At 73.9% G+C, this 56691-nt stretch carries 51 protein-coding genes and 1 pseudogene (2 of these 52 cut by a window edge); 28 read left to right on the top strand and 24 right to left on the bottom strand.

From position 1 onward, the window contains the following. Positions 1-359, bottom strand: the 5' portion of a protein-coding gene (locus ATL51_RS11790; protein WP_100878647.1) for a crotonase/enoyl-CoA hydratase family protein. The gene continues 472 nt to the left of window position 1, outside the view; 359 of the gene's 831 nt are visible here — the first part of the coding sequence; its start codon is at positions 357-359; its stop codon lies beyond the left edge, outside the window. Between the two features lie 32 nt (positions 360-391). Here ATL51_RS11790 and ATL51_RS11785 point away from each other — a divergent pair, with 32 nt between their 5' ends. Continuing rightward, entirely contained in the window at positions 392-1330 is a 939-nt protein-coding gene (locus ATL51_RS11785) for an SMP-30/gluconolactonase/LRE family protein (protein WP_202417258.1), read from the top strand. Between the two features lie 10 nt (positions 1331-1340). Here the strand turns inward: ATL51_RS11785 and ATL51_RS11780 are convergent, their stop codons facing one another. From ATL51_RS11780 to aroA, 3 genes are read right to left on the bottom strand one after another with little or no spacing between them, the layout of a single operon-like run. Continuing rightward, a complete protein-coding gene (locus ATL51_RS11780; protein ID WP_100878646.1) occupies positions 1341-2141 on the bottom strand; it encodes a hypothetical protein in 801 nt (266 codons plus the stop codon). Positions 2142-2188: 47 nt separating this feature from the next. Then, complete coding sequence (rsgA, locus tag ATL51_RS11775) at positions 2189-3208, bottom strand: ribosome small subunit-dependent GTPase A (RefSeq protein ID WP_073576323.1); 1020 nt, start codon at positions 3206-3208, stop codon at positions 2189-2191. Between the two features lies 1 nt (position 3209). Then, positions 3210-4502 (bottom strand): 3-phosphoshikimate 1-carboxyvinyltransferase, encoded by a 1293-nt coding sequence (gene aroA / locus ATL51_RS11770; protein ID WP_100878645.1) that lies wholly within the window; start codon positions 4500-4502, stop codon positions 3210-3212. Between the two features lie 35 nt (positions 4503-4537). Here aroA and ATL51_RS11765 point away from each other — a divergent pair. From ATL51_RS11765 to ATL51_RS11755, 3 genes and pseudogenes are all read left to right on the top strand, one after another. Beyond that, positions 4538-5355, top strand: a pseudogene (locus tag ATL51_RS11765) (SOS response-associated peptidase). Further along, complete coding sequence (locus ATL51_RS11760) at positions 5352-5951, top strand: alpha/beta hydrolase family protein (protein WP_073576320.1); 600 nt, start codon at positions 5352-5354, stop codon at positions 5949-5951. The pseudogene ATL51_RS11765 and the gene ATL51_RS11760 overlap by 4 nt, the downstream one beginning before the upstream one ends. A gap of 48 nt (positions 5952-5999) precedes the next feature. Beyond that, entirely contained in the window at positions 6000-6923 is a 924-nt protein-coding gene (locus ATL51_RS11755; protein WP_301549247.1) for an ABC transporter substrate-binding protein, read from the top strand. Here the strand turns inward: ATL51_RS11755 and ATL51_RS11750 are convergent. From ATL51_RS11750 to ybaK, 3 genes are all read right to left on the bottom strand, one after another. Then, entirely contained in the window at positions 6886-9105 is a 2220-nt protein-coding gene (locus tag ATL51_RS11750; RefSeq protein ID WP_100878644.1) for a putative bifunctional diguanylate cyclase/phosphodiesterase, read from the bottom strand. The genes ATL51_RS11755 and ATL51_RS11750 overlap by 38 nt on opposite strands. A 20-nt stretch (positions 9106-9125) precedes the next feature. Continuing rightward, positions 9126-9947, bottom strand: a complete 822-nt coding sequence (locus ATL51_RS11745; protein WP_100878643.1) for an SAM-dependent methyltransferase — start codon at positions 9945-9947, stop codon at positions 9126-9128. 112 nt (positions 9948-10059) lie between these two features. Next, positions 10060-10536 (bottom strand): Cys-tRNA(Pro) deacylase, encoded by a 477-nt coding sequence (gene ybaK / locus ATL51_RS11740; protein ID WP_073576317.1) that lies wholly within the window; start codon positions 10534-10536, stop codon positions 10060-10062. 315 nt (positions 10537-10851) lie between these two features. Between ybaK and ATL51_RS11735 the strand changes: the two genes are divergently transcribed. Further along, positions 10852-11496, top strand: a complete 645-nt coding sequence (locus tag ATL51_RS11735; RefSeq protein ID WP_062403710.1) for a sigma-70 family RNA polymerase sigma factor — start codon at positions 10852-10854, stop codon at positions 11494-11496. Between the two features lie 41 nt (positions 11497-11537). Then, entirely contained in the window at positions 11538-11882 is a 345-nt protein-coding gene (gene rsrA, locus ATL51_RS11730; protein ID WP_062403708.1) for a mycothiol system anti-sigma-R factor, read from the top strand. 83 nt (positions 11883-11965) lie between these two features. On the opposite strand, the gene ATL51_RS29880 is transcribed toward rsrA, so the two are convergent. Further along, positions 11966-12040 (bottom strand): 50S ribosomal protein bL37, encoded by a 75-nt coding sequence (locus tag ATL51_RS29880; RefSeq protein WP_369804880.1) that lies wholly within the window; start codon positions 12038-12040, stop codon positions 11966-11968. Positions 12041-12132: 92 nt separating this feature from the next. On the opposite strand from ATL51_RS29880, the gene ATL51_RS11725 reads away from it, so the two are divergent. Then, positions 12133-13647, top strand: coding sequence for a sensor histidine kinase (locus tag ATL51_RS11725; protein ID WP_073576822.1), 1515 nt, complete (start codon positions 12133-12135; stop codon positions 13645-13647). A gap of 479 nt (positions 13648-14126) precedes the next feature. Here ATL51_RS11725 and ATL51_RS11720 read toward each other — a convergent pair whose 3' ends face one another. Both ATL51_RS11720 and ATL51_RS11715 read right to left on the bottom strand, forming a co-directional pair. Continuing rightward, on the bottom strand, positions 14127-14378 hold the full coding sequence (locus ATL51_RS11720) for a WhiB family transcriptional regulator (RefSeq protein ID WP_043277332.1): 252 nt from the start codon (positions 14376-14378) through the stop codon (positions 14127-14129). Positions 14379-14855: 477 nt separating this feature from the next. Beyond that, positions 14856-15806, bottom strand: coding sequence for a diacylglycerol/lipid kinase family protein (locus ATL51_RS11715; protein WP_020623034.1), 951 nt, complete (start codon positions 15804-15806; stop codon positions 14856-14858). A gap of 83 nt (positions 15807-15889) precedes the next feature. On the opposite strand from ATL51_RS11715, the gene ATL51_RS11710 reads away from it, so the two are divergent. After that, positions 15890-16318: a hypothetical protein gene (locus tag ATL51_RS11710; RefSeq protein ID WP_100878641.1), complete on the top strand. Its 429-nt coding sequence runs from the start codon at positions 15890-15892 to the stop codon at positions 16316-16318. Between the two features lie 130 nt (positions 16319-16448). After that, positions 16449-17441: an IS481 family transposase gene (locus ATL51_RS11705; RefSeq protein ID WP_100878640.1), complete on the top strand. Its 993-nt coding sequence runs from the start codon at positions 16449-16451 to the stop codon at positions 17439-17441. Here ATL51_RS11705 and ATL51_RS11700 read toward each other — a convergent pair. Then, a complete protein-coding gene (locus ATL51_RS11700; RefSeq protein ID WP_062403706.1) occupies positions 17438-17896 on the bottom strand; it encodes a GNAT family N-acetyltransferase in 459 nt (152 codons plus the stop codon). The genes ATL51_RS11705 and ATL51_RS11700 overlap by 4 nt on opposite strands. A gap of 35 nt (positions 17897-17931) precedes the next feature. Beyond that, on the bottom strand, positions 17932-18552 hold the full coding sequence (locus tag ATL51_RS11695; protein ID WP_073578566.1) for a histidine phosphatase family protein: 621 nt from the start codon (positions 18550-18552) through the stop codon (positions 17932-17934). A gap of 161 nt (positions 18553-18713) precedes the next feature. Between ATL51_RS11695 and ATL51_RS11690 the strand changes: the two genes are divergently transcribed. The 3 genes from ATL51_RS11690 (at position 18714) to ATL51_RS11680 (ending at position 24275) form a co-directional block, all read left to right on the top strand. Beyond that, positions 18714-19715 carry a serine protease gene (locus ATL51_RS11690; RefSeq protein WP_100878639.1) on the top strand — a complete coding sequence of 334 codons (1002 nt, stop codon included), beginning with the start codon at positions 18714-18716 and terminating at the stop codon, positions 19713-19715. A 281-nt stretch (positions 19716-19996) separates the two neighbouring features. Continuing rightward, positions 19997-21178, top strand: coding sequence for an NAD(P)-dependent malic enzyme (locus ATL51_RS11685; RefSeq protein ID WP_073578564.1), 1182 nt, complete (start codon positions 19997-19999; stop codon positions 21176-21178). 304 nt (positions 21179-21482) lie between these two features. Then, positions 21483-24275: a putative bifunctional diguanylate cyclase/phosphodiesterase gene (locus ATL51_RS11680; RefSeq protein ID WP_139283057.1), complete on the top strand. Its 2793-nt coding sequence runs from the start codon at positions 21483-21485 to the stop codon at positions 24273-24275. Between the two features lie 39 nt (positions 24276-24314). Here the strand turns inward: ATL51_RS11680 and ATL51_RS11675 are convergent, their stop codons facing one another. Then, the gene (locus ATL51_RS11675) at positions 24315-25544 is read right to left on the bottom strand and encodes an acyl-CoA dehydrogenase family protein (protein ID WP_073578563.1); all 1230 of its coding nucleotides are present in this window, start codon (positions 25542-25544) and stop codon (positions 24315-24317) included. A 552-nt stretch (positions 25545-26096) separates the two neighbouring features. On the opposite strand from ATL51_RS11675, the gene ATL51_RS11670 reads away from it, so the two are divergent. Genes ATL51_RS11670 through ATL51_RS11650 form a run of 5 tightly spaced genes read left to right on the top strand, consistent with a single transcriptional unit; the run spans position 26097 to position 30325 of the window. Next, complete coding sequence (locus ATL51_RS11670) at positions 26097-27179, top strand: ABC transporter ATP-binding protein (protein WP_073578562.1); 1083 nt, start codon at positions 26097-26099, stop codon at positions 27177-27179. Between the two features lie 7 nt (positions 27180-27186). Next, on the top strand, positions 27187-27840 hold the full coding sequence (locus tag ATL51_RS11665) for an ABC transporter permease (RefSeq protein WP_073578561.1): 654 nt from the start codon (positions 27187-27189) through the stop codon (positions 27838-27840). Further along, a complete protein-coding gene (locus ATL51_RS11660; protein WP_100878637.1) occupies positions 27837-28556 on the top strand; it encodes an ABC transporter permease in 720 nt (239 codons plus the stop codon). The genes ATL51_RS11665 and ATL51_RS11660 overlap by 4 nt, the downstream gene beginning before the upstream one ends. 33 nt (positions 28557-28589) lie before the next feature. After that, positions 28590-29525 carry an ABC transporter substrate-binding protein gene (locus ATL51_RS11655; protein ID WP_073578559.1) on the top strand — a complete coding sequence of 312 codons (936 nt, stop codon included), beginning with the start codon at positions 28590-28592 and terminating at the stop codon, positions 29523-29525. Then, positions 29525-30325 carry an MOSC domain-containing protein gene (locus ATL51_RS11650; RefSeq protein WP_100878636.1) on the top strand — a complete coding sequence of 267 codons (801 nt, stop codon included), beginning with the start codon at positions 29525-29527 and terminating at the stop codon, positions 30323-30325. Before ATL51_RS11655 ends, ATL51_RS11650 begins: the two co-directional genes overlap by 1 nt. A 93-nt stretch (positions 30326-30418) precedes the next feature. On the opposite strand, the gene ATL51_RS11645 is transcribed toward ATL51_RS11650, so the two are convergent. Beyond that, a complete protein-coding gene (locus ATL51_RS11645; protein WP_301548997.1) occupies positions 30419-31828 on the bottom strand; it encodes an Nramp family divalent metal transporter in 1410 nt (469 codons plus the stop codon). Between the two features lie 272 nt (positions 31829-32100). Between ATL51_RS11645 and ATL51_RS11640 the strand changes: the two genes are divergently transcribed. From ATL51_RS11640 to ATL51_RS11630, 3 genes are read left to right on the top strand one after another with little or no spacing between them, the layout of a single operon-like run. Further along, positions 32101-32361 (top strand): hypothetical protein, encoded by a 261-nt coding sequence (locus ATL51_RS11640; RefSeq protein ID WP_020623160.1) that lies wholly within the window; start codon positions 32101-32103, stop codon positions 32359-32361. Positions 32362-32380: 19 nt separating this feature from the next. Further along, on the top strand, positions 32381-35173 hold the full coding sequence (locus tag ATL51_RS11635; RefSeq protein ID WP_100878634.1) for an FtsK/SpoIIIE domain-containing protein: 2793 nt from the start codon (positions 32381-32383) through the stop codon (positions 35171-35173). Beyond that, positions 35170-35532: a hypothetical protein gene (locus ATL51_RS11630; protein WP_139283056.1), complete on the top strand. Its 363-nt coding sequence runs from the start codon at positions 35170-35172 to the stop codon at positions 35530-35532. The genes ATL51_RS11635 and ATL51_RS11630 overlap by 4 nt, the downstream gene beginning before the upstream one ends. Positions 35533-35734: 202 nt before the next feature. Here the strand turns inward: ATL51_RS11630 and ATL51_RS11625 are convergent, their stop codons facing one another. Continuing rightward, on the bottom strand, positions 35735-37165 hold the full coding sequence (locus ATL51_RS11625) for a CitMHS family transporter (RefSeq protein WP_100878633.1): 1431 nt from the start codon (positions 37163-37165) through the stop codon (positions 35735-35737). Positions 37166-37290: 125 nt separating this feature from the next. Further along, entirely contained in the window at positions 37291-37467 is a 177-nt protein-coding gene (locus ATL51_RS28665; protein ID WP_020623156.1) for a DUF6104 family protein, read from the bottom strand. Positions 37468-37553: 86 nt separating this feature from the next. On the opposite strand from ATL51_RS28665, the gene ATL51_RS11620 reads away from it, so the two are divergent. Both ATL51_RS11620 and ATL51_RS11615 read left to right on the top strand, forming a co-directional pair. Next, positions 37554-38768, top strand: coding sequence for a DUF418 domain-containing protein (locus ATL51_RS11620; protein WP_100878632.1), 1215 nt, complete (start codon positions 37554-37556; stop codon positions 38766-38768). A 53-nt stretch (positions 38769-38821) separates the two neighbouring features. After that, positions 38822-39274: a hypothetical protein gene (locus ATL51_RS11615; protein ID WP_157818327.1), complete on the top strand. Its 453-nt coding sequence runs from the start codon at positions 38822-38824 to the stop codon at positions 39272-39274. Positions 39275-39336: 62 nt separating this feature from the next. Here the strand turns inward: ATL51_RS11615 and ATL51_RS11610 are convergent, their stop codons facing one another. From ATL51_RS11610 to ATL51_RS11595, 4 genes are all read right to left on the bottom strand, one after another. Further along, positions 39337-43257, bottom strand: coding sequence for a multifunctional oxoglutarate decarboxylase/oxoglutarate dehydrogenase thiamine pyrophosphate-binding subunit/dihydrolipoyllysine-residue succinyltransferase subunit (locus ATL51_RS11610; RefSeq protein ID WP_100878630.1), 3921 nt, complete (start codon positions 43255-43257; stop codon positions 39337-39339). A gap of 144 nt (positions 43258-43401) precedes the next feature. After that, on the bottom strand, positions 43402-44181 hold the full coding sequence (locus tag ATL51_RS11605; RefSeq protein ID WP_062397463.1) for a hypothetical protein: 780 nt from the start codon (positions 44179-44181) through the stop codon (positions 43402-43404). A gap of 186 nt (positions 44182-44367) precedes the next feature. Further along, complete coding sequence (locus ATL51_RS11600) at positions 44368-46014, bottom strand: flavin-containing monooxygenase (RefSeq protein ID WP_100878629.1); 1647 nt, start codon at positions 46012-46014, stop codon at positions 44368-44370. Between the two features lie 44 nt (positions 46015-46058). After that, complete coding sequence (locus ATL51_RS11595; protein WP_073578550.1) at positions 46059-47087, bottom strand: LLM class F420-dependent oxidoreductase; 1029 nt, start codon at positions 47085-47087, stop codon at positions 46059-46061. 120 nt (positions 47088-47207) lie between these two features. Here ATL51_RS11595 and ATL51_RS11590 point away from each other — a divergent pair, with 120 nt between their 5' ends. Continuing rightward, entirely contained in the window at positions 47208-48176 is a 969-nt protein-coding gene (locus ATL51_RS11590) for an acyl-CoA desaturase (RefSeq protein ID WP_073578549.1), read from the top strand. Between the two features lie 232 nt (positions 48177-48408). Here the strand turns inward: ATL51_RS11590 and ATL51_RS11585 are convergent, their stop codons facing one another. Further along, positions 48409-49089: a LysR substrate-binding domain-containing protein gene (locus tag ATL51_RS11585; RefSeq protein ID WP_392567368.1), complete on the bottom strand. Its 681-nt coding sequence runs from the start codon at positions 49087-49089 to the stop codon at positions 48409-48411. A gap of 30 nt (positions 49090-49119) precedes the next feature. On the opposite strand from ATL51_RS11585, the gene ATL51_RS11580 reads away from it, so the two are divergent. Then, on the top strand, positions 49120-49497 hold the full coding sequence (locus ATL51_RS11580; RefSeq protein ID WP_062397456.1) for a DUF5997 family protein: 378 nt from the start codon (positions 49120-49122) through the stop codon (positions 49495-49497). 43 nt (positions 49498-49540) lie between these two features. After that, positions 49541-50248, top strand: a complete 708-nt coding sequence (locus tag ATL51_RS11575; protein ID WP_100878628.1) for an alpha/beta hydrolase — start codon at positions 49541-49543, stop codon at positions 50246-50248. A gap of 274 nt (positions 50249-50522) precedes the next feature. Here the strand turns inward: ATL51_RS11575 and katG are convergent, their stop codons facing one another. From katG to ATL51_RS11560, 3 genes are all read right to left on the bottom strand, one after another. After that, on the bottom strand, positions 50523-52736 hold the full coding sequence (gene katG / locus ATL51_RS11570) for a catalase/peroxidase HPI (RefSeq protein WP_100880656.1): 2214 nt from the start codon (positions 52734-52736) through the stop codon (positions 50523-50525). Between the two features lie 25 nt (positions 52737-52761). Then, on the bottom strand, positions 52762-53181 hold the full coding sequence (locus ATL51_RS11565) for a Fur family transcriptional regulator (protein ID WP_073578604.1): 420 nt from the start codon (positions 53179-53181) through the stop codon (positions 52762-52764). A 98-nt stretch (positions 53182-53279) separates the two neighbouring features. Further along, the gene (locus ATL51_RS11560) at positions 53280-54839 is read right to left on the bottom strand and encodes a long-chain-fatty-acid--CoA ligase (RefSeq protein WP_100878627.1); all 1560 of its coding nucleotides are present in this window, start codon (positions 54837-54839) and stop codon (positions 53280-53282) included. A 406-nt stretch (positions 54840-55245) separates the two neighbouring features. Here ATL51_RS11560 and ATL51_RS11555 point away from each other — a divergent pair, with 406 nt between their 5' ends. The 3 genes from ATL51_RS11555 to ATL51_RS11545 all read left to right on the top strand — a co-directional run. Then, on the top strand, positions 55246-55383 hold the full coding sequence (locus ATL51_RS11555) for a hypothetical protein (protein WP_174565926.1): 138 nt from the start codon (positions 55246-55248) through the stop codon (positions 55381-55383). A gap of 142 nt (positions 55384-55525) precedes the next feature. Next, the gene (locus tag ATL51_RS11550; RefSeq protein ID WP_253067535.1) at positions 55526-56467 is read left to right on the top strand and encodes an ATP-binding cassette domain-containing protein; all 942 of its coding nucleotides are present in this window, start codon (positions 55526-55528) and stop codon (positions 56465-56467) included. Further along, on the top strand, positions 56467-56691 hold the 5' portion of the coding sequence (locus ATL51_RS11545; protein WP_073578543.1) for a hypothetical protein. It continues 636 nt past the right edge of the window; the window shows 225 of its 861 coding nt (coding positions 1-225); the start codon lies at positions 56467-56469; the stop codon falls past the right edge of the window. The genes ATL51_RS11550 and ATL51_RS11545 overlap by 1 nt, the downstream gene beginning before the upstream one ends.

Below are 56691 nucleotides of genomic sequence, written 5' to 3'. Positions count from 1 at the left end.
AGCGCGTGCCCCTGTACGGCGGCGATCACCGGCACGTCCAGCTCGGCCCAGACATACGCTGCGCGCTGCCCGGTCGCGTGCGCCGGGGAGCCCTCGCGCGGCGGGGGCAGCTCGGCGGTGGCCGAGCGCCGTTCACCGGAACGCATCGCGCGGAACATGTCGCGGTCCAGCCCGGCGCAGAAGTCCGGCCCGTCCGCCGAGAGAACCACCGCGCGGACGTCCGTGCGGTCGCGCAGCGCCTCCGCGGCGTGCACGATCGCGGTGAACTGGGCGACGTCGAGGGCGTTGCGGCGCTCCGGGCGGGTGAGCCGCACCTCGGCGACGCCGTCGTCGACGGTGGTCCGGACACGCTCGCTCATGCACCGGACCGTAACCCGGATCGGAGGCCGGTATGGCGTTCGTCGCGCCGCAGCTGCACGAGGTGACCCGTGGGCTCGCGTTCCCGGAGGGCCCGGTGGCACTGTCCGACGGGTCGGTGCTCGTCGTCGAGATCGCGGCCGGGCGGCTGACCCGGGTGCTGCCCGACGGCGGCCACGTCACCGTCGCCGAGACCGGGGGTGGACCGAACGGCGCCGCGATCGGCCCGGACGGCGCCGTCTACGTCTGCGACAACGGCGGCTTCACCTGGCACACCCGCCCCGACGGCACCGTGTACCCGGGCAACCAGCCCGAGGACTACCGCGGCGGCGCGATCCTGCGCGTCGACCCCGACACCGGCGGCTCCTCGGTGCTCCACGACGGCCTGCGCGGTCCCAACGACATCGTCTTCGCCGCCGACGGCACCTTCTGGTTCACCGACCTCGGCAAGCGCCGCCCCCGCGAGGTCGACCTCGGCGGGCTGTACCACGCCCGTACCGACGGCTCGGCGCTCACCGAGGTCGTGCACCCGCTCATGACCCCGAACGGCGTGGGTCTGTCCCCGGACGGGTCACGGCTCTACGTCGCCGAGACCGCCACCGGCCGTGTCTGGTGCTGGGCGGTGACCGGACCCGGCACGCTCGCCGCGCCGCCGGAACTGCCCGGCCCGCCCGGCCCCGGTGACGCCCGCCTGCTGCACGGCTTCGCCGGGTTCCGCAACCTCGACTCGCTCGCCGTCGACGGCGACGGGAACGTCTGCGTCGCCACCCTGGTCTCCGGCGAGGTCAGCGTGCTGTCCCCGGCCGGGGAGCTGCTCGGCACCGTCGCGCCGCCCGAGCACGACCCGCACGTCACGAACATCTGCTTCGCCGGCGCCGGGTCGCGCGACGCCTGGGTCACCTCGTCGGGACGGGGTCGGCTCTACCGCTGCACCTGGCCGGTCGACGGTCTCGACCTGGCGTTCCGCCGCTGAGGGCCCCGGGTCAGCCGCGGACCGGCGGTTCGATGGTGATCGGGGCGCCCCAGCCGTCGTAGCGGACGAGGGCGTCGAGCGCCGCGCCGTCGGGGAGCTGCTGGCGGACCCGGCTGCGCAGCGGCCTGCGCTCGGCGTCGACCCAGATCTCCGCGCTCAGCCGGGTCAGCCCGGCCCGCTGCTGGGCCTGCAGCGCCGTGCGGCGCGCCGGGTCGGTCTCGGTCGCCGCGGCCCGGACCAGGTCGACGACCAGTGTGTAGTGCACGGTCGGGGTGCCGTCGACGGCGTCGTCGGCGGCGTCGGCGACGAGCACCGCGTCCGGGTAGCGCGCGACCGCCCCCAGCGGGTCGAGTCCGGCGGCGACGTTCGCGGCCAGCGTCGCGTGGGACATCTGCTCCGGGGGCAGCGCGACCCTGCCGGCCTCGCCCCAGCCGCCCTCGCCGGGGCGCAGCCAGGTCCGGCCGTCGATCCGGATGATCTCCGTGCTCTGCGCGACCGCGCCGGACGGGCCGGAGCGCAGCAGCAGCCGCACCGCGGGGGCGTCCCCGTCCTGGTCGACCCGCAGGGCGCCGTCGCCGGTGACCGGGACGGTCCTGCCGCCGTCGGTCAGGGTGCCCGCCACGGACAGCGTCGAGCCGCCGTCGAGCCGGGTGCGGGCCCGGACGTCGGTGATCAGCGGCGCCGGGTCGTAGTACTTCGGCAGGGCGGCGGGCGCGGCGGCGGGCGGTGCGGGGGTGGCACCGAAGGAGCCGGGCCAGGCGCAGCCGGTCAGCCCGGGCACCAGCACCGCCCCGCACAGCAGCAGCGTCATCGCGCGCCGTCCCGGCACTACCCGCTCCCCGGCCGTCGTCGTGATGGTCAGAACCTGTCGCTCGCCAGCGCCACCAGCACGCGGCGCAACGCCTCGAGTCTGCCTCCTCCGAGCGCGCCGGAGGCGACCAGGTCGTCCAGTGCGCACTCCGGGTCGGCGGGCGGCCCGAGGTGCCCGCAGCCGCGCGGGCAGTCCTCGATCGCGGTCGCCAGGTCGCCGAACGCGGCGACGACGTCGTCCGCGCCGACGTGCGCGAGACCGAACGAGCGCACCCCGGGGGTGTCGACGACCCACCCCTCGGCGTGCGGGAACGCCAGCGCCGCGGTGGTCGTGTGCCGGCCCTTCCCCACACCCGACACCCGTCCGATGGCCTGCGTCGCGGCCGGGACGATCGCGTTGACCAGGGTGGACTTGCCGACCCCGGAGTGTCCGACCAGCGCGCACAGCCGCCCGGACAGCTCCTCCCGCAGCGCGTCCAGCCCGGACGGAGGCCCGGACTCCGAGCGCCCGGTCACCAGCACCGGCACGCCGAGCTCGCGGTACTGCGCCGCGAACGGCTCCGGGTCGGCGAGGTCGGACTTGGTCAGGCACAGCACCGGCTGCAGCCCACCGGCGAAGGCCGCGACCAGGCAGCGGTCGACGAACCCGCTGCGCGGCACCGGGTCGGCGACGGCGGTGACCACGATCAGCCGCTGCGCGTTCGCGACGACGATCCGCTCGTAGGGGTCGGTGTCGTCGGCGGTGCGGCGCAGCACGGTGTCACGCTCGGCGACCCGCACGATCCGGGCGAGGGTGTCCGGCTCACCGGACAGGTCCCCGACGAGGTCCACCCGGTCCCCGACGACGACCGGCGTCCGGCCCAGCTCGCGGGCCCGCATGGCGACGACCTGGGGCAGGCCCGGGTCGGCGTCGACCGCGCAGGTCCACCGTCCCCGGTCGACGGCGGTGACCATCGCGCGGGTCGCGTCGGCGTGTGCGGGCCTGCGCTTGCTGCGCGGCCTGCTCCCGCGCCGTCCGGGGCGGACACGGACGTCGGACTCGTCGAGCCTGCTGATGTCGCGGGGCATGTCAGTTCCCGACCAGCGCCGCCCACCGCCCGGGGAAGTCCGGGATGGTCTTGTCGGTGCTCGCGACGTCGTCGACCTCGACGCCCGGCACCACCAGCCCGATGATCGCGCCCGCGGTCGCCATCCGGTGGTCGGCGTAGGCGCCCCACGGCCGGTCGGACCTCCCGGTGAGCGGCTTCGGCTCGATGACCAGGCCGTCCTCGGTCTCGGTGACGGCACCGCCGAGCGCGGTGATCTCGGTGGCGAGGGCGGCGAGCCGGTCGGTCTCGTGGCCCCGCAGGTGCCCGATCCCGCGCAGCCGCGAGGTGCCCGACGCCAGCGCGGCGACCGCGGCGACGGTGGGGGCGAGCTCGCCCGCGTCGTGCAGGTCGACGTCGACGCCGGTGAGCCGGTCCGGCCCGGTCACGGTGAGGCCGTCGGCGGTGTGCGTGACCGTGGCGCCGAACTGCTCCAGCACCGGCAGGACGTCGACGCCGGGCTGGGTGGTCTCGGCCGGCCAGCCGCGCACGGTGACCCGCCCGCCGGTCACGACGGCCGCGGCGAGGAACACCGAAGCGTTCGACAGGTCGGGCTCGACCGACCAGTCCCGCGCCGCGACCGGGCCGGGCTCGACCCGCCAGGTGTTCGGCTCGGCGTCGTCGACGGCCACCCCGGCGGCGCGCAGCATCTCCACGGTCATCGCGATGTGCGGCAGCGACGGCAGCGGCGTCCCGTCGTGGACCACGGTCACGCCGCGCTCGAACAGCGACCCGGACAGCAGCAGCCCGGACACGAACTGCGACGAGGCCGACGCGTCGATCGTGACCTCGCCGCCCCGGACCGGGCCGCCGTCGAGCACGAACGGCAGCGCGTCGGCGGCGCCGTCGTAGGACACGGTGGCCCCGAGTGCGCGCAGCGCGTCCAGCACGGTGCCCATCGGGCGCTCCCGGGCGCGCGGGTCGCCGTCGAAGCGGACCGCACCGGACGCCGTCGCCGCGGCCGGGGGGACGAACCGCATGACCGTGCCGGCGAGCCCGCAGTCGACCCCGGCGGGCGCCTCGGGGGTCCCGCCGCGCAGGCCGGGGTGCGCGCCGATCTCCACCGTGTCCCCGAGCGTGGTGACCGGGACGCCGAGCGCGGCGAGCGCCCCGGTCATCAGCGCGGTGTCGCGGGTGGGCGGGGCGCCGTCGACCCGGACGTCGCCGCCGGACAGGCCGGCGAGCAGCAGCGCACGGTTGGTCACCGACTTCGACCCGGGGACGGTGACGGTGCCGGTCACCGGCGACCCGGGCGTGGGGGCGGTCCAGTTGCTCACGCCTCCATCCTTCCCCACGTGGGAGGATGGGGCGCATGTGCGGCCGTTACGCCTCCACGAAGGCCCCCGCGGACCTGGCCGACGAGTTCCACGCCGTCGACGCGACGCAGGAGACCTCGCAGCGTCCGGACTACAACGTGGCGCCGACCAAGGACATCACCGTGGTGGTCGAACGCCACCCCCGCGACGAGAACGGCGAGCCCGACCGGGGCACCACCGAGCGGTCGCTGCGCACCGTGCGCTGGGGGTTGGTGCCGTTCTGGGCGAAGGACCCGTCGGCGGGTGCGCGGATGGTGAACGCCCGATCCGAGACGATCACCGAGAAGCCCGCGTTCCGCCGCGCGGCCGCGTCGCGGCGCTGCCTGTTCCCGATGGACGGCTGGTACGAGTGGCAGCGCCACGACGCCGTCCCGAAGTCCCAGGGAGGGACCGGCAAGCCGACCAAGCAGCCGTACTTCACCACTACGCCGACGGTGCCACGATGGCGATGGCGGGCATCTGGGAGTTCTGGCGCCCGCAGGGCGACGAGCTGACCGAGAAGTACCCGGACGGGCTGGTCACCGCCTGCGTGCTCACCACCGACGCGGTCGGCCCGCTGACCCAGGTGCACGACCGGATGCCGCTGCTGCTGCGCCCCGACGACTGGTCGGACTGGCTCGACCCGGACCGCGGCACCGGCGACGAGGGGGTGACCCGGCTTCTGGTCCCGCCGTCGCCGGAGCTGGTCTCGACCCTGGACATCCGGCCGGTCTCGCCGCAGGTCAACAACGTCCGCAACAACGCGCCCGCACTGCTCGACCGGCTCCCCGACGACCAGGTGACCGAGCCGATCCAGCTCGACCTGCTCTCGTGACCGCGGCGCGCGAGGTCGACACCCCGCGCGGCCCGGCCCGGGTCACCCTGCACCGGGCGGGGTCCCCGCGCGGGCTGCTGCTGCTCGGGCACGGCGCGGGCGGCGGCGTCGACGCACCCGACCTGGTCACCGCGACCGCGGCGGCCACCGCCGCCGGGTTCGACGTCGGCCTGGTCGAGCAGCCCTACCGGGTCTCGGGCCGGCGGGCCCCCGCCCCGGCCGGGCACCTCGACGAGGCGTGGCTCGCCGTCGTCGCGGCGGTGCGGCCCGGCCACGACGGCCCGCTGGTCGTCGGCGGCCGCAGCTCCGGCGCGCGCGTCGCCTGCCGCACGGCGACGACGGCCGGTGCCGCCGCGGTGCTGTGCCTGGCCTTCCCGGTGCACCCACCGGGCCGCCCGGAGCGGACGCGGGCCCCGGAGCTCGAGGCGGCCGGGGTGCCGGTGCTCGTGGTGCAGGGCCGCAGCGACCGCTTCGGCGTCCCCGGGGACGGTCCGGACCGCCGGGTCGTCCTGCTCGACGGCGACCACGGCCTGACGAAGCAGCACGACCTGCTGGGGTCCGCCGTGGGGGAGTGGCTGGCGACACTCACCCGGTGAGTTCGTGAGGGTTGCCTACCCTCAATTCCGGCCTATGTTCAGTTCGTGATGATCAGAACGTTCGCCCGGTTCGTGGCGGTGCTGCTGGTACTCGGGGCGGCCGTCGGCTGCGGTGCGGGCTCCGGCCCCGGGCCCGAGGCGCCGGGTGGCTACACCGTGACCCACGCGATGGGTGAGACCCGCCTGCCCGCCCGGCCAGCCCGGGTCGTCGTCCTCGACTCCCCGCACCTCGACGCGCTGGTCGCGCTCGGGACCGTCCCGGTCGGCGCGAGCGTCTCCGCCGCCGGGGCGGGCTACCCGCCCTACCTCGCGGACCGGCTCACCGGCACCGAGTCCACCGGGCTGATCGCCGAGCCGGACCTGGAGGCGGTCGTCCGGCTGCGCCCCGACCTGATCATCGGGTCGGCGGTCCGGCACCGCCCGCTCTACGAGCAGCTGTCCCGGATCGCCCCGACGGTGTTCTCCGTCGGCAGCGGCACCGACTGGGAGGAGCAGGCCCGGGTGACGGCCGACGCCGTCGACGCCCGGCCCCGGATGGAGGAGCTGTTGTCGGGCTGGCGCGAGCGCGCGGTCACGGTCGGACGCGAGGTCGGCGCTCCCGGCCGGACGGCCTCGATCGTGCGGTTCCGCCCGGAGTCGTTCCGGCTCTACGGCCCCCGCAGCTTCTCCGGTTCGGTGCTCACCGCGATGGGCTACGACCTCGGCGACCGTCCGTGGAACGAGTACTCGATGATCGAGAGTGCCCCCGAGCTGGCCGGGAGCATCGACGGCGAGGTGGTGTTCTTCACCGACCGGGCGCAGGACCCGTCGTCGGGCTCCCGTGCCGCGGTCGCACGGCTGTGGGGCCCGCTGCCCGCGGTGCGCGCGGGCGCGGTCCACGAGGTCGACGACGAGACGTGGATGGTCGGGATCGGCGTGCTGGGCGCCGAGCGCGTCATCGACGAGGTCCGGGAGCGGGCCGCCGCGGGCTGAGTCCCGGGTCGCCGCCGGGCGCGGTGAGCCGGGCGGCGATCTCCGTGGCCGGGACCGGGGAGCCCAGGTGCCAGCCCTGCCCGATGTCGCAGCCCAGCTGGTGCAGCCGCCGGGCCTGGCCCTCGGTCTCCACCGACTCCGCGACGACGGTCAGCCCCAGGGTGTGGGCCAGCTCGATCATCGCCGAGAGGATCACCGGGCTGTCGACGTCGTGCGGGACGCCGTCGTCGCCCGGGCAGGGACCGCCCTGCCCGGTGACGAACGACCCGGCCAGCTTGAGCACGTCCACCGGCAGCCGGTGCAGGTAGACCAGGTTGGAGTAGCCGGTGCCGAAGTCGTCGATGGCGATCCGCACCTCGAGCTGCGAGAGCTCCTCCAGCGCCTGCACCGGGCGCCCGGCGGCGGACATGAGGTCGCTCTCGGTCAGCTCCAGCTGCAGCGACGACGCCGGCCACCCGGTCCGCTCCAGCACGTCGGCGATGCGGGCGACGGCGTCGGGCCTGCGCAGCTGCTGGCCCGCCACGTTCACGCTGAGCACGAGCCCCGCGTCGGCGCCCGCGTCCACCCAGCACCGGGCGTCGGTGCAGGCCCGCTCCAGCAGGTGCAGCCCCAGCGGCACGATCAGGCCGGTCTGCTCGGCCAGCGGGATGAACACGTCCGGGCCGAGCCGCTCGCCGTCGGCGGTGCGCCACCGGGCCAGCGCCTCCACCCCGACGACCGAGCCGTCGTGCAGCGACACCAGCGGCTGGTACTCCAGATGGAACTCACCGCGGTCCAACGCGCCCGGCATGCGCCCGGCCAGCTCGAACAGATGCACGTCGTTGGCGTGACGGGCCGGGTCGAACACCGCGATCCGGTCCCGGCCGTCGCGCTTGGCCCAGTACATCGTGGTGTCCGCGGCCTGCATCAGCTCGGCCGCCCCCTCGGCACCGGCGGTGCCGGAGTCCACCGCGAACGGACGGTCGACGATCCCGATGCTGGCCGAGACCACGACCTCCCGGCCGCGCACGTGCACCGGCCGTCGGACGACCGCCAGTGCCTGCTCGGCGACCGCGGTCAGCTGCTCGACGCCGGCGCAGCGCTCCACGAGCACGACGAACTCGTCGCCGCCCATCCGGGCGACGGTGTGCCCGGCCGGCCGGAGCTCGGCGTCGAGGCGGTGCGCGACGGTGCGCAGGAGCTGGTCGCCCGCGTCGTGGCCGAGGGTGTCGTTGACGGCCTTGAAACCGTCGAGGTCGAGGTAGCAGACCCCCACCGGGGCGGGGGAGCCGTACGGGCCGGCGAGCGCGGTCTCGAGCCGGGTGAAGAACAGCGAGCGGTTCGGCAGACCGGTGAGCGGGTCGTGCTCGGCCTGGTGGCGCAGCCGTGACTGCAGGCGGCGCCGCTCGGTGACGTCGGAGACCATCGCGACGAGGTAGCGGGGCTCGCCGTCGGGGGAGCGGACCAGCGAGACGGTCAGCTCGGTCCACACCTGGTCACCGTCGGCCCGGAAGTAGGACTTCTCCATCCGGGCGTGCCCGATCCGCCCGGCGAGCATGGCCTCGATCTGCGGCCACATCTCCGGGGTGTCCTCGGGGTGGATGAACTCGAACACCGAGCGGCCCACGAGATCGCCCGGCCGGTAGCCGAGCATGGCGGTCAGCGTGCGGTTGGCCTCCAGGATGCGACCCCCGGTGTCGGCGACGCTGATGCCGAGCACGGAGCTCTCGAACACGACCCCGTAGCGCGCCTCGGACTGCCATCGGGCGTCCTCGGCGGCGGCGCGCGCCGCGAACGCGGCGGAGCTGATCCGTTCCTGCTCCAACCGGGTGCGATCGCGCAGCGTCCGGGCGTACCCCGTCGACAGCGCCCCGACCGCCGCGGTCCAGCGGCGGAACCGTTCCGGGTCCGGGTTGAGCCCGGCGAAGTGCTGGGCCAGGACGTCGATCGAGCAGCGCAGCGCGGCCGGGTCGGTGAGGTGCGCGGCGACCAGCTCGGCCCCGACGTCCTCGGCGACCGCCTCCTCGGCCCGCCCCTCGACGACGGCGGTGAACCACCAGGCCGCGCCGGACAGCACCGCGTACAGGTCGGCGCGGGCGGCGGAGACGAAGCCTCGTGCCTCGATGGCGCGCACCCAGGCGTCGGCCAGCGCCGACGGCCCCGGCCCCTGCCCACCGGGCAGGAGGGGGACGGGCTTCGCCACGACGGCTCTCCCTCCGACGGTCAGATCCCGGGCTGCCCGGCGTGACGGGCGACGGCGGCGAGCCCGGGGTAACGCTGCGCCTCGGGGCCCACCGGGGACTCCGGACGCCAGAGCGGGATCCGCACGACGCCGGGCTCGACCAGCTCCAGATCACCGAACAGCGCCGCGACCTCCTCGGTGTCGCGCATCCGCATCCGGTTCGGGGACCTGTCCCTGTTGTAGAGGTTCTGGGCCCGGCTCGCACCGGAGAGGCCCCCCTCGTCACTCGCGTGGCTGACGACCACGTGGCTGCCGGGGGCTGCCGCGCCGGCGTAGGCGGCGATGATCCCGGCCGGGTCCGCCTCGTCCGGGACGAAGTGCAGCACCGAGACGAGCAGCACCGCCACCGGCCGGGACAGGTCGAGGTGGGTCCGGGTCACCGGGTCGTCGAGGACCCGGCGCGGGTCGGTCAGGTCGGCGGCGAGGACGGCCGTCGACGGGTCGCCGTCGAGCAGCGCACGGCTGTGCGCGACGGCGATCGGGTCGTGGTCGACGTAGAGGACCCGGGCGTCGTCGCAGGCGGTCGCCGCGACCTCGTGCACGTTGCCGACGGTCGGGATGCCGGATCCGAGGTCGAGGAACTGGCGGATCCCGTGGGCGCACAGGTGGTGCACGGTCCGGCGCAGGAACGCCCGGTTGGCCTGCGCGACGGCCGCCATCTCGGGCAGCGCGTCGAGCACCTTCTCGGCGAAGGCGCGGTCGGCCTCGAAGTTGTGCGACCCGCCCAGGTAGTAGTCGTAGACCCGGGCGACGCTCGGGCTGGTCATGTCCACTTCGTCGGGCGCCCATGCCGGTCGGTCCACGCGTGCTCCCCGTAGCTCGTCTCGATCGAAGGCGACGGCGTCCTGCTGCCGTCGGTGATCGACCCTACTGGCGCGGAGCCCGGATCGGACCCGTCCGGGTGACTCTCTGCGGTCAGCCGGTTGCGATCGGTGCGACGACGGCGCCGGTGAGCGCCACCAGGTCCGCCGGGGCGAGCTCGATCTCCAGGCCACGTCTGCCCCCGGAGCAGAACACCGTCGGGTGCTCCTGCGCCGAGGCGTCCAGGACGGTCGGCAGCCGCTTGCGCTGGCCCAGCGGGGAGATGCCGCCCGCGACGTAGCCGGTGGCCCGCTCGGCGTCGGCGACGTCGGCCATGACGGCCTTCTTGCCGCCCGCGGCGGCGGCCAGCGCTTTGAGGTCCAGCTGGGCCGACACCGGCACGATCCCGACCGTCATGGCCCCGTCGACGAGCGCGACGAGGGTCTTGAACACCCGGCGCGGGTCCTGCCCCAGGACGGCGGCGGCCTCCTCGCCGTAGCCGGCACCGTCGTGGTGGGTGTAGGTGTGCAGCTCGTGCGCCACGCCGCGCCTCGCCAGCAGCGCCGTCGCCGGGGTGCCCCTGCCCGCCATGGTCGTCCTCCCATACCCGTCCCCGGGGCCGTGCCCCGGGCGCCGACGGGAACCTACGGGAATGCCCTCCGGCGGCGCACCGTTGTTCCGTACGTGACGACATCAGTGATGGAGAGGCCCGGGGCCGCGCCGCCGGACGGCCGTGAGCGGCCGGGGCGCGTACCCTCCGACGCGTCCGCCGTGCCGGTGACCCGCACCGGTGCGCGACTCGTGTCACTGGAGAGGGAACCTTTGTCAGTACAGCCGGATCAGCCGGGTCAGCCGGAGACGGGCGCGGCAGGGACCGATCCCGCGGAGCTCGCCGCCCTGGTCGGCGTGGCCGACGCCGACGGCAACCGTGCGCCCGAGGACGAGAGCGTCTCCGACCGCACGGCCCGCTTCGAGCGCGACGCGATGCCGCTGCTCGACCAGCTCTACGGCGCCGCGCTGCGCATGACCCGGAACCCGGCCGACGCCGAGGACCTGGTGCAGGAGACCTTCCTCAAGGCGTACTCGGCGTTCGGGTCGTTCCGGCGAGGCACCAACCTCAAGGCGTGGCTGTACCGGATCCTGACCAACACCTACATCAACGGGTACCGCAAGCGGCAGCGTCAGCCCCTGCAGTCGCCGACCGACGAGATCACCGACTACCAGCTGGCCCAGGCCGGTGAGCACAGCTCGACCGGTCTGCGCTCGGCCGAGGTGGAGGCCCTCGACGCGCTGCCCGACAGCGACGTCAAGGAGGCCCTGCAGGGCCTGCCGGAGGACTTCCGCATGGCGGTCTACCTCGCCGACGTCGAGGGGTTCGCCTACAAGGAGATCGCCGAGATCATGGGCACGCCGATCGGCACCGTCATGTCGCGGCTGCACCGCGGCCGGCGTCAGCTGCGCGACATGCTGACCGACGTGGCCCGCGAGCGCGGATTCGTCCGCGACGGGGCCGCCGGCGCGACCGGGGACCGGGAGGTGACGGCATCGTGAGCGCCGCCGAGGGCTCGGGCGCACCGCTCGAGCGCAACCCCATGATCCAGGACCCGCCCGCGAACACCGGGTGCACCGAGGTGCTGGCCGAGGTGTGGCTGTTCCTCGACCACGAGTGCGACCAGGAGCGACGACGCCTGCTCCAGCAGCACCTCGACGAGTGCGCGCCCTGCCTTGCCGAGTACGGCATCGACGAGAAGCTGAAGGCGCTGCTGGCCCGCAAGTGCGGCGGCGAGGCGGCCCCGGCCGGGCTCAAGGACCGGCTGCGGTCGCAGATCCGCTCCGCGGTGCTCGAGCAGGCCCAGGTGACCGTGGAGAGCGGCCCGGACGGCACGAGCGTCTCGGTGTCGCACCAGCGCACCGAGTACCGCCGCTCCGGCGGCTGACCGGCACCGCCGCTCCGGCGGCACACGCGAGAGGGCGGGCACCCCACCGGGGTGCCCGCCCTCTCGCGTCGGTGTCGCCGAACTCAGCAGTTCGGCTTCTTGCCGTGGTTGGCGCCCTTCTTGGCGCGGTCACGGCGCTTGCGTGCACGCTTGGACATCTCGACCCTCCTTCCCGTCCGGGTCACGGTTCCGCGGCGTTGCCGCGGGAGCTTCGTACGCGCGATTCTCGCATGTGGTGGGATGGGCGATCGTGACCACGCTGAGCGAGCTGCTCGCCGAGCACACGACGATGGACGGCGAGACCGCCGATCACCTCCAGCGCGTGGTCGGTGAGTGGCAGTTGTTGGCCGACATGTCCTTCGCCGACTTCCTGCTGTGGGTGCCGCTGGACGACCTCCACGCGGGGACGGGCGGTGCCTCCCGGGCGGCGACCGCGCAGTTCCTGTGCGTCGCCCAGGCCCGGCCGACCACCGCACCGACCGCCCACCCGGACGACGTCGTCGGCCGCCGGGCGGTGCCGGTGGAGGTCGGCCAGCTGCGCCGGGCGGTGCTGGAGGGCCGGATCTGCCGCGACGACGACCCGCGCTGGCACCTGGAGGTGCCGGTGCGCCGGGAGACCATCCCGGTGCGCTTCAAGGGCCGCACGGTGGCGGTGCTGTCCCGGGACACCAACCTGTCCACCCCGCGCGTCCCGAGCCCGCTGGAGATCGCCTACCTCGGCAGCGCATCGGACCTGTGCCAGATGATCGTCGACGGGACGTTCCCGCCGCAGTCCGGTCCGCCCGGCTCGGCCGAGGGCAGCCCGCGCGCCGGGGACGGCCTGGTCCGCCTCGACGTGCACGGCAACGTGGCCTACGCCAGCCCGAACGCGCTGTCGGCGTACCACCGCATGGGCCACGCCAGCGACGTCGCCGGCGCCGACCTCGCGACCGTCACCAAGGCGCTCGTGCTGGACCCGTTCGACGCGAAGGACGTCGCCGGCCGGATCAACGAGGCCCTCGACGGCGCCCCGTCCACCCGGATGGAGGTCAAGGGCCGCCGGGCGACGATGCTCGTGCGCGCGCTGCCGCTGCGGCCCCGCGGTGACGCGGCGGGCGCGCTGGTGCTCGTCCGCGACGTGACCGACCTGCGTCGCCGGGACGCGGCGCTGATGAGCAAGGACGCCACCATCCGGGAGATCCACCACCGGGTGAAGAACAACCTGCAGACGGTCGCGGCGCTGCTGCGGATGCAGGCTCGGCGCAGCGAGAACCCGGAGGCGGGCCGGGCGCTGGAGGAGTCGGTCCGCCGGGTCACCTCGATCGCGCTGGTGCACGAGGCGCTGGCCTACTCCGTCGCCGAGGTCGTCGAGCTCGACGAGCTGCTGCCGAAGGTGCTGCCCGCCATCCGCGACGGCGCGACGACCGAGTCCCGCGCCCGGGTGCGCGTCGATTCCGGGTTCGGGGCGCTGCCCGCGGCGAAGGCCACCCCGCTGGTGCTGGTCCTGGCCGAGCTGACCCACAACGCGCTGGCGCACGCCTACGACCCCGGCACGGCGGGGGAGGTGGTCGTCAGCCCGGTGCGCTCGGCGAGCCGCCTGGAGGTGTCGGTGGCCGACGACGGCCACGGCATGCCGGTCGACTTCGACTTCGAGAGGTCCAAGGGGCTGGGTCTGCAGATCGTGCGGACCCTGCTGACCTCCGAACTGGAGGCGACGATCGAGGTGCGGGCCCGGGAGGGCGGCGGCACGGTGGCGGTGGTCCGGGTACCACTCGGCGGCTCCTGACCGCCCCACCGCCCTTCGGGCGTGCCCCCAGGGGAACTCTCGTGGCGTAGAGCGCCCCGAAAGTTCCCCTGGGAGCAGGCCGGCGGAGCCGCGCAGGACGGCTCGGAGAGGGCCCAGGGACGGCGCGGACGACGGCGGCCAGAGGCAACCGGGGACATGCTCGTCGTCCCCGGGCGGTCGTTGCGGTGCGGCGGGTGACCGATCCCGGTCACTCCCGGTGACCCGGGGCGTGGACGGGGGCCCGGAGGGCACCGGATACGCTCGTGCCGTGACCGTTGATCCCGGTGCCGTGGTCGCGCCGGCACCGTGGTCGACCCTCACACCGGGGTGGCAGATCACCCCGAACGCACCTCGGGCCCGTGGCCGGTGGCGTCCGGCTACGGGCCCGAGGTCGGGGAGCTACTTCTTCTACTGTTCGGAGCTGCTGTCCGGGACAGCTGTTCCTGCCGCATTCCGGGCGAGTACCCGGGCGGGGCTGCCTACGCGGTGCGAGCGCGCGGACGGGTGCTGCGCCGCTTCAGGGCGCGCCGCTCGTCCTCGCTCATGCCGCCCCAGACACCGGCGTCCTGGCCGGACTCGAGAGCCCACTGCAGGCACGACTCGGTGACCGGGCAACGCCGGCACACGCTCTTGGCCTCCGCGATCTGCATCAGGGCAGGGCCGCTGGTGCCGACCGGGAAGAACAGCTCCGGGTCCTCGTCGCGGCAGATCGCGTCGTGACGCCAGTCCATGATCACTTTCTCCTCTGGTGCGCGATCGGGGTCGCGCCGATCGTCTGTGCGCTTGGTGTTACGTGCGTGTTTCGCAGCTTGTGAATACTTTCACGAGCCACCGCGGTCCTCAATGGGAAACTGCTCGCGGGATGCGTGAGCGCCCTCATAGGGAACGCACGCAGACAGACCAGTGCCCGGGACTTCGAGCCGCCCTGGGCCGGTTCCACGATCCAGTGTCCCTGTCCCACCCGGAATCGGCCACCCGAAAACGATGTCGACCCGGACACCCTCTGAGTGAGGGGTCCGGCCCGGTGGGACGGAACCTCCACGAGCGGCGTTGCTCGTGGCCTCGCTTGCGTAGGGACCACCTTGGATCACGGGTTTGGCCTGGTGTAAGCCCCAACGGGACCGACGGTCCGCTCACATCGGTGAATGGCGCGGTTGCTCACTCCGGCGTGTGAGAGCGCCCGCACGATGCGCGACGAACCGTCCGTCTCACACGACGACGCGTAACGCTCCGGGCACGCTGAGGAATTCCACGTCGGTGCGCATTCCGAGGTGGTCGCCGTCGAGCTGGAGAGCGAGAGGCTGTTCCGACGTGATCCGCACCCGGCCGACGGCGTCGTGCCGGACGATGTGCCGCCCGTGCGGGTCGCCGTCGGCGGCCAGGATCTGGCGCAGGGTCGAGGCGATCGTCCGCGGGCTCAGCCCGGTGAGCGCGAACAGCCCCAGCCCGCTGCCGAACGACGAGCGGGGGTTGGTCCGCACCGCGCGGCCGGACAGGAAGGTCCACGGGTCGGTGTTGGAGACGAACGCCAGCCGCACCCCGGTCAGCGGTGCCGCGTCGGGGAGCTCCACCGTCATCGACGGGGGACGGCGCAGCTGCGCGAGGTACTGGGCGATCGCGGTCAGCGCGTAGCGGCCGGGGCTGGCCTCGTGTCCCTGCGCGCGGGCGCGCTCGACCGCGGCCACCACCTCGGCGTCCCAGCCCATGCCGGCGTTGAAGGTGAACCAGCGGTCGTCGGCCCAGCCGAGACCGACCAGCCGTCGCCGCCGCTGGGCCAGCGCGGTGAGCACGTGCCCGGTCGCCTCGACCGGGTCGCGCGGCATGTCGAGGGCGCGGGCGAACACGTTCGCCGAGCCGCCGGGCACCACCGCGAGCATCGCGGTGGCGTCCGGGTCCGGCCGCGGGGCACCGCTGCCCGAGCCGGTCTGCGCGGCCAGCAGCCCGTTGACGACCTCGTTGACCGTCCCGTCGCCCCCGAGCGCGACGACGAGCTCGACGCCGTCCGCCACGGCCGCCGCGGTCGCCTCCGCCGCGTGGCCCCGGTAGCGGGTCTGCAGGACGTCGAGCTTCAGCTCGCTGGCCAGGGCCTTGGTCAGCACGTCCCGGCCGGCGGCGGTGGTGGACGTGGCCTGAGGGTTGACCACGAGCAGCGCGCGCACGGGGCGACTGTATCGACCGCGCACCGGCCGGTCCGTCGGCCGCCCGGCGGTGGCCGCCGCGGCGGGCGGCCTATCCTCGGTGGGTGGCCGATGACCGCGACGACCGCCCCGTGACGCGGGAGCGACCGCCGGAGAACGTGCGGGTGGCGGGGGTGCTCGTCGCGGCCGAGGGGCTCGTCGGCGCCGTCCTCGCGGTCGTGCTGGGCGTACGCGCGCTGGAGGCCGGTGGCGCCCGCCTCTACTACGGGCTCGCCGAGGCCGGGATCTTCGTGCTCCTGGCGGCCGCCGTGGCCGGTGTCGGCTACGGGTTGGTCCGCGGGGTGCACGGCTGCCGCACCCCGGCGATCGTCGTGCAGCTGCTGCTGTTCCCGGCCATCTACTACGCGCTGGGCCCCAGCCGTCAGCTGGTGTGGGGCATCGTCTGCGGACTGTTCGTGCTGTTCACGTTCCTGATGCTGATCAGCGAGCAGTCCCGGCGCTGGTCGATGGGCGACGAGTACCCCGAGGACTAGTTGTACTGACCGGAGACGTTGGTCGAACTCGTGTGACGACACGATCTAGCTGATCTTGAAGGGTGAGGACCTCCTGCGGAGGGTGTGGAGCTGTCGAAGGCACCCGCACCCACAACCACAGGAGGTCCTCGTGGTCCACGCTAACGCTCCACTGTCCGAACGCGGCCGACTGCGCCTGGCGCGTCTGATCGTCGAGGGCGACGTGCCGATCGCTCAGGCCGCTGCCCGGTTCCAGGTGGCCTGGCCGACCGCGAAACGCTGGGCCGACCGCTACCGCACCGACGGCCCGGCCGGCATGGCCGATCGCTCCAGCCGGCCGCACCACTCGCCGCGGGCGACGCCGGCACCGGTGGTGCGCCGGATCGTGCACCTGCGCTGGAAGAAGCGCCTGGGCCCGGTCCAGATCGCCGACCGGGTCGGTGTCGCTGCCTCGACCGTGCACCGGGTGCTGGTGCGGTGTCGGATCAACCGCCTCGCCCATGTCGACCGCGCCACCGGAGAACCAGTGCGTCGCTACGAACACCCCGCCCCCGGGGATCTGCTGCACGTGGATGTGAAGAAGCTGGGCAACATCCCCGACGGCGGCGGCTGGCGCTATGTCGGGCGCGCCCAGGGAGACCGCAACCGGGCCGCGACCCCTGGGAAACTTCGCAACGCCTACCACCAGGCGAAGATGGGCACGGCGTTCGTGCACACCGTGCTCGACGACCACTCCCGCCTGGCCTACGCCGAGATCCACGACGGCGAAACCGCCGCCACCGCGATCGCTGTGCTGCGCCGCGCGGTGGCCTGGTTCTCCGCCCGCGGGGTCACCACCCGCCGAGTCCTGTCCGACAACGGCTCGGCCTACCGCTCCCACGCCTGGCGCGACACCTGCCACGCGCTGCGGATCACCCCGAAACGCACCCGTCCCTACCGCCCACAGACCAACGGAAAGATCGAACGGTTCCACCGCACTCTCGCCGACGGCTGGGCCTTCGCCCGGCTCTACACCGGCGAGTCGCAACGCCGAAAGGCGCTACCCGGGTGGCTGCACGAGTACAACCACCACAGGCCCCACACCGCCATCGGTGGTCTCCCACCGATCAGCAGGTTGACCAACCTGTCCGGGCAGTACAACTAGCGGGCCGCCGCCCCGCCGTTCCGCCCGGCCAGCGCGACGAGCGGGTCGCCGGTGAGCCGGTAGGTGGTCCACCCCTCGTTCGGCACCGCGCCGACGGAGCGGTAGAAGCCGATGGCCGGGGTGTTCCAGTCCAGCACGTTCCACTCCAGGCGCTTCCAGCCGCGCCGGGTCACCTCGGCGGCCAGCTCCGCGAGCAGGGCCGCGCCGTGCCCGCCGCCGCGGGCGCCGGGGGTGACGTAGAGGTCCTCCAGGTGGATCCCGGCGACGCCCTCCCAGGTGGAGAAGGTCCGGAACCAGATGGCCGTGCCGACGACCGCGCCGTCGTCGCCGGTGGCCACGAAGGCCCCGGCCGAGGGGTCCGGGCCGAACAGTGCGGCGTGCAGCTGGTCCTCGGTCAGCCCGCACTCGTGCGCGGCCTTCTCGTAGTCGGCCAGCTCGTGCACGAGCCGGACCATGACCGGCACGTCGTCGGGGGTGGCCGTACGGACGCTCACTGGTCCTCCGCGGGGGTAGGGCGCTGGTTGACGTGGTCGAGGCGGGGGACCCCGCGCTCGAACCCCAGCACGCTGACCCCGGCCGGGTCCATGCGGAAGTGCACACCGCCACTCGCGGGCAGCCCGATCCAGCGCGCCGTCAGCACCCGGGAGAAGTGGCCGTGTCCCACGAGCACGACGTCGCCGCCGCCGAGCAGGGCGCGCGCGTCGGCGAGCACGGCGTCGGCGCGCGCGGCGACGTCGCCGGGGGTCTCGCCGCCGGGCCACGGCCCGTCCCAGATCGTCCAGCCCGGCTGGGACTCGCGGATCTGCGGCGTGGTCCAGCCCTCGTTGTCGCCGTAGTCCCATTCGACGAGCCGGTCGTCGACCGCGTCCACGCGCAGCCCGGCCAGCTCGGCGGTGTCCCTCGCGCGCGTGCGCGGGGAACAGAGCACCCGGGCGGGCGGGGCGTCGTGGCGGACCAGGGCCAGTGCGTCGCGCACCCGGCGGGCCGCGGCCCGGCCCTCGTCGGTCAGCGGGACGTCGGTGCGGCCGGTGTGCTTCCCGGTGCGCGACCACTCGGTCTCGCCGTGGCGCAGCAGGAGGATCCGTCCGTCCGGATCGGCGTCGGTGCTCACGGGCGGCGACGCTAGTCGCGGACGCTGCGGGACGCTCGTGGTGATCAGGTCACCCGGTCGGGTCGGATCCGGACCCGACCGGGCAGTCCGCCGGGCGCGCCGTACCCGCAGCGTGGCCGGATCGGATGGGATCCGTGGCGGACCACGAGCCGAGGAGCGTCATGTCGCCGCAGTTCTCCCGCCGCCCCGCGCGGCGGCGCATCGCCGGGATCGCCGCCGCGGCCGGCCTCGCGATCACCGCCGCGCTCACCGCGCCCGTCGCCGCGGGCATCGCGACGGCCGCCCCGGCGGTGCAGGCCGGGGCGATCGGCCCGGGCGTGCAGATCGCCACCCCGGTCACCGGCGGCGCCGAGCTGTGCACCGCCAACTTCCTCTACACCCCGGCCGCCGGGCAGGACGGGAACCGCGACGAGCCCGGCGGCCGCGGGGCCGAGCACCAGGCCGCCCCGGCCGGGGTGCTCTACCTGGGCGCGGCCGCGCACTGCATGGCGGGCGAGGACGCGATGTCCTCGGTCGACGGCTGCAGTGAGCCGGTCATGCCGGAGGGCATCGAGGTCGGCATCCGCGGCCGCGACGGGAAGAACTACACCGGACGGGTCGCCTACAACTCCTGGGCGGTCATGCAGGACCGCGGCGAGACCGACCCGCAGCTGTGCCTCTACAACGACCTGTCGCTGATCCGGCTGAGCCCGGCTGCCGTCGCCGTCGCCGACCCGACGGTCCCCGGCTTCGGCGGCCCGACCGGGCTCGACACGGACGGCACCGAGCAGGGGGAGAAGGTCTACAGCTTCCAGCCCAACCAGCTCGTGGCGACGCCGTACAAGCAGGGCCTGAGCCTCGGGCAGCCGGAGGGACCGCGCACGCACGTCGTCTCCACCACGCCGCCGGGGGTGCCGGGCGACTCGGGCTCGGGCTACCTCGACGCGCGCGGCCGGGCGTTCGGGCTGCTGTCGAGCCTGATGCTGCCGACCAACACCAACGGGGTCACCGACATCGCCCGGGCACTGGCCTACGCCCAGCGCTACGGCGAGGTCGGCGCCCTGGAGGTCGTCCCCGGCCGGGTCCCGTTCACGCCGGGTGTGCTGCCGCTGACCGAGCTGCCCAGCGGCCCGTCGCTGCCCGCGCTCCCACTGCCCGACCTCACCCCGGCGCCGCTGCGCTGACCCGCTGACGCGGCTCCCGGGACGGGCGTGCGGTGATCCGTACGCCCGTCCTGTGCGGGTGGCCACTCCGCACGCGCCGGGTGACCGGTCCCCGGTGTCCACCCGGTTAGACTCGCCGCCAGATCCGACAGCTCGTCCCGGCTCGGCGCCCCTATCCCGGCGCTGCGCGCGGGATGGCCGTCCGGCACCGCGAGCAGGTCGACGTCAACCCGCGACGCCCGGTGCAACGGCAGGCGCGTCCGTGCGCCGCTCTCGTACCGCACCACCCGTGGAGTCTTCCCATGACGCTCGCCCAGGACCCGACCACCCGTTCCGCCCCCGACCGGCACGAGGTGTTCGGCGCGCACGAGGGCGGCAAGCTCGCGACCGGCCTGACCGCGCCGCTGGCCGACGAGCGCGACCTGTCGATCGCCTACACCCCCGGTGTCGCCGACGTCTGCCGCGCCATCGCCGACGACGCCTCGCTCGCCGCCCGTTACACCTGGGCGCACCGGCTGGTCGCCGTCGTCAGCGACGGCACCGCGGTGCTCGGCCTCGGCGACATCGGGCCGCGCGCGTCGCTGCCGGTGATGGAGGGCAAGTCGGCGCTGTTCAAGTCCTTCGCCGGGCTCGACTCGATCCCGCTGGTCCTCGACACCACCGACGTCGACGAGATCGTGGAGACCCTGGTCCGGCTGCGCCCGACCTTCGGCGCGGTCAACCTCGAGGACGTCGCCGCGCCGCGCTGCTTCGAGCTGGAGCGCCGCCTGGTCGAGGCGCTCGACTGCCCGGTCATGCACGACGACCAGCACGGCACCGCCGTCGTGCTGCTCGCCGCCCTCGACGGCGCCTGCCGGGTGCAGGGCCGCTCGCTGTCGGACCTGCGCATCGTGATCTCCGGGGCCGGCGCGGCGGGTATCGCCTGCGCACGCATCCTGCTGACCGCGGGTGCCTCGGACGTCGTACTGCTCGACTCGCGCGGGGTCGTCGACGCCGGCCGCGGTGGGGAGAAGGCGGCGCTGGCCGCCGTCACCAACCCGCGCGGGGTCACCGGCGGGATCGCCGAGGCCCTGGCCGGTGCGGACGTGTTCGTCGGGCTCTCCAGCGCCACGCTGCCCGAGGACCTGCTGGCCACGATGGCCCCGGAGTGCATGGTCTTCGCGCTGTCCAACCCCGACCCCGAGGTGCACCCGGACGTCGCGGCCCGGCACGCCGCGATCGTCGCGACCGGTCGCAGCGACTTCCCGAACCAGATCAACAACGTGCTGGCCTTCCCGGGGATCTTCCGCGGCGCACTGGACGCGCACGCCCGCCGCATCACCGACGACATGAAGGTCGCGGCGGCCCGCGCCATCGCCGACGTCGTCGCCGACGAGCTGTCCCCGCAGAAGATCGTGCCCGGCCCGTTCGACCCGCGGGTGGCACCGGCCGTCGCCGCGGCGGTGGCCCGCGCCGCGGGCGACGCCGGCGTGACCGCAGACTGACGACCGTCCATAACCCCGGTTACGAAACGTGTGCAATCGGGGTCTGCGCCGAACGGCACGGCGCGCTGTGAGCGGTCGGACACACACGGTCGGATCGGTTGCCACCGCTCGCCGAGCACGTCACACCCTTCACCCTCCGGCGACTACCTGTCACCACCCGTGAGTGACGGGCAGAGCAACGACGTTGGGCCGAACGGTCCCGTCACTCGCTGTGTCGGGTGGCTCGATCGGTCTACCCGCCCGGATCGCCCGGCACGGTGGCTCGTTGTTCCCCACGGAGCTGCCGAACGGAACGGAGGCGGGCGTGTCGGAGCAGGAATCGCGGGCGGGACACCGTCCGGGTGCATCGGTCGGGGACCCGGCCGGTGGACGCGCGGAGCAGGCACCGGGTGCCCGCCGCGACAGGGACCGGGACCCCGGTCTCGCCGGTGACCTCGCCCGGGCCTTCGCCGGTCCCGGCGGCACCCCGGCGGGCCGCGCCCGGCCCGGTCCCGACGACGAGCCGCTCCTCGACCGGGCGGAGGCCCTGAACCTCGCCGCCGCACCGGACGCCGAGATCTCCGGCGCGGGCTTCGGGGAGCCGCCGTTCGGCAGCGCCCGCCGCCTCCCCGGTGCGCCGCGCCCGGCCGGCCCGGCCCCGTCGGTCGCCGAGGCGGCCCCCGGCCCGGGGACCCCCGGGACCGGGGCCGTGGGTGCCGACGGTGCCGACCACTCCGCGGTGCAGCTCCCGCCCTCGCCCGCGATGGTCTGCGACGCCGGGGGCGTCGTCGTCCACACCAACGCCGCACTCCGCCGCCTCGCCGGCTCCGCCGACCCGACCGGCATGCGGCTCCCGCAGCTGCTCGTCGGCCCGGACTCCGACGCCCGTCTGGTCCGTGCCGACCGCCGCCTGGCCCGGGTCAAGGTCGTCCGCTGGAACCAGCCGGGTGACCGCACCGTCGTGCTGCTCACCCCGTTCCCCGACGCCGCGCCCGCGCCGTCGGACGAGGCGCCCGCGCTCGACCTCGAGCGCGCCACCCGCTCCGGCACCTGGACCTTCGACCTGCAGGCCGGGACGCTGACCCGCAGCGAGGGGCTCGTCGAGCTCTACCGCGCGCTCGGCGTGCGCCCCGACGGCCCCGACGGGCCCATCGAGGGCGAGCAGGTCGAGCGCGTCTGCCGGATGCTGCGCCGCGGCCCGGACGCAGCGCCGGAGCCCACCACCGCGCACAGCTCCGAGATCCGCCCCCAGGGCGGCGCGGTGCTGTCGTGCCGCACCCGGATCGACCGCACCCCCGGTGGTGCCCCGCTGCGCCTGATCGGGACCGTGCAGGACGTGTCCGACCGGCGCCGGGCCGAGTCCCGCGCGCAGCGCTCCGGGCAGCGGTTCGCCGATCTCGTCGCCACCATCACCACCGGCGTCGCGATGCTCGACGGACGCGGACGGATCGTCGACGCCAACCCGGCGCTCTGCCAGCTGCTCGACGCCGACCTGGAGACCCTGCGCGGCGTCCCGGCACGCAGCCTGTCCGCCGAGCCCCAGTCCGACCTGCGCGGCGGACTGCCGGACTGGCTGCGTGACCCGTCGCACCCCGAGCCGACCTACCGGATCGAGTCGCTGCCGCTGCTGCGCGCCGACGGGACCCGGGTCGACTGCGAGGTCGTGGTCAACGCCGCGCCCTCCGACGACGGCCGCCCGTTCTGGCTGCTCGTCGTCACCGACGTGGGGGAGCGCCGCCGCGCCGCCGACGTGCTCCGCGAGGCCGACACCGTCGACCCGCTGACCCGGCTGCCCAACCGGGCCGGGCTGCTGGAGCTCGCCGACCGGCTGCTGGCCGGGCCGGACGCCGCCCGGGTCGCCGTGGTCTGCGGCGACGTCGACGACTTCGCCCGCGTCAACACCGGCCTCGGCCACGACGCCGGCGACACCCTGCTCGTCGAGCTGGCCGGGCGGCTGCAGCGCGAGCTGCCGTACCACTGCACGGCCGGGCGGCTGTCGGCCGACGAGTTCGCGGTGGTCTGCGCCGACGTCGACGAGGTCGGCGGACCGCAGGCGCTCGCCGCCGTCGTCGCCGGGTTGCTGCGCGGCGACGTCACCGTGGCCGGCAGGCCGATCACGCTGACCGCCTCGGTCGGCGTCGCCGGGCGGGACGCCGCCGTGGCCGGCCCGCAGGCCGACGCCCGCGGCCCCCGCGGCGACGACCTGCTGCGCTCGGCCGAGGTCGCGGTGCGCGAGGCCAAGCAGCGCGGACGCGGCACGGTCGCCGTCGCCGAGCGGGGCGCCGTCGCCCCGGCGCGCCGCCAGCTGGAGCTGGAGGCCGAGCTGCGCGCCGCGATCGAGGGCGACGCGCTGCGCCTGGAGTACCAGCCGGTCGTCGCGCCGGACGGCACCGTGCTGTCCGCCGAGGCACTGCTGCGCTGGTCGCACCCGGTGCACGGCGAGGTCTCGCCCGGCGAGTTCCTGCCCGTCGCCCAGCGCGGCGGCCTGCAGCGCGACCTGGACCTGTGGGTGCTGCGCACCGCGGCCACCGAGGCCGCGACCTGGCCCCGTGCCGGGCAGGCCGTCGGCGTCGCGGTGAACCTGGCCGGGCTGCTGCCGGCCGACCCGTCGTTCCTGGCCGACGTCACCGCCATCGTCGAGGGCGCCGGGCTGCCGTGGAACCAGCTGGTGCTCGAGCTCGTCGAGACCAGCCTGGTCGCGCTGCCGCGCCCCGCGCTGGACGCGATGAGCGAGCTCGTGCGCCGCGGCGTCCGCTTCGCCGTCGACGACTTCGGCACCGGCTACTCGTCGCTGGCCCGGCTCAAGGAGCTCCCGGCGCAGACGGTCAAGGTCGACCGCGCCTTCGTCACCGGCGTCGGCACCGACCCGGCCGACTTCGCGCTCGCCCGCGCCGTCGTCGAGGTCGCGCGCGCGATGGGCCGCAAGACCGTCGCCGAGGGCGTCGAGACCGCGGAGCAGTTCCACGTCCTGCGCGGCCTCGGGGTCGACGCGTTCCAGGGCTGGCTGTTCGCCCGCTCGCTGCGCCCCGACGACCTGCACCGTGTGCTGCGGGGCGGCGGCCTGCCCACCCCGGCGACGAGCGCGACCCCGGCCGACGGGACCCCGGGCGTCTGGTGAGCCGGTCGCGCCCGCCCACCGCGGGCGCGACCGCGGACGTCACCGCACGAACGCGCTCTGCCCGGTGATCGCCTTCCCGACGATCAGGGTGTTCATCTCCCGGGTGCCCTCGAAGGAGAACATCGCCTCGGCGTCGGCGAAGTACTTCGCGATCCGGTTCTCCAGCACCACCCCGTTGCCGCCGACGAGCTGACGCCCGAGCGCGACGGTCTCGCGCATCCGGGTCGCGCAGAACTCCTTCACCAGCGACGAGTGCGCGTCCGAGCCCCGGCCCTCGTCGAGCAGCTGGGCGTTGCGGACCGCCATCCCCAGCGAGGCGCTCACGTTGCCGAGCATCCGCACCAGCAGGTCCTGCATCAGCTGGAACCCGCCGATCGGGCGGCCGAACTGCTCCCGCTGGGCGGCGTAGGACAGCGCCAGCTCGTAGGCGGCCATCTGCACCCCGACCGCACCCCAGGCGGCGTTGGCCCGGGTGCGCTGCAGGACCAGGCCGGCGTCGCGGAAGGTGCCCGAGCCGCCGGAGAGCCGGTGCGACTCCGGCACCCGGACCCGGTCGAGCAGGATGTCGGCGTTCTGCACGATCCGCAGCGACTGCTTGCCCTCGATCTTCGTGATCGTCATGCCCTCCGACGGTGACGGCACGACGAACCCGCGGACCGCGCCGCCGGCGTCCGGGTCGGTGTCGCGGGCCCACACGATGACCAGGTCGGCGAAGGTGGCGTTGCCGATCCAGCGCTTCTCGCCGTCGAGGACCCACTCGTCGCCGTCGCGGGTGGCGGTGGTCTCCATGCCACCGGCCACGTCGGACCCGCCGTGCGGCTCGGTCAGCCCGAACGCACCGATCGAGTCCATCCGGGACATCGCGGGCAGCCAGCGCTCGCGCTGCTCGGGCGTGCCGCCGGCGTGGATCGAGCCCATCGCGAGACCCGTGTGGACGCCGTAGAAGCTGTTGACCGACGGGTCCACCCGGGAGATCTCCGCGTGCAGGAACCCCAGGAACAGCCGCGACGCCGGCGGGTCGGCGTAGCCGGCCCCCGCGAGATCGAGGCCCGCGAAGCCCTTCACGAGCTGCATCGGGAACTCGGCCCGGTCCCAGGCCTCCAGCACGACGGGGGCGACCTCGGCGCGCAGGAACTCCCGCACCCGGCGCAGGTCGGCGCGCTCGGCGTCGGTGAGCAGGTCGGCGTAGTGGAACCAGTCCGCGACGTGCGGGTGGTCCGGGTCGAGGTCCAGCTCGGGCTTCGGCAGACGCGTGGGCTCCTTCGGCATGGCCCCACTGTTGCGCCGCGCCGCACCGTCCGCACGGCAGAGCTCCTATCGCAGGGCGTGCAGCAACGTCGCGCCGGCCGTCGGGTCCCCGACCGGGCTGAGCACCACGTGGTCGGCGCCCGCGGCCCGGTGCTCGGCGCCGGCAGCCGCTCCGACGCGGGCAGCCCGGGTGCGGCGACGGCCGACGCCGGATACAAGCCGGTCGGCACGATCCCCGCGACGACGACGACGACGGCGACCCGCGTGCCGTCGAGCAGCGCGGTCAGCCGGTCGGGCCGGTCGATCGCGCCACCGGCGAGCCACAGGGTGCGGGCACCGGCGTCCTCCAGGGCCGCGGCGTCGGCGGGAGCGGGTCCGGTGGAGACACCGGGCGGGCCCAGAACAGTGGTCAGGGTCATGTGCGCAGCGTCGGTGCTGAACCGGACTGCAGGTCAAGCGCGACGGGGTGCCGGTGACCTGCGGTCGACCGCTCGCCCGTCGCGCACGACCGGGTTAGTGTGCTGCGACCAAGCGGGGAGCAGGGGTCCCGCGCGACGGCAGGGGGAACCGCCGATGATCGAGTTCCGGGGCGTCACGAAGCGCTTCCCGGACGGGACGGTCGCGGTCGACGAGCTCGACCTCGTCGCGGAGCAGGGGCGGATCACGGTCTTCGTGGGCCCGTCCGGCTGCGGCAAGACGACCTCCCTCCGCATGATCAACAGGATGATCGAGCCGACCGGCGGCGAGCTGCGCGTCGACGGGCGCGACGTGCTGTCCGCCGATCCGGCCGAGCTGCGCCGGGGCATCGGCTACGTCATCCAGCAGGCCGGGCTGTTCCCGCACCGCACGATCGTCGACAACATCGCGACCGTGCCGATGCTCGTCGGGAGCAGCAAGAAGGCCGCGCGGGACCGGGCGATGGAGCTCATGGAGATCGTCGGCCTCGACACCTCGATGGCCGGGCGCTACCCGGCGCAGCTGTCCGGCGGCCAGCAGCAGCGGGTCGGCGTGGCCCGCGCGCTCGCCGCTGACCCGCCCGTGCTGCTGATGGACGAGCCGTTCTCCGCGGTGGACCCGATCGTCCGGGAGAGCCTGCAGGAGGAGCTGCTGCGGCTGCAGTCCGAGCTCGGCAAGACCATCGTGTTCGTCACCCACGACATCGACGAGGCCATCAAGCTCGGCGACAAGGTCGCGGTGTTCCGGGTCGGCGGCAAGCTCGCCCAGTACGACGAGCCGGGCGTGCTGCTGTCCCGCCCGGTCGACGGTTTCGTCGACAACTTCGTCGGCCGCGACCGCGGCTACCGGGGCCTGGGCTTCCTGTCCTCGGACACCATCCCGATCGGGTCGCTGCCGGTGCTCTCGGTCGGCGACCCCCTCCCCGACGACGGCTGGTCGGTCGTCGTCGACGGCTCCGCCCGGCCGCTGGGCTGGGTCGAGGCCGGTGAGGGCCGGGTGACCGAGGAGGTCATCGTCCCGGGCGGTTCGCTCTACGCCGTCGAGTCGGGCTCGCTGCGCGGCGCGCTGGACGCGGCACTGTCCTCACCGTCCGGTCAGGGCGTCGCCGTCGACGCCGACGGCCGGGTCGCCGGCTCGGTCACCGCCGACTCGGTGCTCGAGGCGCTGCCCGCGGCCCGCGACTCGCACAACGCCGCCTGAGGCCGCCGTGACCTGGGTGTTCGACAACCTCGACTCCGTGCTCGACGCGCTCGCCGAGCACGTCGTGTACGCCCTGATCCCGGTGCTGCTCGGGCTGGTGTTCGCGATCCCGCTGGGCTGGGTCGCCAACCGCAACGCGACGCTGCGCACGATCATGACCAACGCCGCCGGGCTGCTCTATACGGTCCCGTCGCTGGCGCTGTTCGTGTTCATGCCGCCGCTGCTCGGCACCCAGATCCTCGATCCGGTCAACGTGATCGTCGCGCTGACGGTCTACACCGTCGCGTTGCTCGTGCGGACCGTGTCCGACGCGCTGTCCGCGGTGCCGGGCCACGTCGTCGACGCGGCGAACGCGATGGGCTACACCCCGGTCCGGCGCTTCGTCGGCGTGGAGCTGCCGCTCGCCGTGCCGGTGATCGTGGCCGGCCTGCGCGTCGCCGCGGTGTCCACGATCAGCCTGGTCACGGTGGGTGCGGTGATCGGCTTCGGCGGGCTCGGTCTGCTGTTCACCGAGGGCTTCAACCGCAGCAACGACGCGCAGATCGTCTCCGGCATCGTGCTGGTGCTGCTGCTCGCGCTCGTCGTCGACTCGGCCCTGCTGCTCGGCGGCAGGCTGCTCACCCCCTGGCAGCGGGCCCGTACCGGGAAGGCGGGGGCATGACCTACTTCGGCTGGCTGTTCGACGGCGGGAACTGGGAGGGATCGACCGGCATCCTCGCCCGGCTCGCCGAGCACCTCGGCTATACCGCCCTGACCCTGCTGGTCGCGGTGCTGATCGCGGTGCCCCTGGGCGCCTGGATCGGGCACACCGGCCGCGGCGGCTTCCTCGTCGTCGGCCTGGCGAACGGGCTGCGCGCCCTGCCCACCCTGGGCCTGCTGGTGCTGATCACCACACTGGTCGGGCTGTCGCTGGTCGGCCCGATCATCACCCTCATCGTGCTGGCGGTGCCCGCGGTGCTCGCCGGCACCTACGCCGGCATCCGCAACGTCGACCCGGCCGTCGTCGACGCCGCCACCGGGATGGGCATGCGCGGGCCCGAGGTGCTGTGGAAGGTCGAGCTCCCCAACGCGCTGCCGCTGATCATCGGCGGGCTGCGCAGCGCGACCCTGCAGGTCATCGCGACCGCGACCATCGCCGCCTACGTCTCGCTCGGCGGGCTCGGCCGGTTCATCATCGACGGCCTCGGCCAGCGCGACTTCGGCATGATGATCGGTGGCTCGATCCTGGTCGCGCTGCTCGCGATCGTCGCCGACCTGCTCCTGGGCGGGTTGCAGAAGCTGATCGTCTCGCCCGGCCTGCAGGCCACCGGCCGGACCGCGCCGCGCCGGCTGCGCGCGGTGCCCACCCGTCCCGAACCCGTCCGCGAAGCGGCCTGACCCACCCCGCACGTCCCCGAGAGGACACCCACCATGAGACGCACCCGTCTGCTGACCGCCGTCGCCGCGACGGTGACCGCCGCGTTCGCGCTGACCGCCTGCGGCGGGGGCTCCGACCCCCTCGCCGGGGGCGGCCAGTCCGGCAGCGACGACCAGAACACCGTCGTCGTCGGCGCCGCGAACTTCACCGAGAGCCAGATCCTGTCCTCGGTGTTCGCCCAGGCGCTGCAGGCCAAGGGCGTCACGGTCGAGACCCGGCCGCCGATCGGGTCCCGCGAGGCCTACGTGCCGGCGCTCAAGGACGGCTCGATCGACCTGATCCCGGACTACAGCGGCACGTTGCTGCAGTACCTGGACAAGAACGCCGCGCAGACCGAGCCGGACGAGGTCTACACCGCACTGCAGTCCACGCTGAACACCGCGGCCCCGACGCTGACCGTGCTGAACCGGGCCGAGGCCGAGGACAAGGACGCCGTCGTCGTCACGAGGGAGACCGCGCAGCGGCTGAACGCGACCTCGATCGCCGACATCGCGTCGCGCTGCGGTGAGCTCGTGTTCGGCGGCCCGCCGGAGTTCCAGACCCGTCCCGACGGCATCCCCGGCATCCAGAAGACCTACAACTGCTCGTTCAAGTCCTACCGCTCGCTCGACGCCGGCGGCCCGCTGACCGTCGCAGCGCTGAAGAACGGCGACGTGCAGGCCGCGGACCTGTTCACCACCGACGCGGCGATCCCGGAGAACGACTTCGTGGTCCTCACCGACCCGCAGAACAACTTCGCCGCGCAGAACGTCGTACCGCTGATCAACAAGGAGAAGGCGACCCCGCAGGTCACCGAGATCCTGAACGCGGTCTCGGCGAAGCTGACCACGCAGGAGCTGCTCGGCCTGAACGAGGCGGCCGCCGCGCCGGACAAGCCGTCGGTCGACACCGTGGCGAAGAACTGGCTGACCGCACAGGGCCTGCTCTGATGGCCGGCGAGGTCCTGTCCCTGCACCGCTACCCCGTGAAGTCGATGCTGGGGGAGGACCTCGCCGCCCTCGAGCTCGACACACACGGCGTCGTCGGCGACCGGGCGCTCGCCCTGACCGATCCGGACACCGGCCGGGTCGCGACGGCCAAGCAGCCCCGGCACTGGCGACGCCTGTTGACGTGCGCCTCCGCGGGCGTCGGCGACGACGTGCGGGTCACGCTGCCCGACGGCCGCACCGTCGACGCCGGGCAGGCCGCCGGGCCGCTCGCCGAGCTGCTCGGCCGGCCCGTGGTCGTCGCTCAGCAACGGGCCGACGGCGCCGTCGTCGAGCGGCCGGACCCCGAGGACGTGCTGGCCCACGGCCTGGACGCGGACGTCGACGCGCCGACCCTCGAGATCGCCCAGGGCGCTCCCGGTGGCCGGTTCGTCGACCACTCGCCGGTGCATCTGATCACCACCGCGACGCTGGACGCGCTCGGCGTCGAGGCGCTGCGCTACCGGCCCAACGTCGTCGTCGCGACGCCGCCGGGTACCGAGCCGTTCGTGGAGAACGGCTGGCTCGGGCGCCGGCTCACCCTCGGCGAGGTCGTACTGGTCCCGACCCTGCCGACCCCGCGCTGCTCCGTGCCGACGCTGGAGCACGGCGCCCTGCCCCGCGCACCGCACGCCCTGCGCGGTCCGGCCGACCGCAACCGCGTCGAGGTCGACGGCTTCGGGGTGCTGCCCTGCGCGGGCCTGTACGCCCGCGTCGAGCGCACCGGCACCCTGCGCGTCGGCGACCCGCTCGACGTGACCTGACCCCCGGGCGCACGAACGGGCCCCTCGTACGAACCTGTCGTACGAGGGGCCCGTTCGTGCGACGAGGACGAAAGCTGCGGGCGCCGCGGCGGGTCAGGTCAGGCGCGAGTACACGTCGGTGACCAGCAGGACCGCGAACAGCACCGACGAGGTCCCCAGGACCGCGTTGGACAGCCAGCGCGATCGCGCCTCGCGGGCCACCATCGAGGTGTTCAGCAGCAGGAGCAGCGTCACCGCCAGGAACGGCATGAAGAACGAGCCCAGCACCCCGTAGACCAGGGTCAGCGCGAACGGCCGCCCGATCAGCAGCAGGGCCATCGGCGGGAACGTCAGCCACAGCAGGTACCCGCGGAAGGGCAGCGAACGCTCGGCGCGTGCCGCCTCGTAGGCGCCCGGCCGCCCGGGCCCGTCGCCGCGCTCGTCCCCGGCAGCGGCCGTGCCCCCGACGGCCGTACTCCCGGCGCCCCCGGCGGCGGTGCGCTCCTCCCCGGCGACGACGGCGTTCTCGACGTCCGGCCCGATCGCGGCCTTCTTCCCGTGCGGCAGCCGGATCGCCCGCACCCAGTCGGTGAACAGCAGCGACACGCCGTTCCACACGCCCAGCAGCGAGGTGAAGGTGACCGACAGGAAGCCGACCAGGAACAGGATCCGCACCGGCTCGCCGTAGAGGGCGCCGAGCCGGTCGGCGAGAGTGAGCAGCCCGCTGTCGGACTCGGTGAGGTTCTCCCCGAACAGGATCGTGGACCCGACGACGAGCATCGAGACCACGAAGATGCCGGTCATGATGTAGCCGGTCGCGTTGTCCAGCCGCATCATCGACAGCCACTTCGGGCCCTTCCAGCCCTTCGCGAACAGCCAGTAGCCGTAGGCGGCCATGGTGATCGTCCCGCCGACGCCGCCGATGAGGCCGAGCACGTAGACCGTGGACCCCTCGGGCAGCCGGGGGACGAGGCCGTTCGCCAGCGCGGGCAGGTCCGGGCCGACGAGGATCGCGACGAACACGACCGTCGCGAACTTGATCAGCACGAGCACCGTCATGAACTTCTCGAATGCGTGATACCGCTGCACCCACACCAGCACCAGCCCGACGACGCCCGCGATCGCCGCCCACCCGCCGACCGGCAGCCCGCCGAACAGCGCGTTCAGCGGCAGTCCGACTGCCGACATCGCGGTGGCGCCGTAGACGAAGCCCCACACCACGATGTAGACGCCGAAGAAGCCGGTCGCCCAGTAGCCCAGCCGACGCCAGCCGTCGAGCATGGTCGCGCCGGAACCGAGGTGCCAGCGTCCGACGGCCTCGCCGAGCGCGAGCTTGACCAGGGTCCCGACGACGGCGGCCCACAGCAGCACCGTCCCGAACGACGCCCCCGCCACCATCGTCGCGACGAGGTCGCCCGCGCCGACGCCGGTCGCCGCGGCGAGCAGGCCCGGCCCGATCGAGCGGATCTTCCGCGCGCCGGTGGGGGGTTGGAGGAAGTCCGTCTGCGGACCGGGGGAGGCCATCGTCACAGTCTCCGATCACGGCGTCGTGGGAGGGATCGCGCGGGTTCGCCGAGCACGCTAGGCGAGCGGGGCGGCGCATTCCAGCGCGGAAGGGTCACGAACGGACGTATCGGACCCCCCGATCGCGGCGACGGGCTACGACGCACGGCGCACCCGCCGTTGCAGGCGGTGCACGCCCGGCGCACCATGAACGGGTACCGGGACCGGCCGATAGATTGGCCGCGGCGTCGGCCGGGTCACGGTCGCCGCACGCGCACGCACGGAGGGTGGGCATGGCGAACATCGACGAGATCCGGGCCGGGATCGGGCGGGCCAACCAGCAGGCCACCGAGAGCCTCGGCGCGCTGCGGCACGCCCGCCAGGCCATCGAGGAGGCCGGCGCCGCGTTCTCGCAGAACATCTACGGCACCGCCCAGAACGACGCCGACGACGCCCGCGCCCGCTTCGCCGCCGCGTCGGAGAAGATCGACGAGGTCGAGCAGGCCCTGCACATCGCCATGCAGTCCGCCGACGACGTCGCCTCGCGGCTCTGACCGCGCCCGCCCGCCCCTGATGGCACGTCGTCCGAACCGTCGCGAGCGGATCCGGTCCGCCTTCGACGGGTTCCACCGGGCGGCGTCGCGGGCCCTGGGCGCTGCGGAGGGCCGTCGCGACCGGGCCGCGGCCCGGCACGCCGAGGTCATGGCGGAGCTGTGGCTGCGCGAGACCGGGCACGACGCCGCGCGCCGCGATCCGGGGCTGGCCCGGGTGCTCGGCAACCCCCGGCTCGCGGGCGTCCTCGCCCGGGTCGCCGAGGACCGGGCGCACGTGTTCGACCGCTGGCAGGGCGACTCGCCGCAGACGCTGTCGGAGATCGTCGCCGACGCCACCCCCGGCGCGGCCGGGGACGACCCGGCCGACTGGAGGCCGGTCGCGGGCACCGTCGAGCCGACCGGCCCGGTCCCGGAGATGTGGGTGCTGGGCACCGGCTCGGTGGAGGGCGGTGCCCCGTTCCGGGTCGCGGTCCCGCTGCTCGACGGCGCGCACCTGCAGGTGGTGTCGACGCCGCGCTCCCGCGACCGGGCCGAGGCGATGGTCGAGCAGCTGGTCCTGCGCACCGTGCGGCACTTCCGGCCCGGCGCGGTGAACGTGCACGTCTGGGACGTCGGCCAGCTCGCAGGCGCCCTGCCCGGGCTGTACCCGCTGACCCGCACCGGGCTGCTGACCGTGCACGACCCGACCCGGCTGGGGCGGCTGCTGGACCAGCTCGCGGACCGGATCCGCCGGGTGCAGACCCGGGTGCTCGCCGACGGCGCGACCTCGCTGCGCGAGCTCGCCGACCGCACCGGGGAGCGGCCCGAGGCGTGGCTGGTGGCGGTGCTGGTCGGCAACGGCCGCGAGCTGCCCGAGGCCGAGCTGCGCCAGCTGCAGCGGGTGGCGCGCGGCGGCGTCGCGGCGGGGGTGCAGCTGGTGCTGCTCGACGTCCCGGCGGCCCTGCCGCGCCCGGTGGAGACCGTCGACTTCGGGGACCCGCCGGGCCTCGACCCGGCCGACGACCGGCTGCCGGTCCCGGTGCGGACCTCGGTGACCGGGCCGCACGTGCTCGTCGAACCGGACCCGCCGGTCCCGGCCGACGACGTCACCGCGGTGTGCGAGGCGATCGCCGCCGGGCACGAGCAGTGGCGCGGACGGCTGGGCGCGTTCAAGGACATGCTGCCCCGCCGGCGCGGCGAGGGCCGCTCGCACGACGGGCTCAAGGTCGTCGTCGGGCACGAGGACGGCATCCCCGCCGAGCTGAGCCTCGACGACCACTCCCCGCACGCGCTCGTCGGCGGGCCCAGCGGGTCGGGCAAGACGAACCTGCTGCTGGCCTGGATCGCCGGTCTCGCCGCGCACTACGGCCCGGACGAGGTCGAGCTGTACCTGCTCGACTTCAAGGAGGGGGTGTCGTTCACCCCGTTCGCCCCGGACCCGGAGGGCCACCGCGCCGACCGGCTCCCGCAGGCCCGGCTGATCGGCGTCAACATCAACACCGACCGGGAGTTCGGACTGGCACTGCTGCGCCACTTGTCCGAGGTCATGCGCAGCCGCGCCGAGGCCGCCCGCCGGCACGGCGCGACCAAGCTGGCCGAGCTCCGGGTGGAGCGTCCCGACCTGCGGCTGCCGCGGATCGTCGCGGTCATCGACGAGTTCCAGTTCCTGTTCACCGGTCGCGACGCCGTCAGCGCCGAGGCGACCGCGCTGCTGGAGGACGTCGCCCGGCGCGGCCGCTCGCAGGGCGTGCACCTGGTCCTGGCCAGCCAGGACGTCTCCGGCATCGACGCGCTGTGGGGCCGCTCGGCGATCTTCGAGCAGTTCGTGCTGCGGATCGCGCTGCCCCGCGCGCGGCGGATCCTCGCCCAGGACAACGAGGCCGCGCTGGCGCTCCCGCGCTGGCACGCGATCGTCAACCACGACTCGGGCGTCGCGCACGGCAACCACGTGGTCCGGCTGCCCGAGGCGGGCGGCCCGGTGGTCCGCGACGTCCAGGTCACCGCGTTCACCGACTTCCCCGACACCCCGGAGCCGGTCGTCTTCGACGGCGCCCGCGCCCCCTCCCACGACGCACTGGCCGCCCGGCTGCCCGCCGACGGCGTGCCCCGCGCGCTGGTCGGGCAGTTCGTCGACGTGCACGGCAGCCCCGCGGCAGCCGAGCTGTCCGACGGCCCCGGCCGCAACCTCGGGGTGATCGGGCCCGACGCCCGTGTCGCGGTCCCGCTGCTGTGCTCGGCCGTCCGCGCGGTGGCGGCGTCGCTGCCCGACCCGGCCGGCGCGCAGATCCTGCTCGTGCCGCTGGCCCCGGACGCGGCGGCGGCCGCAGGCGCGCTCGCCCCGGACCTGCCCGGCACGGTGGAGAAGGTGTCCGCCGACGGGTTCGCCGCCCGCGTCGCCGAGCTGGCGGCGACGGTCCGCGCCCGGGCCGCGTCGGGCGGCGGTGGGGGACACGCGTCGCTGCTGGTCATGGTGTTCGGCGCCGACGCGGCGGAGTCGATGCTGGACCGCACCGGCACCGAGGACCTGCGGGCGCTGCTGCGCCACGGGCCCGGGGTCGGGGTGCACGTGCTGGGCTGGTGGCAGGGCGCGCAGCGGCTGAAGACGCTGCTGGCCCCGCCGGGTGCGGCGATCGACGACCTGGGCGCCTGGGTGGCGACCGGCGTGCAGGGCACCGACCTGGTGCCGCTGCTGGGCGGACAGCCGCTGGACTGGACGCCGACGCCGGGGCGCGCGCTGTTCCTCGACCGCTCCCGGCACGGCCGCCCGCAGCTGGTCATCCTGACCGACGCGGGCGGCGGCGGCCCGGACACCGTCGCCGGAGGTGGGGTGTGAGTGCCGTGGAGCGCTACCGCGCGGTCGTGGCCGAGCTGGCCGGCGCCGTCGTCGACCTGCGGGAACGCGACGCCCGGCGGGCCGAGGAGCTGCGCCGCGAGCTGCGCGGCACCGAGCGGGAGCTGCGCGACGCCGCGGATCGGCTCACGCTGGCCCGCGGCATGTTCGAGCTGCGCTGGGAGGCGGCGTTGCAGCTGATGTGGTCGGCCGAGGAGCCGGGGCGGCCCCGGCCGCGCCCCGACCTGCGGGCCGACCCCGACGAGCACGCCGCGCTGGAGGAGGCCGCCGACGAGGCCCTGCGCGAGCTGCGCTCCTCGGGCGACCGGCGGCTGTTCCGCCTGCGCCGCGACGACGACTGACCCCGTCCCGCACGCCGCACCCGCCCGGCCAGGCCCGGCCGCACGGGCCGGACGCGCCGAGATGCAGTCCGGGGCCTGCCCCGCGGGTGGCGGGCCGCCCCGAGCTGCATCTCGACGGTCGTGCCGGGGGTCCGGGGCCGGTGGTCGCCGTCCGCCCCTCCCCGGCGTACCGCCTGTGCGGCACCGGATCGTGGGAGGGCGGTCAGCCCAGCGGGACGACGCCCAGCAGCAGCGCGACCCCGAGCATCACCAGCGAGCAGAGCGCGGCCCGCCAGATCACCCTGCGGTGGTGGTCGGCCAGGTCGACCTTCGCGAGCGAGACGAGCAGCAGCAGCGCCGGGACCAGCGGGCTGGTCATGTGCACCGGCTGGCCGATGATCGAGGCGCGGGCCATCTCCACCGGGTCGATGCCGTAGTGGCCCGCGGCCTCGGTCAGGATCGGCAGGATGCCGAAGTAGAACGCGTCGTTGGTGAGGAAGAACGTCAGCGGCATGCTCAGCACACCGGTGATCACCGCGAACCAGGAGCCGACCGACGGCGGTACGGCCGAGACGATCCCGTTCGCCATCGCCGTCACCATGCCGGTGCCCGACAGCACCCCGACCAGGACCGCGGCGGCGAACACCATGGACACGACGCCGACGATCGAGGAGGCGTGCGAGGTCACCGCCCGGAGCTGGTCCTCGGGCTTCGGGAAGTTCACGACCAGGGCGACCGCGGCGGCCGCGACGAACACCAGCGACAGCGGCAGGACGTCCATGCCCAGCAGCACCAGCAGCGCGACGGTGAGCCCGAGGTTGAACCAGATCAGCGTCGGCCGCAGCGTCGGACGGTTCGGGTCCAGCGTGCCCTCCAGCGCGCCCCCGGCGTCGGCTCCGTCGGCGGGGCCCCCGCCCGAACCGGTGGCCGGGCCGTCGGTGCCGGCGCCCCCGCCGATCAGGGCGGGCTCGCGCACCGCCACCATCTCGTCGGCGACGACCGACAGCGTGCGGCCCGAGGCGAGCAGCCGCTTGCGCTCGGAACGGCCCAGCTGCCAGGCCAGCAGCAGCACGGTGGCGATGCCGGCCACCATGCCCGGGACCATCGGGTTGAACAGCTCCGAGGGCGACACGTTCAGCACCGTCGCGGCGCGGATCGTGGGGCCGCCCCAGGGCAGGATGTTGAGCACGCCGTTCGCGAGGTTGGCGACGAGGGTCAGCACCACCGGGCTCAGTCCGAGCCGCAGGTAGATCGGCAGCAGCGCGGACACCGTGATGATGAAGGTGGTCGAGCCGTCGCCGTCGAGGGAGACGACACCGGCGAGCACCGCGGTCAGCACGACCAGGCGCACCGGGTCGTTGCCCACCGTGCGCAGCACGGAGCGGATCAGCGGGTCGAACAGCCCGACGTCGATCATCGTGCCGAAGAAGATGATCGCGAAGAACAGCAGTACGGCCGTCGGCGCGAAGTCGGAGAACGCCGACGAGATCGAGTCGACGACGCCGTCCTCACCCGGTTCGGACAGGCCGGTGCCGGTCGCCACCAGGGCGAAGGTCAGCGGGACGAGTACCAGCGCCAGCGTCGGCGCGAGCCGCTTCGCCAGGATCAGGTACATGAAGACCGCGATCATCGCGGACCCGAGAACGATGAGCATCGGTGCTCCTCCTCGACGGACGTGTCGAGGAGCAACGCTAGGTCCGGGCCCCGGCCCCGGTCCCGCTTGCGGACACAGCCCACGTAGTGGTCGCTGCGTGCCCTGTGGTCGTTGTGGTCACGCGGCTACTCGTCGTCGGCGTCGTCCCGGGCGAGGAAGCTCGACAGCCGCTCGACGGCGGTCTCGAACTGCGGGTTCGCGTCGACGAAGGCGCGGAGCCGGTCGGCCAGCCACTCGACGCTGACCTGCTCGTCGCCGCGCCGGTCGACGAGCTCCTCGATGCCGCGGTCGGTGAAGTACATGCCGGCGAGGATACGGCGGCCGCCGCTTGACCCGGCCGCGACGGCATCGTTTCCGATGGGTCTCCCACCGCTCGTGAGGAGATCCCATGCCCACCGCGCCGCCCGCCGCGACCGTCGCCCCGACCCCGGTGAGCGACCGTGCGCTCGCCCCCGACCTCGCCCGGGGCGCGATGCTGCTGCTGATCGCACTGGCCCATGCGCCCTGGTTCGCCTACACCTCGCAGCTGGGGGCCACGCTGCTCCACGCCGCGGACGGCGGGCCCGCCGACCGGATCGCCCAGGTCGTGACCATCACCGCCGTCGACGGCCGCGCCTGGACGTTGTTCGGGTTCCTGTTCGCCTACGGCATCGGGCAGCTGTACGCCCGCCGGATCGCCGGCGGCGGCACCGACGCGCAGGCGCGGCGGCTGCTGCGCACCCGGCACCGGTGGCTGCTCGTCCTCGGCCTGCTGCACGCGGCCCTGCTGTGGCAGGGCGACATCCTGGGCACCTACGGGGTCCTGGGCCTGGTGCTGGTGCCGCTGTTCCTGCACCGCAGCGACCGCACCCTGCGGATCGGGGCCGGGGTCCTGGTCGGTCTCGCCGTGGCCGTCCCCGCGGCGACGGGCGTGCTGGCGCAGTTCACGGGTGGCGCGACGCCGACGTCCGCCGCGCAGCAGCTCGCCCTCGCCACCCCGGACTGGTTCGCGACGCTGCCGCTGCGGCTCGCGCTGTGGGTGTCGGCGATCCCCGGGGCGTTCGTGACGCTGGTGATGCCCGCCGCGGTGCTGCTCGGGCTGCTCGCCGCGCGGCACCGCGTGCTGGAGGAGCCGGGCGCGCACCTGCCCCTGCTGCGCCGCACCGCCGCCGTCGGCATCGCCGTCGGCCTGTCGGCCGGGCTGGCCCAGGCCCTCGTGCACGTCGGCGTCATCGCGCTGCCGGACCCGGGTGCGTTCGCCGGCCTGCACATCGCCACCGGGATCTTCGCCGCGCTCGGCTATGCGGCGGTGTTCGGCCTCGTCGCGCACCGGCTCGGAACCCGTCCGACGGCACCGCTGCCGGTCCGGGCCCTGGTCGCGCTCGGCCGTCGCTCGCTGAGCGGCTACCTGGCGCAGTCGCTGCTGTTCGTGCCGCTGCTCACCGCCTGGGGCCTCGGGCTGGGCGCGCACCTGTCGGGCTGGTCGGCGTCGCTGGTCGCGGTCGGGGTGTGGCTGCTGACCGTCGTCGTCGCGTACCGGCTCGACCGGGCCGGCGTGCGGGGGCCCGCCGAGACGCTGCTGCGCCGCCTGACCTACGGGCCGTCGCCGCGGAGCGCTCGGTAGCGTCGACGGACCGCCGCGCCCGCGGCCCCCGCCGCCCCCGTTCCGGAGTTCTCATGGCACTCACCCCTCCCGTGGCCCGCACCCTGCACGACGTCGGCCTGGCCGCCTGGTTCGGCGGCTCGCTGATGGGCGTCACCGGCCTCAACGGCGCACTGGACGCGGTCCGCGACCCGGCCGAGCGCGAACGGCTCGCCGGCGCGGGCTGGGGCGGGTGGGGCCGGATCGGCACCGCCGCGACGGCGGCGCACCTGCTGGGCGGGGCGGGCCTGCTGGCGCGCGACGCGGTCCGCCGGCGCGAGCCGGGCGTCGCGGCCGCGGCGGCGACCCGGACCGCCCTGACCGGCGCCGCGCTCGCCGCGAGCGCCTGGGCCGGGGCGCTGGGCCGCCGCGCCGCGACACCGGAGGGCCCGGATGCCGCACTGCGCCGCCGGATCCGGGTGGCGGAGTGGGCCGTGCCGGTCGTGACCGGCGCCGCGGTCGTCGCCGGGGCCCCGCGCCGCTCCTGACCCGTGGGACACGGACGGCCCGGCCGGGGAGATCCCCGACCGGGCCGTCGTCGTGCGTGGTGTTACCCGGCGAACGCCTTGTCGATCAGCTCGGCCTGCTCGACCTCGTGCACCTTCGACGAGCCGGCGGCCGGGGCCGCCATCCGACGCCGGGACACCCGGGTGAAGCTGCCCTGCAGCTGGGGCAGCTTCTGCGGCAGCTCCAGGCCGTAGTACGGCCACGAGCCCTGGTTGGCCGGCTCCTCCTGGACCCAGCGGACGTCACCGGCGGCCTCGGGGTAGCGCTCGAGGACGGCGGCGATCTCCTCGGCCGGCATCGGGTAGAGCCGCTCGACGCGGACCAGCGCGGCCTCGTCCACGCCTGCGTCGCCGTTCTTGCGGCGCTTGTCGCGGGCCGCGGCCAGCTCCCAGTAGATCTTGCCGGAGCAGAACAGCACCCGCTTCACACCGGAGACGGTGTCGCCCTTGCCGGCGTGCTCCGGGTCGTCGATGACCGGGCGGAACCTGCCCTCGGTGAAGTCGGACAGCGGACTGACGACCTGCTTGGCACGCAGCATCCACTTCGGCGTGAACACCACCAGCGGCCGGCGCACCCCGTCGAGGGTGTGCTGGCGCAGCAGGTGGAAGTAGTTCGCCGGGTCCGACGGCAGCGCGACGGTCATCGAGCCCTCGGCGCACAGCTGCAGGAAGCGCTCGATGCGCCCGGAGCTGTGGTCGGGGCCCTGGCCCTCCAGGCCGTGCGGCAGCAGCAGCGCGACGTCGGAGAGCTGGCCCCACTTGGCTTCACCGGAGGAGATGAACTCGTCGATGATCGACTGGGCGCCGTTGACGAAGTCGCCGAACTGGCCCTCCCACATGACGAGCGCGTCGGAGTTGGCGACGGAGTAGCCGTACTCGAAGCCGACCGCGGCGAACTCCGAGAGCGCCGAGTCGTACGGCAGGAACCGGCCCTGCCCCTCGGCCAGGTTGCGCAGCGGGAAGTACTCCGCACCGGTGTGCCGGTCGATCAGGACCGAGTGCCGCTGCACGAAGGTGCCGCGACGCGAGTCCTGACCGGACAGCCGGACCAGCCGGCCGTCCATCGCCAGGGAGCCGATGGCGAGCAGCTCGGCGAAGGCCCAGTCGACGTCGCCCTCGCGGGACATCTTCTCGCGCTTGCGCAGCACGGGCTCGACCCGCTTGTGCACGGCGAACCCCTCGGGGAGGTTGGCGTGCACGTCGCCGATCCGGTGGACGACCTCGAGCGGGACCGAGGTGTCGAGGTCGGACGGGACGAGCTGCTCGGACTCGATCGACGGCGAGATCACCGGCGGGGTCTTCTCGAGCTCGCGCACCTCGTTGAAGACGTGCTCGAGCTGGTTGGAGAAGTCCTTGAGCGCCTGCTCGGCCTCCTCCATGGTGATGTCACCACGGCCGATCAGCGACTCGGTGTAGATCTTCCGGACGCTGCGCTTGGCGTCGATGATGTCGTACATCGACGGCTGGGTCATCGAGGGGTCGTCGCCCTCGTTGTGGCCCCGGCGCCGGTAGCAGATCATGTCGATCACGACGTCGTTGTTCCAGCGCTGGCGGTACTCCACGGCCAGCTTGGCGACCCAGACGCAGGCCTCCGGGTCGTCGCCGTTCACGTGGAAGACCGGCGCGCCGATCATCTTCGCGACGTCGGTGCAGTACTGCGAGGACCGCGAGTGCTCCGGCGCGGTGGTGAACCCGACCTGGTTGTTGACGACGACGTGCACGGTCCCGCCGGTGCGGTACCCGCGCAGCAGCGCGAGGTTCAGCGTCTCGGCCACGACGCCCTGACCGGCGAAGGCCGCGTCGCCGTGCATCAGCACCGGCAGCACGGTGAAGCCGCCGTCGCCCTTGTCGAGCAGGTCCTGCTTGGCGCGGACGATGCCCTCCAGCACCGGGTCCACGGCCTCCAGGTGCGACGGGTTCGCGGTCAGCGAGACCGCGGTCTCGCCGTCGCCGAACATGCGGAAGTACTTGCCCTCGGCACCGAGGTGGTACTTCACGTCGCCGGAGCCGTGCGCCTGGCCCGGGTCGAGGTTGCCCTCGAACTCGCGGAAGATCTGGCTGATCGGCTTGCCGACGATGTTGGCCAGCACGTTGAGCCGGCCACGGTGCGGCATGCCAATGACGACCTCGTCGAGCTCGCGCTCGGCGGCCTTGTCCAGCACGGCGTCGAGCAGCGGGATGACGGTCTCACCGCCCTCCAGCGAGAACCGCTTCTGCCCGACGTACTTGGTCTGCAGGAAGGTCTCGAAGGCCTCGGCCGCGTTCAGCCGGGACAGGATGTACTTCTGCTCCGAGGAGTCCGGCTTGACGTGCGCGACCTCGATGCGCTCCTCGAGCCACTTGCGCTGCTCGGGGTCGGCGATGTGCATGTACTCCGTGCCGATGGTGCGGCAGTAGGAGTTGCGCAGCAGGCCGAGCACGTCGCGCAGCTTCATGTGGCTCTGCCCGCCGAACCCGCCGACCGCGAAGTCGCGGTCGAGGTCCCACAGGGTCAGGCCGTGGCTGAGGACGTCGAGATCGGGGTGCCGGCGCTGGCGGTAGTTCAGCGGGTCCGTGTCGGCCATCAGATGGCCACGGGTCCGGTAGGACTCGATCAGTTCCAGCACGCGGGCGGTCTTGTCGACCTCGCCCTCGGGGAAGTCCTGCACCCAGCGGACCGGCTCGTACGGCACCCGCAGCGAGGCGAAGATGTCGTCGTAGAAGCCGTCCTCGCCGAGGAGCAGCTGGTGGATCCGGCGCAGGAAGTCGCCGGACTCGGCGCCCTGGATGATCCGGTGGTCGTAGGTCGAGGTCAGCGTGATGATCTTGGAGATGCCGAGCTCGACGAGCCGCTCCTCCGACGCGCCCTGGAAGGCGGCCGGGTACTCCATCGCGCCGACGCCGACGATCGCGCCCTGGCCCACCGACAGCCGCGGCACCGAGTGGTTGGTGCCCAGCGTGCCGGGGTTGGTCAGGCTGATCGTGGTGCCCGCGAAGTCGTCGGCGGTCAGCTTGCCGTCACGGGCCTTGCGGACCATGCCCTCGTAGGCCTGCCAGAACTGCGCGAACGACATGTTCTCGCAGCCCTTGATCGACACGACGATCAGCGAGCGGCTGCCGTCCTTGCCCGGCATGTCCATCGCCAGGCCCAGGTTCACGTGCTCCGGCGTCGCGACCGAGGGCTTGCCGTCGGTCTCGGCGAAGTGCCGGTTCATGTTCGGGAAGTCGGTCAGCGCCCGGACCAGCGCGTAGCCGATCAGGTGCGTGAACGACAGCTTCCCGCCGCGCGTGCGCTTGAGGTGGTTGTTGATGACGATGCGGTTGTCGGCGAGCAGCTTGGCGGGCACCGCACGCACGCTCGTCGCCGTGGGCAGCTCGAGCGAGGCGGTCATGTTCTTGGCGATGGCGTTCGCGGCACCGCGCAGCGGGGTGGTGGTCGCGCCACCCCCGTCCTGCGTCGGCTTCGCGGCCTTGGAGCCGCTGCCCGCGGCGGGCTTGGCCGGTGTCCCGTTCGACGACGACGCCGGGGCCGGTGCGCTCGCGGTGCGCAGGCGCTCCTCGGCGGGCGGCGGCTCGGCCTTCGGGGTGACCGGCGGCGGGACGTCGCGGGAGGTGGCGGTCCCCTTGCCGCCGGCCTTCCCGCCGTTCGTCACGGCCTTCTGGGCCGGGGCGTCGCCGGAGCCGGCCGCGCCGGTCTCCGTGCCGCTCCCGCTGCCCTGGTCGTCCTCGGTGGCTGCACCTCGGGTGACCCCACCCGAGGAGGCCGCCGGGGCGGACCCGTTGCCGGAGGAGGTGTCGGCCGGCTCCTCGGTCCCGACGGACGACGAGGAGGCCTTCTCACCGTCCTTGCCGTAGTCGGCGAAGAACTCGTGCCAGGCCGGGTCCACGGCCGACGGGTCCTCCTGGAAGCGCTGGTACATCTCCTCGACGAGCCACTCGTTCGGACCGAAGTCGCTCGCCTGATGGGAGGTACTGCTCGATGACACTCTGCGTCAACCGCCTTGATAGCTGCTCGATTTGTCGCGACCGGCTACCAGGTTAGTCCCCTCGACGCGAGACCGGGCAGTGTGCCGGGTCCCACTTCGTGATCGTTTCGTGATCGACCGCACGCGGACGGCGAGCGGCACGATTCAGAAGCCGGGCGGGGACCCGAGGACACCGACCACCGCGGTCTGCGTCGCCGTCTCGGCGACGACCGTCCCGACCGGCGGGCCGACGCGGGCCGGGCGGCGGACGGTGTCGCGCTCGCCGGCGTACTGCCCGTCGACGGGGGAGATCAGCAGCTCGGTGCGGACCGGCCCGTCGTCGTGGACGAGGGTGGGGTGCCGCTCGCCGTCGAGGTTGTCGGTCTCGCCGAGGGAGACGGCCGGCATCCGGCGCAGCGCGGCGTAGAGCACCGCGCGCAGTTCGGCGGGGACCCGGCAGGTCCGCAGCGCGTCGACCGCGCTGGGGAACGGGCCGGTGTAGCCGCGGCCCGGCGGGCTGTCGGCGATCAGCCGGTCCAGCATCGCGGCCGGGTCGCGGGGCAGGCCCGCGAGGAACGCCTCGGTGGGGTTGGCCCACGAGCCGACCTTCGCGGCGGGCCGGTGGCCGTGGAGCGCGGCGTAGAAGTCGCCGTGCGGGGCGCGGAAGCGGCCGGTGGGCCACTGGTCGGCGATGTCGAAGCCGTCCTCGATCGCGGCGGCGCCGTCGCCGGACAGCCAGTGCACGCGGCCGGTCAGCTCGCGGTCGAGCAGCCAGTCCTGGGCCGGGTCGAGCGGGGTCCACTGCTGGAGCAGGTGCTCGCTGTAGTGGACGCAGAGCTCGTCGCGGGCGAAGCAGGTCCCCATCCACCAGGCGTGCGTCGCCGTGTGCCGGTACTGACCGGGGGAGATCGGCTCGTCGGAGGTCCGGATGGCGAGCTCCAGCAAGTCGGGCTCCTCGTCATGTCGCGAGTCCTGTCGCGGGTGCCCCGGCAGGGGTTGCCCGGGGCGCCGTGAACCGTGGATGACGTCACACATTCTCTACGCTCTGCCTACGAGCCGTGACGCGACCCCCCGGTACTGGGCCGAACGGCGCAATGCCGCAGGTCCCCTCGTCGGGGGGTGGCGTGGTGCTCACGCGGCCGGGCCGCGGCCGGAGAGCCGGAACCCGCGGTAGCCGTCGGCGGCGACGTCGGCGCAGGTCGCGGCGTAGCGGGCGAACCCGCCGGCGTAGGGCATGAACACACTCGGCTTGCCCGGCACGTTCGCGCCCAGGTACCAGGACGACGCGGCCCGCGGCAGCAGTGTCGCGTCGGCGGCGGCCCGGTTGTGCTCGCCCCAGTCGTGCTCGGCGGCCGGGTCGGCCTCGATCCGGTCCCGGCCGGTCGCGCGCAGGTGCGCCAGGCAGCCGGCGATCCAGTCGACGTGCTGCTCGATCGAGGTCGGCATGTTCGTGAGCACCGACGGGCTGAACGGCCCGGTGACGGTGAACAGGTTCGGGAAGCCGGACACGGCCAGTCCCAGGTAGGTCCGGGGGCCCTCGCGCCAGGCGTCGCTCAGCGCGGTGCCGTCCGGGCCGACCGGGTCCAGCCGCAGCAGCGGACCGGTCAGCGCGTCGAAGCCGGTGGCGAACACCAGGTCGTCCAGCTCGTGCAGCGCGCCCGAACGCAGCCGCAGGCCACCCGGCTCGACGGCCTCGACCGGGTCGGCCCGGACGTCGACGAGCGTCACGTCGTCGCGGTTGTAGGTCTCGAAGTAGTGGGTGTCGATCGGCGGGCGCTTGGTGGCGAAGCCGTGGTCGTGCGGGAGCAGCGCCTCGGCGGTCGCCGGGTCCTCGACGACCTCCCGGATCCGGTCGCGGATGAACTCCGAGGCGGTGGCGTTGGCGGCCTCGTCGGCGAGCAGGTCCCGGTAGGCCGCGCGGAACCGCAGCCCGCCGCGCTCCCAGGCGGCCCGGTAGACGCGATCGCGCTCGTCGTCGGGGTCGTCGAGGGCGGAGCGGTCGTCGATCGTGAACGGGTGCCCGTTGGTGGACCCGGCCTGGATCCCGCGGATGCGGTCGTAGTCGGCCTTGTAGGTGCGCGACTCGTCCTCGGTCAGGGGTGCGTTGCGGGCCGGGATCGAGTAGTTCGGGGTGCGCTGGAAGACGGTCAGGTGCGCTGCCTGCTCGGCCAGCACCGGGATCGCCTGGATCCCGGTCGAGCCGGTGCCGACGACGCCGACCCGCCGCCCGGCGACGTCGACGCCCCCGTGCGGCCAGCTGCCGGTGTGGAACCAGCGCCCGGCGAAGTCGTCCAGGCCCGGCAGGTCCGGCACGTTCGCCGCGGACAGACAGCCGACCGCGGTGACCAGGAACCGGCAGCACAGGTCGGGGCCGTCCTCGACGGACACGGTCCAGCCCCGGCCGTCGGCGTCGGCGCGTGCCCCGGTGACGGTGGTCGAGAGCCGGATGTCACGGCGCAGGTCGAACCGGTCGGCGACGTGGTCCAGGTAGGCCCTGATCTCCGGCTGGCGCGGGTAGCGCTCCGTCCAGGTCCACTCCTGCTCCAGCGCGGAGTCGAAGGAGTAGCAGTAGTAGTAGCTCTCCGAGTCGCACCGCGCGCCCGGGTAGCGGTTCCAGTACCAGGTCCCGCCGACGCCGTCGGCGCGTTCCAGCACGACGGCGGACATCCCGAGCCCGCGCAGACGGTGCAGCATGTAGAGCCCGGCGAACCCGGCTCCGACCACGACCGCGTCGAACTCCTCGGGGACGACGTCCTGACCAACAGCGCTGTCGACCATGTCACCCAGATGAGCACGCCCGCGCGGGCCCGGCAAGCCCGGACCTACGACATCCAGGTCTTGAGCTTCTCGAACGTGTGGTTCACGTCGTCGGTCATCGGGTTCACGTGCAGGTGGGTGATCCCGTTCTCCTGCAGCGCCGCGATCCGCTCGCGGACGTGGCCCTCGGAGCCGATCAGGGTGACCTTGTCGATGAAATCGTCCGGGAGCGCGGCCATGGCCTCCTCCTTCTTCCCGTCCAGGTAGAGGTCCTGCACGGTCTTCGCCGCGTCGGCGTAGCCCTGCTTGGCGAAGACGGTGTTGTAGAAGTTCTTGCCGCGCGCGCCCATGCCGCCGATGTAGAGCGCGTAGAGGCCGCGGGCGGCCTGGCGGGCCGGCTCGAAGAACTCCTCCTCGAGCGCGACGATCCCGCCGCCGGTGATCTGCAGGGGGCCCAGCTCGGGGGCGCGCTTGGCGTAGCCGGCCTCGAGGGCGGGCCCGAAGACCTCCTGGATCTTCTCCGGCAGCACGACGTGCGGCAGCCAGCCGTTCGCGAGTTCGGCGGTCATCTGCAGGTTCTTCTCGCCCAGCGCGGCCACCCAGATCGGGATGTCGGCGCGCTTGGGGTGGTTGATGATCTTCAGCGGCTTGCCGAGGCCGGTTCCTCCGGGCAGCGGGATCGGGTAGAGCCCGTCGTTGGTGAGCTTCTCCTCCCGCTTCCAGACCTTGCGGCAGATCTCGATGATCTCCCGGGTGCGCCCGATCGGCTTGTCGTAGGCGACGCCGTGGAAGCCTTCGATGACCTGCGGGCCGGATGCGCCGAGGCCGAGGCTGAACCGGCCGTCGGACAGGGCGTCGAGGCCGGCCGCGGTCATCGCGGTCAGGGTCGGGGTGCGCGAGTAGATGGGCAGGATCGCCGAGCCGATCTCGAGCCGCTCGGTGCGTGCGGCGAGGTAGCCGAGCAGGGAGACGGCGTCGAAGGAGTAGGCCTCGGCGGCCCAGACGACGTCGAGGCCGGCGCGTTCCATGTCGGTGACGGCGTCCGCGTTGCGGATCGGGTCGTCGCCGTAGGGGAGGACGGTGGAGAGCTTCACTCCCCGTTCAGTACTCACAAGTTACTCGTCGGTCAAGTCCGGACCGGGGCGGAACCCGAATCCCAACAGGGGGGTTAACCGCACTGCCCGCGGGGTACGGGTTCCGCGACAGTGGGACGCATGACGCTCGAGGCCGCACCCCCCCGCAGCACGTCCGCGAAGCGGACGCCCGCGCCGATCGTCGACGGGCAGCGCCCGCCCGGCGCGATGTTCCTGGTCGGACTGTTCGTCGTCCTCCCGACGCTCGCGCTGTTCGCCGCCGTCCCGCTCGCGTGGGGCTGGGGCCTCGGGTGGGTCGACGTCGCGCTGTTCGTCGTGTTCTACCTGGTCAGCGGCCTGGGCGTGACGGTCGGTTTCCACCGCTACTTCACCCACGGCTCGTTCAAGGCGAACCGGCCGCTGCGGATCGCGTTGGCGATCGCCGGCAGCATCTCGCTCCAGGGCAGCGTGCTCGACTGGGTCGGCGACCACCGCCGGCACCACGCGTTCTCCGACAAGGAGGGCGACCCGCACTCGCCGTGGCTCTACGGCACCGGCGCGAAGGCGCTGGTCAAGGGCTTCTGGCACTCGCACATGGGCTGGATCTTCAACCGCGACCTCACGAACATGAAGCGGTTCGCCCCGGACCTGCTCACCGACCGCGACATGATGCGCGTGGAGAAGGCGTTCCCGTTGATCGTCGTGTTCAGCCTGGCGGGCCCGGCGCTCGTCGGCGGCCTGGTCACCATGTCCTGGTGGGGCGCGTTCACCGCGTTCTTCTGGGCCGGCCTGGTCCGCGTCGCGGTGCTGCACCACGTCACCTGGTCGATCAACTCGATCTGCCACATCTGGGGCGAGCGCCCCTTCGCCTCCCGTGACAAGTCCGCCAACGTCTGGTGGCTGGCGGTCCTGTCCTTCGGCGAGTCCTGGCACAACCTGCACCACGCCGACCCGACCTGCGCCCGGCACGGTGTGAAGAAGGGCCAGATCGACATCTCGGCCGTCGTCATCCGGGGCTTCGAGAAGCTCGGCTGGGCGACCGCGGTCCGCTGGCCCACCACGCGCCGCCTCGAGAAGCTCTCGAAGAAGCCGGCCGCCACCGCGGCCTGACCTCTCCGCGTCATACGTCCGACGACCCCGGTGCCCCGTGCGCCGGGGGCGTCGTCGTGTCCGGGGTCCTGGGGCGTGTCTCCCCATCCGCCACCGTCGCTCCCGGCGCCCACGCCGCCGCCGGCGGCGTTGCCGGACCGCCCGAGTACGCCCGGTATGAGGGCGGCCCGGCTGCCTTGCCTGCGGCGACGTGGATCACCGGGCCCGGCGGCGCCGGATGGGGAGACACGCCCTAGCGGCGACGCCGGGCCGGTCGCCGCCTCCCCGCCGTCGACGGGGGGCGCGGTGCCGGTGCCGCCGGGGTCTCGCTGCGGCGGGTCCGGGTGCTGTGCGCCGAGCGGCCGCGCACGATCCCGATGAACTCCTCCATCAGGTCGCTGTTCTCCGCGTCCGGCCAGGTCAGCGCGACGCCGGAGCCCGGGGCGTCGACCAGCGGCCGGTAGGTGAGGTCCCGGCGGTGGTGCAGCCGGGCCAGCGACTGCGGGACGACCAGCACCCCGACCCCCGCGGCGACGATCTCGACCGCCTCGGCCGTCGTCGGCGGGGCGTGCTCCGCGGCCCGGCCGGGCGGCCCGCCGGGCCAGTCGAGCGTGTCGTCGCCGGTGCGCAGGACGATCTCGTCGGCCAGGTCGGCGACGGTCACCTCGTCGGCCGCGGTCACCACGTGCTCCTTCGGGACGACCACCACGGTGGTCTCGGTGTAGAGCGGGATCGCGTGCAGCCCGGTCCGGTCGATCGGCAGCCGGGCGACGGCGGCGTCCACCGTGCCCGCGCGGACCAGGTCCGCGGCCTCGGCGGCGGTCACCGTGTGCAGCTCCAGGGGGACCCCGGGGCGGCGCTCGGCCCACATCCGGGTCCACTTGCCGGGCGTGACGCCCGGGACGTAGCCGAGGTGGAAGGACGTGGCGGTCACCGGTCGAGGCTAGCCGCATAGCCTGGTGACATGACGCGCCAGAGGTCCGCACAGACGATGAAGCCCGCGACCGCGGCGAAGAAGCTCGGCGTGCTCCTCGACGCCACCCCGGCGGACTTCCGCGAGGGGGTCGTCTCGCGCGACGAGCTCGACGCCCTGCAGGCCGACCCGCCGGAGTGGCTGCGTGAGCTGCGCACCACCGGGCCGCACCCGCGCCCGGTCGTCGCCGATCGGCTCGGGGTGTCGATCTCGGGGCTCGCCCGCGCCGGGATCACCGAGCCGCTGACCACCGAGCAGATCGCCGCGATCAAGTCCGAGGAGCCGGAGTGGCTCGCGCGCGAGCGCGCCACCCGCGCCGAGAGCCAGCGCGAGGCCGCGCGGTTGAAGGCGCAGCAGCAGAAGAAGTAGGACGAGGACCGGAACCGTCCTCATCCGCCGCCAGACTCGCGGCATGACGAGCTACCTCCTGGTCCCCGGTTTCTGGATCGACGCGACGGTGTGGGACGCGGTCGCGGACGACCTGCGCGCCCGCGGGCACGACGTGGCCGCGCTCGACCTCGGCCACGATCCCGGTGCGACCGCGGAGACCCGCGTCGACGAGGTGGTCACCGCCCTCGGTGACGCGGGCGCCCCGGTCGTCCTGGTCGCCCACAGCGGCGCGGGCCCCGTCTGCGCCGCGGTGGCCGAGCGCGCCCGGGGCCGGCTCGCGCACCTCGTGTCCGTCGACACCGGCCCGCTGCCCGACGGCGTCGCGCAGATCGACGTCACCCCGCCCGACGCGCAGGCCGCGACCCGGGGAACCCTCGCCGAGCACGGCGCACTGCCCATGCCGTCCCGCGCCGAGCTCGACGCCGCGGGCAGCAGCACCGCGGGAATCCCCGACGCCGTCTTCGAGGACGTCCGCGCCCGCTCGGTGGCCGAGCCGCCCGGGGTGGTGCTCACCGGCGCGCGTCGCGGGACGCCCGACCCCTCGCTGCCCAAGACCGTCGTGGCCTGCAGCTTCGCCCCCGACGACGTCCGGGAGCTGATCGACGCGGGCGTACCCGGGTTCGCGGAGATGGGCGGTCCGGAGTGGACGCTCGTCGCGCTCCCGACGGGGCACTGGCCGATGTTGTCCGAGCCCACGGGGCTCGCGGGGGTGCTCGACGGACTGGAGTGACCCGCCGCCTCCGCGCGTGCCGCCGGCACTCTGCCAGGGGGCCGGGCCGCGGGTCGAACGCCGAGATGCAGCTCAGCGGGAGTTGTGGATCTCCCCAGCCCGCTGAGCTGCATCTCGGCGTCCGGAAAGCGTCGATAGGCAACTCAGGGTCGTGCGGGGGCGCGCCGCAAGCCTTCAGCTGCGTCTCGACGGAGGTGTGCGGCGAGGGCCCGGACACGACGACGCCCGGACCGGTGACCCGGCCCGGGCGCCGTGACGCGCTGCTACGCGACGATCAGACGTCGTAGCGGTCGGCCATCATGACCTTGTCCCACGCGGCGACGAAGTCGCGGACGAACTTCTCCTCCGCGTCGTCGGAGGCGTAGACCTCGGCGACGGCGCGCAGCTCGGAGTTCGAGCCGAAGACCAGGTCGGCACGGGTGCCGGTCCACTTGACGTTCCCGGAGGCGTCGACGGCCTCGAAGGAGTCGTCGTCACCGGCGACCGAACGCCACTGGACATCGGAGCCCAGCAGGTTGGTGAAGAAGTCGTTGGTCAGCGTGCCGACCTTGTCGGTGAACACGCCGGCCGTCGACCCGCCGGTGTTGGCGCCCAGCACACGCAGGCCGCCGACCAGCACGGTCATCTCCGGGGCGGAGACGCCGAGCAGGTTCGCGCGGTCGACGAGCAGGAACTCGCCGGGCAGGGTGTGGCCCTTGCCGCGGTAGTTGCGGAAGCCGTCCGCGGTGGGCTCCAGGTAGGAGAACGACTCGACGTCGGTCTTCTCCTGGGTGGCGTCGGTCCGGCCCGGGACGAACGGCACGGTGATGTCGTGCCCGCCGTCCTCGGCGGCCTTCTCCAGCGCCGCGGCACCGGCCAGGACGACCAGGTCGGCGAAGGAGATCTTCTTGCCGCCGGTGAGCGAGCCGTTGACGTCGGACTGGATCGACTCCAGCGTCGAGACCACGGTGCGCAGCGTGTCGGGGTCGTTGACCTCCCACTGCAGCTGCGGCTCGAGACGGATGCGGCCGCCGTTGGCGCCACCGCGCTTGTCCGACTGGCGGAACGACGAGGCCGCGGCCCAGGCGGTCTTGACCAGGTCGCTGACCGACAGGCCGGACTCCAGCACCTTCGCCTTGATCGACGCGACGTCGTCGGCGTCCACCAGCGGGTGGTCGACGGCCGGGACCGGGTCCTGCCACAGGAGCTCCTCCTGCGGCACCCAGGCGCCGATGTAGCGCTCCTTCGGGCCCATGTCGCGGTGGGTCAGCTTGTACCAGGCGCGACGGTAGGTGTCCTCGAACTCGGACGGGTTGTCCAGCCAGCGGCGGGTGATCTCGCCGTAGGACGGGTCGACGCGCATCGCGACGTCGGTGACCAGCATCGTCGGCTTGCGGTTCGGGTAGCCGGGCTCCGGGTCGGGGATGATCTCCGGGGCGTCCTTGGCGATGAACTGCTTGGCGCCCGCCGGGGACTCGGTCAGCTCCCACTCGTAGGCGTAGAGGTGCTTGAGGTAGTCGTGGCTCCACCGGTTCGGGGTCCGGGTCCAGATGACCTCGAGCCCGGAGGTGATGGCGTCACGGCCCTTGCCGGACCGGAAGTTCTGCTTCCAGCCCAGGCCCTGCTCGGTGATGTCGGCGGCCTCCGGCTCGGGGCCGACGTTGCCGTTCTCGTCCGGGTTGGCGGCGCCGTGGGTCTTGCCGAGGGTGTGGCCGCCGACGATCAGCGCGGCGGTCTCCTCGTCGTTCATCGCCATCCGGCCGAAGGTCTCGCGGATGTCGCGGGCCGCGGCGATCGGGTCACCGCTGGCGTCGGGGCCCTCCGGGTTGACGTAGATCAGACCCATGTGGGACGCGCCGAGCGGCTTCTCCAGCTCGCGGTGGGCGAAGTCCTTGCTGCCGCCGTAGCGCGCCTCGTTGCCCAGCCAGACGTTCTCCGAGCCCCAGTACACGTCCTCCTCGGGCTCCCACACGTCGGCGCGACCGCCGGCGAAGCCGAACATCGGGAAGCCGGAGATCTCGTGCGCGCGGTTGCCCGCGAAGACCATCAGGTCGGCCCAGGAGACCTTGCGGCCCCACTTCTGCTTGACCGGCCACAGCAGACGGCGGGCCTTGTCCAGGTTGCCGTTGTCCGGCCAGCTGTTCAGCGGGGCGAAGCGCTGCATGCCGGCGCCGGCGCCGCCGCGGCCGTCGTAGGTCCGGTAGGTGCCGGCCGAGTGCCAGGCCATCCGGATGAAGAACCCGGCGTAGCTGCCGTGGTCGGCGGGCCACCAGTCCTGCGAGGTGGTGATGACGGCGTCGACGTCGCGGGCGAGCTCGTCCAGGTCGACGGTCGCGAACTCCTTCGCGTAGTCGAAGTCCGGCTCCATCGGGTCCGAGGCGGGGGCGTGCTTGCGCAGGATCTTCAGGTTGAGCTGGTTCGGCCACCAGCTCTGGTTGCCGCCACCCTCGGTGGGGTGCGCGATGCGGCCGGCGGCGACGGGGCAACCGCCGTCCTGCTCGCGGTTCATCTCGCTCTCGACGGTGGGGTGCTCGTCAGACACGGGACATCCTCTCGGGATCAGTGGATGAGCAGTCGGGGCACCGGCCCCAGTAGACGACCTCGGCCTCGTCGATCACGAAGCCGTTGTCGTCGGAGGCGGTGAGACAGGGTGCGGAGCCGACGGCGCAGTCGACGTCGGCGATGGCGCCACAGGACCGGCACACCACGTGGTGGTGGTTGTCACCGACCCGCGCCTCGTACCGCGCGACGGAACCGGTGGGCTGGATCCTGCGGACCAGCCCGGAGGAGTGCAGCGCACGCAGGACGTCGTAGACGGCCTGGTGCGACACCTCCCCGAGGTCCTCCCGCACGACACGGATGATCGACTCCGTGTCCGCGTGCTGGTGGGAGTGCACCGCCTGCAGCACGGCCAGGCGAGGACGCGTCACGCGCAGCGACGCTGCGCGCAGCATGCCCTCGTAGTCCGATGCGTTCGACACGGCGGCGAGCCTGCCCGCTTTTCTTGAGTCGGTCAAGTTTTGGCGTGTCTCAGTATGAGACCGGCGCCACGTCAGACGGTGCTGCGCTCCCGGCCCGCCCAGAACGGTGCCCGGAGATCCTTCTTGAGGATCTTGCCGGTCGGGTTGCGGGGGAGCTCCGGCAGGACGTCGACGGTCTTCGGACACTTGAACGACGCCAGGTGGGCGCGCGCGTGAACGAGCAGCTCCTCGGGGTCGACGGTCGCCCCCGGCGCGGCCACCACGCAGGCCTTCGGGACCTCGCCCCACCGGTCGTCGGGCACTCCGATGACGGCGACGTCGCCGACGGTCGGGTGCTCGGCGAGCACCCGCTCGATCTCGGCCGGGTACACGTTCTCCCCGCCCGAGACGATCATGTCCTTGATCCGGTCGGTGACGTAGACGTAGCCGTCGGCGTCGATGTGGCCGCCGTCGCCGGACCGCAGCCATCCGTCCGGGGTGATCGCCGCCGCCGTCGCCTCCGGCTTGTCCCAGTAGCCGCTCATCAGCTGGTCGGTCCGCACCCAGATCTCCCCGGGCTCGTCCGTGCCGAGCCGCTCGCCCGTCGCCGGGTCGCGCACCTCGATCGTGCAGCCGGTGATCGGTCTGCCCGCCGACACCAGCCGGTGCTCGACGGCAGGGTCCCCGTGGTCCTCCGGGCCCAGCGAGCTGACCACGCCGCAGGCCTCGGTCATCCCGTAGACCTGGTGCAGCTTCGGGCCGAACAGCGCCAGCGACGCCCGCATCACCGGCAGCGGCATCGGCGAGGCGCCGTAGGAGATCGCCCGCAGCGACGCGTAGTCCCGGTCGGCCGCGCCCGGCACCTGGGTCATCGCGCCCATCAGCGCGGGCACCCAGAACGTGTGCGTGATGCCCTCCGCGGCGACCATGTCCAGCAGCGCCGCCGGGTCGGGCATCCGGGCCATCACGATCCGCGCGCCCTGGGCGAGTGCGAGGAAGGCGTAGCTGGTCCCGCCGACGTGGAACAGCGGCATCGCGACCTGCACGACGTCGGTCGGCGTCAGCTCGAAGTCCGCAGCGACGTGCGCGGCGTGCGCCAGCATCGCGCCGTGGGTGAGCATCGCGCCCTTCGGGAACCCGGTGGTGCCCGAGGTGTAGAGCTGCACGAAGCAGTCGCCGGGGCCGGCGTCGTAGGGATCGGTGTCCGGCTCGTGCGCAGCGAGGAACGCCTCGTACTCGTCGGCCTCCCCGCCCACGTGGAGCACCCGCTCCACCGCGCCGAGCTTCTCCCGCAGCTGCCCGACCGCCCCGGCGAACTCCGGGCCGACCAGCAGCAGCCGCGCCCGCGCGTCGCCGATCACGTAGACGATCTCCGGCGGGGCGAGCCGGAAGTTCACGACCGCGTTCGCCGCCCCGATCCACGCGCACGCCAGCGACAGCTCCAGGCACGACGGATGGTTGAGGTCCAGCACCGCGACCCGGTCGCCCGGGCCGATGCCCTCCGCGCGCAGGGCCGCCGCGAGCCTGCGCACCCGGACGTCGAGCTCGGACCAGGTGCGGCGGACGTCGCCGAAGCGCAGGGCCTCGTCGTCCGGGCGCTCGGTGGCGTGGCTGCGCAGCAGGGAGGACACGGTGCTGGTCGGGTCGATCACGGGGCGGCTCCTCGGGGCTCGTCGCTGAGCGTGTGACGCACGCCATTCAAGTCCGTTTCGTCGGTCTCGCGCCAGTGCCGACCGGACCGGACACGCCCCCCGGGAGACGTCGGTGGCGGGCGCGGAAGGCGGGGCGCGGGTCGAGGGGATCGATGTCGTCGCGGTACGCACGACGAGGTCGCCCTCGACGGTCGCCACCGCGACGGAGGAGATCGCGGCCGGGGGCCGTCGGTGACGTGGCCGGTCGACGACCGTTCGGCGGTCAGGGTGTCGGCACCCTCGTGGATACGCAGGTCGGGCATGCCGCCGTCGAGGGTCAGGAGGTCGGTCACGGTGCGCATCCAGGCCTCGACGGCCTCCCGGCCCGGACGCGCGTCGGCATCCCGTCCGGGGCGAACGGGAACTCGTGGACGTCGACCCCGCGGTCGACCTCCTGATCGCTCCGCTGCAGTTCCGGGTGCCGGTCACCGGGGCGGCGTGCGACGACGCGTACCTGGACACGCTCACCGCGGCGGTCGAAGCGGCGGTGCGCGCCACCGCGTAGCGGTCGTGGTCCCGGCCGCCGCCGTCCGGCCGGTCCCGCGCCGGGGCCGCCTCCCGGTGGGATCCCGGGCTGGGCGAGGATGGCCGGCAGGCGATGCCCCGGTGCGAACCGGGGCGCGACGCGAGAACGGCGGGAGGCCGGAGTGCAGGAGACCGCGTCCACGGACCCGGTGACGGCGGCCGGGAGCGGACGGATCGTCGTCGAGGGTCTGGGCAAGAGGTTCGGCCCGGTCGAGGCCGTGCACGACCTGTCGTTCACCGTCGAGCCCGGCTCGGTGACCGGGTTCCTCGGACCCAACGGCTCGGGCAAGACGACGACGCTGCGGATGATCCTCGGCCTGGTCGTGCCCAGCACCGGGCGAGCGCTCGTCGACGGCGTCCCGTTCTCCGCGCTGACCTCGCCCGGCCGCGTCGTCGGCGCGGTCCTGGAGGTCCAGGGCGTGCACCCGCGGCGCACCGCGCGTGCGCACCTGCGCGCCGCGGCCGCCGCGATCGGCGTCCCCGACTCGCGGGTCGACGAGGTCCTCACGCTGGTCGGCCTGGCCGCCGCCGCGGACCGCTCGGCGGGCGGGTTCTCGCTCGGCATGAACCAGCGCCTGGCCCTGGCCGTCGCGCTGCTCGGCGACCCGCGCATCCTCGTGCTCGACGAGCCGGGCAACGGCCTCGACCCCGACGGCATCGCCTGGCTGCGCTCGTTCCTGCAGGCCTTCGCCGCGTCCGGGCGCAGCGTGCTGGTCTCCTCCCACCAGCTGGCCGAGATGGAGCTGACCGCGCAGCGCCTGGTCGTCATCGACCGCGGTGCCTGCCGTTTCGACGGCACGGTCGCCGAGCTGCGCGCCGGCCACGGCTCGCGGGTGCTCGTGCGCGCTGCGGACCCGGCCCGGCTGGCCGAGGCGCTCGCCACGGACGGGATCACCGAGATCGACCGCGTCGACGACGGCGTGCTGGCCGTCGGCGGGGCCGACGCGGTCCGCGTCGGGGACCTGGCGCTCGCCGCGGGCGTCGCCGTGTACGGCATGAGCGAGGAGCGGGCCGGGCTGGAACAGATGTTCCTGCGCCTGCTCGCCGGGGAGGAGCAGCGCTGATGGCGACCGTGAGCCTCGACCGCTTCCGCGCGGTCCTGACCGCCGAGGTCCGCAAGACCCTGTCCACCCGGGTGTGGTGGCTGCTGTTCCTGCCGGTGCTGCTGCTCGCGCTGGCCCAGAGCCTGCTCGGCAGCATCCTGCAGCTGCTCGTGCCGCAGGCCACCGACACCTCGTCGATCCTGATGCTCGCCGGGCTGGCGTCGGCGCTGACCATGACCGCGATC

It is taken from the genome of Pseudonocardia alni (assembly GCF_002813375.1).
GTDB lineage: Bacteria > Actinomycetota > Actinomycetes > Mycobacteriales > Pseudonocardiaceae > Pseudonocardia > Pseudonocardia alni.
Note: the sequence above shows the minus strand (reverse complement) of the source record. Positions and strands in the feature narration are given on the sequence as shown.

Excerpts from the sequence above, each read along its gene's own strand:
- ATL51_RS11755 (WP_301549247.1), top strand. The coding sequence starts at position 6,000 with ATGATCAGAACGTTCGCCCGGTTCGTGGCGGTGCTGCTGGTACTCGGG.
- ATL51_RS11620 (WP_100878632.1), top strand. The coding sequence starts at position 37,554 with ATGCCCACCGCGCCGCCCGCCGCGACCGTCGCCCCGACCCCGGTGAGC.
- rsgA (WP_073576323.1), bottom strand. The coding sequence starts at position 3,208 with ATGCCCCGCGACATCAGCAGGCTCGACGAGTCCGACGTCCGTGTCCGC.
- ATL51_RS11670 (WP_073578562.1), top strand. The coding sequence starts at position 26,097 with ATGATCGAGTTCCGGGGCGTCACGAAGCGCTTCCCGGACGGGACGGTC.
- ATL51_RS11615 (WP_157818327.1), top strand. The coding sequence starts at position 38,822 with ATGGCACTCACCCCTCCCGTGGCCCGCACCCTGCACGACGTCGGCCTG.
- ATL51_RS11660 (WP_100878637.1), top strand. The coding sequence starts at position 27,837 with ATGACCTACTTCGGCTGGCTGTTCGACGGCGGGAACTGGGAGGGATCG.
- ATL51_RS11700 (WP_062403706.1), bottom strand. The coding sequence starts at position 17,896 with ATGGTCCGGCTCGTGCACGAGCTGGCCGACTACGAGAAGGCCGCGCAC.
- ATL51_RS11785 (WP_202417258.1), top strand. The coding sequence starts at position 392 with ATGGCGTTCGTCGCGCCGCAGCTGCACGAGGTGACCCGTGGGCTCGCG.
- ATL51_RS11690 (WP_100878639.1), top strand. The coding sequence starts at position 18,714 with ATGTCGCCGCAGTTCTCCCGCCGCCCCGCGCGGCGGCGCATCGCCGGG.
- ATL51_RS11640 (WP_020623160.1), top strand. The coding sequence starts at position 32,101 with ATGGCGAACATCGACGAGATCCGGGCCGGGATCGGGCGGGCCAACCAG.
- ATL51_RS11600 (WP_100878629.1), bottom strand. The coding sequence starts at position 46,014 with ATGGTCGACAGCGCTGTTGGTCAGGACGTCGTCCCCGAGGAGTTCGAC.
- ATL51_RS11575 (WP_100878628.1), top strand. The coding sequence starts at position 49,541 with ATGACGAGCTACCTCCTGGTCCCCGGTTTCTGGATCGACGCGACGGTG.
- ATL51_RS11645 (WP_301548997.1), bottom strand. The coding sequence starts at position 31,828 with ATGGCCTCCCCCGGTCCGCAGACGGACTTCCTCCAACCCCCCACCGGC.
- ybaK (WP_073576317.1), bottom strand. The coding sequence starts at position 10,536 with ATGGCGGGCAGGGGCACCCCGGCGACGGCGCTGCTGGCGAGGCGCGGC.
- ATL51_RS11625 (WP_100878633.1), bottom strand. The coding sequence starts at position 37,165 with ATGCTCATCGTTCTCGGGTCCGCGATGATCGCGGTCTTCATGTACCTG.
- ATL51_RS11590 (WP_073578549.1), top strand. The coding sequence starts at position 47,208 with ATGACGCTCGAGGCCGCACCCCCCCGCAGCACGTCCGCGAAGCGGACG.
- ATL51_RS11650 (WP_100878636.1), top strand. The coding sequence starts at position 29,525 with ATGGCCGGCGAGGTCCTGTCCCTGCACCGCTACCCCGTGAAGTCGATG.
- ATL51_RS28665 (WP_020623156.1), bottom strand. The coding sequence starts at position 37,467 with ATGTACTTCACCGACCGCGGCATCGAGGAGCTCGTCGACCGGCGCGGC.
- ATL51_RS11655 (WP_073578559.1), top strand. The coding sequence starts at position 28,590 with ATGAGACGCACCCGTCTGCTGACCGCCGTCGCCGCGACGGTGACCGCC.
- ATL51_RS11720 (WP_043277332.1), bottom strand. The coding sequence starts at position 14,378 with ATGGACTGGCGTCACGACGCGATCTGCCGCGACGAGGACCCGGAGCTG.
- rsrA (WP_062403708.1), top strand. The coding sequence starts at position 11,538 with ATGATCCAGGACCCGCCCGCGAACACCGGGTGCACCGAGGTGCTGGCC.
- ATL51_RS11675 (WP_073578563.1), bottom strand. The coding sequence starts at position 25,544 with ATGCCGAAGGAGCCCACGCGTCTGCCGAAGCCCGAGCTGGACCTCGAC.
- katG (WP_100880656.1), bottom strand. The coding sequence starts at position 52,736 with ATGAACCGCGAGCAGGACGGCGGTTGCCCCGTCGCCGCCGGCCGCATC.
- ATL51_RS11580 (WP_062397456.1), top strand. The coding sequence starts at position 49,120 with ATGACGCGCCAGAGGTCCGCACAGACGATGAAGCCCGCGACCGCGGCG.
- ATL51_RS11685 (WP_073578564.1), top strand. The coding sequence starts at position 19,997 with ATGACGCTCGCCCAGGACCCGACCACCCGTTCCGCCCCCGACCGGCAC.
- ATL51_RS11565 (WP_073578604.1), bottom strand. The coding sequence starts at position 53,181 with ATGCTGCGCGCAGCGTCGCTGCGCGTGACGCGTCCTCGCCTGGCCGTG.
- ATL51_RS11635 (WP_100878634.1), top strand. The coding sequence starts at position 32,381 with ATGGCACGTCGTCCGAACCGTCGCGAGCGGATCCGGTCCGCCTTCGAC.
- ATL51_RS11780 (WP_100878646.1), bottom strand. The coding sequence starts at position 2,141 with ATGACGCTGCTGCTGTGCGGGGCGGTGCTGGTGCCCGGGCTGACCGGC.